The sequence below is a fragment of the Alcaligenes sp. EGD-AK7 genome, assembly GCF_000465875.3.
Taxonomy (GTDB): domain Bacteria; phylum Pseudomonadota; class Gammaproteobacteria; order Burkholderiales; family Burkholderiaceae_B; genus Alcaligenes; species Alcaligenes phenolicus.
On the sequence record NZ_AVOG02000023.1, the window covers coordinates 114,311 to 168,417 of the forward strand.

Consider the following 54,107-nt stretch of genomic DNA (forward strand, 5'->3'; position numbering starts at 1 on the left):
ACCTGCTGGGCATCCCTGCGGGCGTGATGGTGCAGCTCGGGATCACCGGCGCCGGCCTCGGTGCGGTGTTCGCCCTCGAACCGCGCCTGCAGCTCGCATTGAAGGTCGTCGGCAGCCTCTACCTGCTCTGGCTGGCCGCGCGACTGTGGCGTGCGGCCGAACTGGAGGAGACCGAGGCCGGCCGGCCCATCGGCTTCATGCAGGCGCTGGCCTTCCAGTTCGTCAATCCGAAGGCCTGGCTGATCTCGGTGACGGTGGTATCCACCTTCCTGCCGCCGGGCGAAGGCTACGCACTGCGCCTGCTGGTGGTCAGCCTGGTGTTCGCCGCCATCGGACTGCCCTGCATGCTGGTCTGGGCCGTCTTCGGCGCCGGCCTGCGGCCCTGGCTGCGCGACCGCGCCGTCGCTCGCGTGGTCAATCGTGCCATGGCGACCCTGGCCGCCCTGACCGTTCTTCTCTTCTGGATCTGATGCCATGACGACACTCTCCCATGATCAACTCCGGGCCCATGCGCTGGCCTGGATCGATGACTGGAACCGGCGCGACGTGCCGGCGGTGTTGGCCGCCTACGCCGACGACGCACTGTTCGTGAGCGCGCTGGCCCAGCCCTATACCGGTGGCACGCGGGTACAAGGAAAGGACGCGCTGCGCCGATACTGGCTGGCCGCGCTCGCCGACAGGCCGGACCTGCGGTTCGAACTCATCTCGGCTATCTGCGACGTCGAGGCGCAGACCGTCGTCGTCCATTACGTGGCGCAGGCCGGCGGCAAGCGCACGCGCATGTGCGAGATCATGCGTTTCGAGAATGGACGGCAGGTCCATGGCGAGGCCCTGCACGGCGTCCCCGCCGAGGAGGGCACGCCATGACGGCGCTGCTGCGCGCCGTCCGGCCCGACGACGGCAACCGCTATGACTGGGGTGGGGTCTGCCTGGGCTGGCGACTGCTGGAACTGCAACACATGCAGGTGCGGCAGGAATGGATGCCCGCAGGCGGCGCCGAGGCACCCCACTGGCACGCCAGGGCGCACCAGTTCTTCTACGTGCTCGGTGGCCACCTGCGCCTGAGCACGCCCGACCAGGACGTGTTGCTGGAAGCCGGTCAAGGCGTACATGTCCCGGCCGGCACTCGCCACATCGCCGCCAATGGTGGCGACGAGGACGTGAATTTTCTGGTGTTCTCCAGCCCCAGCACACAGGGCGACCGCATCGATTCGGCCTCGGCCGCCAAACCGGATCGCCATCGCGACGAGGAGCCTGCGTCATGACCGTTTTCGCCATTGCTCAACTCACCATCCACGACCGGACCGCCTACGACCGCTACCAGGCCCGCTTCATGGAGGTGTTCCGCCACCACCGGGGACGTCTGCTGGCCGCGGACGAGCAGCCTCGCACCATCGAAGGCACCTGGCCGCACCAGAAGCTCGTGCTCATGTCCTTTCCCGACGAAGCCGCCTTCCATGACTGGGCGGAATCGGACGAGTACCAACGCATTGCCCAGGATCGCAAGGCCGGCGCACAGGCCGTGGTGCTGCTGGTCCAGGGTCTCGCTGTGAATGGCTGAGCCCATCGACATTCGCGCCGCCGACGGCTATGCCCTGGGTGGATTTGCCTGGCGCCGCCCCTGCGATCCACGACGCCCGCATCCGGTCGCGGTCATCAACGCGGCCACCGCGGTGCGCTGCCGGTACTACGCGCGCTTTGCCGACTGGCTCCACGGCCACGGATGGGACGTGGTGACCTACGACTACCGCGGCATCGGCGAATCGCGACACCGTGGGCTGCGTCGGCTGCAGGCCGACTGGATCGACTGGGGGCAGCACGATTTCGAGGGTGTGCTGCAGTACCTCGCCTGGCGATTCCCCGGCCAGCCGGTCGACGTGGTCGGCCACTCCGCCGGGGGCTTCGTGATCGGGCTGGCCGCGTCCGCACACCGCGTGCGGCGCATCTTCACCATGGGGGCGCAGTATGCCTACTGGCGCGACTATGCGCCCGCCGCGCGCCGCGCCATGTTCCTGCGCTGGCACGTGGTCATGCCGCTGCTGGCGCGGGTGCTTGGCTACGTGCCGGCCAAACGCCTGGGATGGATGGAGGACACGCCCAAGGGCGTGGCGCTGGACTGGGCACGCATGGGTCCCCGCTTCGAGGGCACGGTGCGCCGAGGCCGGGAGACACTGGAAGGCGAGCCCGAAGCCGAAATGCTGGCACGGCGCTTCGGCCAAGTGCGCGCACCGATCCTGGCGCTGGGCATCGAGGACGATCCGTTCGGCACGGTACCGGCGCTGGACCGCCTGCTGGATTACTACACCGGCAGCGAACGCCATCACCTGCGCTTGGCTCCCGCGGCCATCGGGCAGGCCGAAATCGGCCATTTCGCCTTCTTCCATGAGCGCTTCCGCGAAGCGCTGTGGCCCCTGGCGCTGGACTGGTTGCGCGCTGGCGAGCCACCGGCCCGCCTGCTCGGCGCACTGAAGCATCGACCTGCGGAGGATCCGCAAGCAACGGGAGGCACGACATGAACACGAACCACGCCCCATCGACAGCACCGGGAAACGGGCGTCATTCGCTCTGGATTCCGATCCTGGCCGGCGGATTGATCATGGGTCTGGCCCTCGGTGTGCGGCACGTGCAAGGCTTGTTTCTGCTGCCGGTGACGATGGATCGCGGTTGGTCGCGCGAAATGTTCGGCTTCGCGATGGCGGTGCAGAACCTGACCTGGGGTCTCGCTCAACCCTTCACCGGGATGATTGCCGACCGCTACGGTTCGGCCAAGATCATCGCGGGCGGGCTCGTGTTCTATGCGCTGGGGCTTTTCTTCATGGTTCAGGCGCACAGCCACGTGGCCTTTGTTCTGGGCGCTGGCGTGTGCGTCGGCATCGCGCTGTCGGGCACGGCATTCGGTGCGATCTACGGCGCGCTCAGCCGCCTCGTGCCGGCTGAGCGCCGCAGTTGGGCACTGGGGCTGGCCGGCGCCATCGGTGGCCTCGGGCAGTTCGCCATGGTCCCGGTTGCGCAGGCCTTGATCGGCGGTTGGGCCTGGACGGGTGCGCTGCTGATTCTGTCAGTGGTCATGGCGTTGCTGCTTCCGCTGGCGTTCCCGATGCGCGACGCAAGCATCTCGAACGCGGTGGTCGGCACGGATCTGTCGATGAAGGCGGCGATCGGTGAAGCTTTCCGCCACCGCGGCTTCTGGCTGCTGAACCTGGGCTTCCTGGCCTGTGGCTTCCAACTCGCCTTCATCGCCACGCACCTCCCAGCCTACCTGCTGGACCGGGGCCTGGCCGCCACCGATGCCGTCGCCGCGCTGGCGATCATTGCGCTTACCAATGTGGCCGGCACCTACTTGCTGGGGCTTTGGGGTGGCACGCTGCGCAGGAAGTACCTACTTGCAGGCCTCTACCTGGCGCGCACGGTGGCGATGGCCCTGTTCGTTCTGCTGCCGCTCAGCACATGGGGCGTTTACCTGTTCGCTGCAGTGATGGGGTTCCTCTGGCTCGGGACGGTTCCGCTGACCAATGGCCTCGTGTCTCAGATCTTCGGCGTGCGCTACATCACCACATTGTTTGGTTTCGTCTTCTTCGGCCACCAGTTGGGATCATTCTTCGGTGTCTGGCTTGGTGGCCGCATGTTCGAGGCCACTGGGTCGTACCTGAGCATCTGGCTGCTGGCGATTGCGCTGGGCCTGCTGGCGACGGTTCTGCACTGGCCGATCGACGACAGAACCATCGTACGCGCCGATCCACGGTTGGCGACTTCATGAGGCAAGGCCGCGAATGGTTGAAACGTTGGGCGCCGCTGGCTGTGCTGCTGGCTGCGGGCGTGCTGGTGTTTCGCGCCTGGCTGTCGATGGAGCTGCTGCGGGTGTGGTTGGAGCAATGGTCCTTCTGCGGGTGAGCGGAACCTGACGGGAACTTCGCACGACCATGAGCGCTGATCGTGTCGCTGACTGGCCAAGGTCAAGTGGCTGGCTGTTGCCTCAACCACTCGATGACATCGTCGGCATTCCGGTCCGGCGGGAACACCGGATAGAACACATGCTCGATCACGCCATCGCGCGCAATCAGGGTCAGCCGCTTGAGCAGCGCCAGGCCTTGCACCTCGAAGACCGGCAGACCGAGCGCGGTTGCGAATGAAAGACGATGGTCGGACAGGAAGGGAAAAGGCAGGTGCAGGCGCGCCACCGCCTCGCATTGGTACGCGGTGTCCTGCGTGGACACGCCGAACAACTGGGCGACGCCCAAGGACTTCAGTTCGGCGAAATGATCCCTGAAGGCACAGGATTGCGGGGTGCAGCCCCGTGCTCCTGGAATCTCGTCCCAGCCTGGAGGCAGTGCGACATCCGGCCGGCCCGTCATCGGGAAGAGATACAGCACCGTGCGCCCGCGCAGGCGCGAAGGATCGACACGGCCACCATCCGTCGATGCCAGTTCAAGCGTGGGCAGGCGCATGCCTGTCAGGTGGCGGGTGCCGCCATCATCCTCCGGCTGCGGAAGACGCGACCAATCGACCTGCTGCAGGTTGTTCATGGCTTCACCACCGCTCGTTACCGGCCAGCCAAAGCACGTAGCTCTTCCAGCCGGCGGGTTCGGCGAAGCGCGCGTAGGCCCGGATGGCATCGGGGTTGTCCTCGGGGACCAGCCAGCGCAGATGGATCCAGGCGCGTGATCGTCCGGTATCGGCGATGGCCGCGATGAGCCGCTGCGCGACTCGTTTCCCGCGCGCTGCGGGCAGGACGTACAGGTCATCGAGTTGGCCCGACCGGCCTCCGGAGATCGCCTCGGGCAGATCGAAGAACACCGCGAACGCGACGAGTTCGTCGCCGAGAAAGCCACCCAGCACTTCCGCGATCGGATCGGCGATCAAGGCATCGGCCCGGGCCAGTGCATTCGCCCCGGCGCCTTGCCCGTGGCGCATTTCGTCGCCGTAGGCGGCCAGCAGGGAGGCAAGCGCAACGGCGTCATGGGCAACGAGCCGTCGAAGCGTCACACCTTCATCTGACAGGGCGTGCTGATCGCACGGTTGTGCGGCATTCATGTGTGTCATGCGGTCAAGGCCTTCGGATCGTCGGCGTCATCCACCGGTGGACAGTGTTCGCGCAGCCAGGCGCGCAAGGCGTCGAGGCGCCGGTCCTCGCCCAGGGCGGGTGGATACACGAGGTGGAAATCCCCACCGGCCGGGACCTCATGGTCGAACAAGGGTTCCAGCAAGCCTGCCCGCACCGAGCGCTCGGCGAGTTGCGCCACTACCAGGCACAGCCCCGTTCCTTCGCTGGCCGCCTGCAGCGCGAGGCCGCAGGAATCGACCTGGGTGATCAGGGCAGGGTGTTGCGGACCGGCCGGCAGCGTCTGCAGCCATTGCTCCCAGTGCAGGCCATAGCGGGAAACGAACAGGTGCGCCTGCGCCAGTTGCGCCAATCGTCCCCCGGGGGTGGCGGCCAGCGAGCCGGCCCTGGCATAGACGCCCAGGGTGCCGGCAAACAACATCTCCGAAGCCAGCCCGGGCCACGGCGGCTCGCCGAACCACAGGCCCACGTCGGCGGTGCCCGCCGCGAGATCGGCATGGCCTTGGACGGTGGTGATGTCGAGCGCGGATTCGGCGGTCCCGAACGGATAGGCGGCCAGCCGCGGCGCCAGCCAGTTGATGGCGATCGCCGGCAGCGTATGCAGCCGCAGCGGACCGTCCAGCCGTTCGTCCCGCAGCGCCTGGACCGAGGCGGCGATGTGGCAGAAGCCCGCGTTCAGCGTCGGGGCCAGGCGGCGGCCGGCGTCGGTCAGCTCCACGGTGGCACCGACACGTCGCAGCAACTCGACGCCCAGCAGGTCTTCCAGCGTGCGCAACTGGTGGCTGACCGCCGAGGGCGTGACCGCCAGTTCCAGGGCCGCGTCCTTGATCGACAGATGGCGAGCGGCGGCTTCGAAGGTGCGCAGGGCATTCAGTGGCACGGGGATGCGCATGGGCCCCTCATCTTCCGCAAGGCGTCGGCGTCATCGTTCTGTCCCGCCGCATCCGGCGACGGCGGCTGACCGCCGCGCCGGGGCCGGGGCCCGCTGGGGGCGCCGCAGGTACCAGGCCAGCGCGGCAATGATCAGCGCGCCCCCGGCCAGAGCCCCGCTCCCGGGCGCCTCGCCGAAGGCCAGCCACACCCAGAGCGGTCCCAGCACCACGTCCAGCAGGCTGATCAGTCCAGCTTCTCCCGCCGGAATGCGCCGGCCTCCTTCGAGGAACAGCAGGAAGGCCAGGGCCATGGCGACGATACCCAGCAGCGCCAGGCTTGACAGCGCCTTCGGGTCCGGAATCTGCCGCGACATGAAGGGCAGCGCCGCCACGGCGCAGAGCAGGCACCCCAACGTGTTGATCTTTACGATGTCCAGCCCGGGATGGCTTTTGACGACGATCAGGAGTCCACCGAATGCAGACGTCATCAGCAAGGCAAGCACGCTGCCAAGGAGATGGCCACTGCCGGTCGGGACCCCCACGACGATCGCCACGCCCGCCAGACAGCATGCGCCGGCGGCGAGGACGCGCGGGGAAAGCGGCTCGCCCAGGACCAACCGCGCCAGGCCGGCAGCGACCAGGGGCAGGCAGGCGTAGATCAGCAGGACGTTGGCCACCGTGGTCAGTGTCAGCGCGGCGATGTATGCCACCGTCGCCGTCGATACGAGGAGGGTGGCCCCCCATCCAGCGGCACCGAACGTGCCGGCTCGTTCGCCGCGTCCGCGCAAGGCCAAGACCGCGGCCAGCGCCAGGCCCGCGAACAGGGAACGCCAGCCGACGATGGTCCATGCGTCCAGGTCCGTCAGCCGGACGAACAGCCCGGCCGAACTCCAGCAGACCGCCGCGAGCACAACCATGACGAAACCGATCCATCGACGAGACACCCCACATTCTCCCTGTCAGGACATTGAAGCCAGCGGGCTCGCGCAGGCAGCAGCGGATCGAGGCTTCGCCGCCGTCGACGCGGCGCTTTGCGCGGGCCCGTCCTTGGCACTGCCCGTGTCGGCCGTCGTCCGTTCTTGCCCTTCGTGCCGGGCTTGCTCATCGACCTGCTCGCGCAGCCAACCGCGCAGGTTGTCGAGCCGTCTGTCCTCGCGCAGCGCCTCGGGATAGACGAGCCAGAAGCCGACGCCCGCGCTCACGGGATGGTCGAAGACCGAGGCCAGGCGTCCGAGCCGGACGGCACTCTCGGCCAGTTCGCAGACGGCGATCGACACGCCAGCCCCATCGGCGGCAGCCTGCATCGTCAGGCCGCCCGAATCCACGCGGGTCACGACAGCCGGCTCGAACGGCCCGCCAGGCAGGCTGTCCATCCAGCGCTGCCAGGTGAGGCAATGCCGCGACACGAACAGGTTGGCGCGCGCGACCTGCTTGAGGCGTTCCCGACGCGAGCCGGTGGCAAAGCCCGGGCGCGCGTACAGATCGATGGTGGCCTCGAACAACAGGTCGGCCTGCAGGCCGGCCCACTGGCCGTCGCCATACCAGATGCCGGCATCGGCCACGCCGGCGGCCAGATCCACGTCGTCCTGCGTGGTGGAGATGTCCAGCGAGAAGCCGCGCCGCTCGAACGGATACAGGCTCAGGCGGGGCGACAGCCAGTTAGTCGCGAAGGTCGGCAGCATGTTCACGCGCAACGGCCCGTCGCGCCGCTCCTCGCGCAAGCTGCCCACGCCCTCGGCAATCAGGGCGAAGCCCTCGTTGAGGCCGGGCGCCAGGCGACGGCCGGCGCTGGTCAGTTCCAGCCGCGTGCCGATGCGGCGCAGCAGCTCGACGCCGAGCATGTCCTCCAGCGTGCGCAACTGGTGGCTGACCGCCGAGGGCGTGACCGCCAGTTCCAGGGCCGCGTCCTTGATCGAGAGATGGCGCGCCGCAGCCTCGAAGGCGCGCAAGGCATTCAACGGGACAGGGATGCGCATGGGGGATTCACCCTCCTGGAAGTCATTGGTCGTTCATGGACTCATTAAACCGGAAATCGTCGTCTCCACGCTCGCCGGCGCGTGGACCAAAACTCAGCATCGTCTGAGATTTGCTCACTCGTGCCGACGGCGAACCGGCCGCACACTGACGCCATCGACAACCTGTACAGCGGTGCGCACCATGCTCAATTCTCTTGACGATCGCGATGGCCTGATCTGGCTCGATGGCGAGCTGCTGCCCTGGCGCGAGGCGCGCCTGCACGTGCTCACGCATGCGCTGCACATGGGCGGGGCCGTCTTCGAGGGCATGCGCGCCTATGGCGGCCATGTCTTCCTCAATGCGCCTCACCTGGAGCGCTTCCAGCAGTCCGCCGCGCTGCTGGACTACCACCTGCCGTGGTCGCAAGGCGAACTGACACAGGCCATCGAGGCGGTGCTGTGGGCCAACCAGCTCGACGACGCCTACATCCGCCCGGTGGCCTGGCGCGGCGCGGAGAGTGTTTCCATCGCTTCGCCGCGCGCCCGCATCCACGTGGCGATCGCGGCCTGGGACTGGCCCACGGCGGCGTCCCAGGGCCGCGCCGAGGAAGGCATCCGGCTGCAGCTGGCGAGTTGGCGGCGTCCCCGTCCCGACACCGCGCCCACCGCGGCCAAGTGCTCGGGGCTGTACATGATCGGTACCCTTGCGCGCCATGCCGCCGCAGCGGCGGGTTGCGACGACGCACTGCTGCTCGACAGCGAAGGCCGGGTCGCCGAGACCACGGCAACCAACCTGTTGATGGTCCATGACGGGGTGCTGGTGACCCCATTGCCGACCTGCTTCCTCGACGGCATCACCAAGCGACACGTGATGGGACTGGCGCGCCAGCGCGGGCTGCGGGTGGAGGAGCGGACCGTGACGCTGGACGAACTGCGCGCCGCCTCCGAGGTATTCACCGCCGGCACCTCGGTCGAACTGCAGCCGGTGGTGGCGCTGGTCGAGGACGCGGCGACCACCGAATGGCCCGTGGGGCCGGTGACGCGACAACTGATCCGGGACTTTCGCGCGTCCGTGACCGAGGCGAGCCAGGTCGGCCGGACGCTGCGGGAACGGGAGACCGGCTTGTTGGAACGGCGCCCGTGGCCCGCTCGCGTCGCCTCCGCCTTGCAGGCGCCGTAGCGCGCCATGGACCGGTACGCAGACGGACCCGCGAGAGGACAGGCACGATGCCATGCAGACTGGCTTCATACACGCCCCAGACAGTCGCGCAGTTGCGCGGCAAAGCGCGCCGCGTCCCCGGGTTCGAGCGTCGAGACCGTGACTCGCAGCGCGGGGGCCGCGGGCGCTATCGCGAAGGCATCGCCGGTTCGCACGGCCCAGCCGCAGCGTGCGAGGCTTTGCGCGGTTCGGTGAACGTCACGGTCTTCCGGCAACGGAATCCACACATTGAACCCGTCGCAGGGCTGCCTGGCGGCGATGCCCACGGCGCCGAGTGCATCGATCAGGGCCTTGCGACGCATGGCGTAGGCGGTCTTGGCCGCATGCAGGCGCGCCGTGGCCGCGTCGGATCCGAGCAGGCCGCGCACGGCCGCCTGGAGCAGGTGGCTGACCCAGGTCGTGCCGGGAGCCAGTCGCATGCCGAGCCTTGCGGCGGTCCCCGCATCGGTAGCGATGAAGGCCAGCCGCAGGTCCGGGCCGAAGCCCTTGGACACGGAGCGCACCAGCGCCCGCCGCGTGGTGGCTGCGGGCGCGATGGAGAAGTACGGCGTCTCGGCCAGCAAGGCGAAGTGGTCATCCTCGATCACCAACACGTGCGGATGGCGGGCGAGCACGCGGCGCAGTTCGCGGGCGCGCTGCTCGCTCAGGCCGCAGCCGGTGGGGTTTTGCGCCCTTGGTGTGCACAGCACCGCCTGGGCGCCATTGGCCAGCGCCGCTTCCAGCGCCTGCGGGCGCATGCCGTGCGCATCCATGACCACGGGCACCGCTGCCAGGCCCGTGCTGTGCAGGATGTTGAGGCTGCCGAGGAAGCACGGGTCCTCCACTGCCACCTTGTCACCGGCGACGAGGTAGGCAGCCAACAGACGCTCGATCGCATCGACCGCGCCATGCGCCACCACCAGACCGTCACCCTCCCGGAGATCCGCTCCGAACCACTGCCGCGCCAGCTGTTCGAGTGCCGGGTCGAGTACAGGCTGGCCATACAGCGCGGGCCGATAGCCGCTTGCTGCCAGCGCCAGCAATGGATCGGGCAGCCAGGCCGGGTCCGGATTGCCGCTGGCCAGATCCGCCAGCGCCGAGCCGGGCTGCAGGCCCTCCTGCTCGCCGAGACGCGCCGCTGGCCGGATCACCGTTCCGTTGCGCCCCAGCGTCTCGGCAATGCCAGCGGCCACCAGCTTCCGGTACGCGGCGGCGACCGTGTTGCGGTTGACACCCAGTTGATCGGCCATCTCGCGCACGGACGGCAGGGTCTGGCCCGCGGCAAGCTGGCCCGCATGTGCCTCGCGGCGAATGCGCTCGAAGATGTCCGATGCGGTCTTTTCTGCCATTCCCGTTTGTCCCGTGACAATGTATATTTTGTCCTATGACAATGTTAGCAGCACGGAGAACCCCTTGTCCATGAACGCGCAGACGCATCCCTGGCCCACCGCACACAGCGTCGAGGACTTTCGGCGCAATCTGGCGGCGGTGCATCGGCGCATCGCCGATGCCTGCTCCCGCGCGCGACGCGATCCGTCCGATGTGCGCCTGCTGCCGGTCAGCAAAACCGTGCCGGAGGAGCGCATCCGTCTGGCCTACGCCGCCGGCTGCCGCGACCTGGGTGAGAACAAGGTGCAGGAGGCGCAGCGCAAGGCCGAAGCGATGGTGGATCTCGCCGACCTGCGCTGGTCGGTCATCGGCCACCTGCAGACCAACAAGGCCAAGGTCGTGGCACGCTTCGCCAGCGAGTTCCAGGCTCTGGACAGCCTGCGTGTGGCGGAGGCGCTGGACCGCCGCCTGCAAGCCGAAGGGCGCGCGCTGAATGTGTTCGTGCAGGTCAACACCTCTGGCGAGGCCAGCAAGTTCGGCTTGCCGCCTTCCGAGGTTGCCGGCTTCGTCCGGGCGCTGCCGGGCTTCTCCACCCTGCGCGTGCGAGGCCTGATGACACTGGCGTTGCTGTCGGCCGATCCGGCGCGGGTCCGTCCCTGCTTCGTGCTGTTGCGCGAACTGCGTGATCGGCTGCGCCAGGAGGCGCCGGCGGGCGTCGGCATGGACGAACTGTCGATGGGGATGTCCGGCGACTTCGAGCTGGCCATCGAGGAAGGCGCCACCGTCGTGCGCGTCGGTCAGGCCATCTTCGGCGCTCGCGCGACGCCGGACAGCCACTACTGGCCCGACGACGACCGGGCTGCGACATCGACCGCATCGGAGCAGATCGCATGAAGACCGCCCTGGCCCTGCGCCACATCCATTTCGAAGACCTCGGCACGCTCGAACCGCTGCTGCGCGAGCGTGGATTCGACGTGCGTTACCTCGACCCCGCGACCGACGACCTGGCCCGTGAGGAGGCCGCGGCAAGCGATCTTCTCATTGCACTGGGCGGGCCGATCGGCGCCTTCGACGAGCGGGCCTATCCCTTTCTTGCCGACGAACTGCGTCTGCTCGAACGGCGCTTGGCCAGCGGCCGGCCGCTGCTCGGCATTTGTTTGGGCGCGCAATTGATCGCGCGCCTGCTCGGCGCCGCCGTCGCCCCCATGGGCTTCAAGGAGATCGGCTTCGGCGCGCTGACGCTGACGGATGCGGGCCGCCGCTCGGTGCTGGCACCGCTGGCCGGCGTGCCGGTGCTGCATTGGCACGGCGACCGCTTCGAGCTGCCTGAGGGCAGTGAACTGCTGGCGAGCACCGAAAGCTGCGCGCAACAGGCCTACGCGGTCGGCAACCGGGTGCTGGGTCTGCAGTTCCACCTGGAAGCCGATGCCAGCCGAATCGAACGCTGGCTGGTCGGCCATTGCTGCGAGCTGGGCCAGGCCGACGTCGATCCGCGCACGCTGCGCGCGGATGCCGAGCGGCATGGGGCAACGCTGAAGGCTGCGGCCCACCGCACGATCGGCGCGTGGCTGGACCGGCAGCAGGACACGGGGGGGCGTCCTGAATGACGGTGACCCAACCTGTGCCCATCGATGTCATCAGCATCCAGTCCCAGGTGGTCTACGGGCGGGTCGGCAACAACGCGGCGATTCCCGCGTTGGAAGCCTCCGGGCTGCTTACGACCGCGGTGCCGACCGCGCTGCTCAGCAACACCCCGCACTATCCCTCGGTCCATGGCGGTGCGGTGCCCGACGCGTGGTTCGCTGGCTGGTTGGATGACCTGGAGGCGCGCGGCATCCCCGCGTGCGCTCGCGTTGTGCAGGTCGGCTTCCTCGGCGCGCCGTCGCAGGCACGGATCCTCGCATCCTGGTGGTCGACGATGCGCGAACGCCACCCGCAACTGCGCCTGCACCTGGATCCGGTCATTGGCGACTACGACCAGGGCGTGTATGCGGCGGCTGGCATGGCCGAGGCCTGGCGCACGCTGCTGATTCCAGAAGCCCACGGCCTCGTCCCCAATCGGTTCGAGCTGGAACAGGTCACCGGCAGAACGCTGCAGGGTCTGGCGGATTGCCGCGAGGCTGCCCGTGCGCTGTTGCGCGGCTCCACCCAATGGGTGGTGGTGACCAGTGTCCAGGATGATCCTGAAAGCGCCGTCGTCCAGACGCTGCTGGAGACGCGAGAGGGGGTATCGCGCCTCTTCGAGCATCCCCACGTGCCCTGCGTGGTGAAAGGGGCCGGCGACTACTTCGCCGCGCGCCTGACCGGCCATTGCCTGCTTGGCATAGAGATGCCTCAGGCCGTCGAGCGCGCCTGCGGCGAAACCGCCGAGCAACTGACCCGCACCCGGCGCCTGGGCTGGGAGGAAATGGCCATCCACGCTATGGCCGGGAGTGTCCGGCCATGAATGCCTACCGCCTCGTGATTTCCCGGCATGGCCGGCTGCTGGGCCAGTTCGACAGCGAAACGCCCTGGGCGGGCGACGCGATCCGCGACCTGCTACAGCGACTTCCCGAATGCGATGGCTATCGCACCGAACTGTTCATCGCGCGCGAAGAGCGCCGATTGCTCGAAAGCGGTCCTGGCGGCCTGAAGGTCCTCGGCCGCGAGCCCTTGTTCCAACCCTTGCCGATCACGGCGCTGCTGTCCGGCACGGCGCCCGAGGAGCCGCTCGCGTGAATCAAGCTCCCGGCCTCACGTACGCGTAGGTGGCGCGATGGAGCTGCGACACCTGCGCTGTTTCGTGGCAGTGGCCGAGGAACTGCACTTCACGCGTGCGGCGGTACGGCTCCATATCGAGCAGTCTCCGCTGTCGCGCACCATCCGGGAGCTGGAGTCCGACCTCGGCGCCACGCTGTTCGAACGCAATCGGCGCGGCACCCAGCTCACCTGGGCGGGCCAGGTCCTGCTGGAAGATGCCCGCCGCGTGTTCGCGGCGCTGGAACAGGCACGAACCAACGTCCGGGCCGCCGCCACGGGCTATCGCGGCATGCTGCGCCTCGCGCTGTCGGACGGTATCGCGCAGACACGCCTCGCGGCACTCCTGGCCCTGTGCCGGGAGGAGGAGCCCGATGTGGAAATCCGCCTGTTCGAGACGCCGCTCGCATCGCAGGTGCGCGGGTTGCGCGACGACACTTTCGATGCCGGGTTTGCGCAGTCCGACGAGGCTGGAGAGGGCATCCTGTGCGAGGCGGTCTGGTCCGATCCCATCCTCGTTGCCATTCCGACGCGCCATCCTTTGCTGGCCTTCAGGCAGGTCCCTCTGGATGAACTGCTGCGCTATCCCCTGATCAAGTGCCACCCGGAAACCTGCGAGGGCGCGTACCGGCAGATCAAACGGCTGCTCCGGACGGCCGCCATCCAGCCACGGATCGCAGAGCGGGTCGCGACACTGGAATTGATGCTGACGCTGGTGGCCGCAGGCTACGGACTGGGTTTCGCCACGGCTGCGCAGATTTCGGTCTGCCGTCATCCCGAGATCATTGCGCGTCCCCTGTCGGACCCGTCGGCATGCATGACCACCTACCTGTTGCGGCCGGACAGTGAGCCCTCGGAACCGCTGCAGCACTTCATCGAACGCGCCATGCTCTCGCGCGACGACAGTCCCGCCGTCGATCCGATCTAGCCCTGCGCAACCGCGTTCGTCGCGGCGCAGGCCTTCGTCGGGGACGCCGCGCAGGCGCCATGGCAAGCCATGGGCGACCGAGCAGCTGAACGTGCCGCCGCGTCTACAGATGCAGGGTGCCGCTGGCGACGGTCACGGCCTGCCCACCGACGCGCACCGTCAGTTCGTCGTCGTTTCGGGTCCATTCGACGTGGATCAAGCCATCGCGTCCCATCTCGATGCCTTGCTCCGCAAGGTAGCCACCCTGGACAGCCGATGCGTGCCGGTGCCTTGCCAGGAATGCCGCGACACACCCGTTTCCAGACCCGCAGACGGGGTCCTCGGCAACGCCTTCGCCTGGCGCGAACGTGCGCAGGCGCAAGCGTACCGGTGCGTCGGCCTCGTGTTCGGCAAAGACGGTCACGCCGACGGCACCCGATGCGCGGCAACGTTCGGCGATGCAAGGCAGGTCGGGACGCAGCGACGCGAGGGCGGCGACGCTGCGCAGCTCGGCGATCAGCCACGGGATGCCGGTGGAGACGACTTCCACCGGCATCGCGGCCAGCATGTTCGCATCGCAGCCCAGCAGGGCCGACATTTCCCCAGGACCGATGGCCGTGTTGCGGAACTGCGGGCTGGCCTGGGTCATCCAGTAGATCGGCGAGCCATCGGTCGGAACGACTTCGACAGGCACGATGCCGATGCCGCAGGCCTGCCGCAGCAGAATTGCATCGGCCAGGTCGCCACGGTGCGCACGCACAGCACTCGCAGTGGCTATGGTGGGATGCCCCGCGAACGGCAGCTCGCTGGAGGGCGTGAAGATGCGCACACGATAGTCGGTGTCTGGCGATTCCGGGGCCAGCACGAAGACCGTCTCGGACAGGTTCATCTCGCGCGCGATCCGCTGCATGGTCCGCGCATCGAGATCGTCGGCATCGAACACGACGGCAGCCGGGTTGCCCCTGAGCGGCTGGCTCGTGAACACATCGACTTGCAGGAAGGACTTGTTCATAGCTTCTCCAGGTTCGGTCGCACCGCCTGTGCTCGGTTGCGTGCGTGTGGCCGGGGACGAATCACGCGGCCAGGGCCTTGGCGCCGCTCGACGGTCTCCACAAAAGCATCCATGCGGCGAATCCGAGGAAACCGATCCCCGCCAAGCGCGTGCAGCGCTGGCGCCAGACGGAACTGCCCAATGCTCCCTGCACCCGGCTTGCAATGGCGGCATAGCCGGTCAAGGTGGCGCCGCTGAGGATCACGAAGATCGCGGTCAGGCCAATGAACTGAGGGATGAGCGCCTGGTCGGCCCGGATGAACTGGGGGAAGAAGGCGGTGAAGAAGAGGATCGACTTCGGATTGGATGTCGCCACCAGGAATCCTTCCTTTGCCAGCGCGAAGGCCTGCACCGGCCCTGCGTCATGGGCACCGGCGTCCGGCAGCCGTGTGTGTCTGCCCTGCACAAGCAGGCGAAGACCGAGGTACGCCAGGTAGGCGGCGCCGGCCAGCCGCAGTGCGGTCATCGCGTGGGCGGAGGCAAGCAGGAACAGGCCGACGCCCCACGCGGCCGCCGCGGAAACCACGAGCAACCCCAACATGTTGCCCAGCGTCGACCACAGGCTCGCGACCACGCCCTGGCGAGCGCCATTGCGCATCGCCAGCAGGATGGCCGGGCCGGGCGTAAGGATGGACAGCCAGGCCGCCAGGACGTAGGAAATCAGGAGCGGGATATCGGGCATGGCGAACTCGGGGGAGCTTCTTCGTCGGTTGTGAAGGAAGTGCACTTCGACGATAGCCAAGGCCATTCGAGCTGACCATTGAGCTTTTCTCGACGTTTGCTGAGACCTTCTCACTCGGCAATTCGACGCATCGGTCTTAAGGTTTCCAGCCAGACAACGTCACTCCGGATATCCGCGCACGCCACCATGAGCCACCTTCAGACCGTTCGCCTCTTGATGCTTCCCGGTATCGGCAATTCCGGGCCGGAGCATTGGCAGACGCGCTGGGCGTCGCGCCAGGAGCATGGCCGGCGATTCCAGCCTGCCGACTGGGACAGGCCGGACCTGGCCGACTGGCTGCAGGCACTCGATGCGGCCATCGACGAGTGCGGCGCGCCCGTCGTCCTGGTCGCACACAGCCTTTCGTGCCTGCTCGTCGCGCACTGGGCATCGCGGCCGGGAATCGGGGAAGACATCCAGCATCGGATCGCCCAGGTCCGGGGCGCCTTCCTCGTTGCCGTCCCTGACCCCGGCGCACCGGCATTTCCGGGCGAGGCGAGCGAGTTCGGCCCGCCACCGACCGAACCCCTGCCGTTTCCCGCGCTGGTGGTCGCCAGCAGCGACGACCCCTATGGCTCGCTGCAGCACGCCCGGCACATGGCCATGGGTTGGGCTGCGGGATGCGTGGAAGTCGGCGCCCTCGGGCATATCAATGCAGCCAGCGGCTTGGGCGACTGGGACACCGGCTGGCATCTGCTGCAGGCATTCGGAGCGGGGCTGCGCGTCCAGATGCCGGCATCGAATCGACCGGGACCATGAGCATGCTCGCGTATCGCTACCTGACCGGCATCGACGACGCTGCGTTCTGCCACCGCGTCACGGCGGCCCTGAACAGCGGCTGGGCGCTGTACGGCGCGCCGAGCCTGACCTACGACGCGGCGCGTGGCGCAGTGATCTGCGGCCAGGCCATCGTCAAGACCATCGAATCGACGACGTACAGCGAGTCACTGGACTTGTCTGTGCTCTGACGGAGATCCCCCAATGGATGTATCGACCGCGATCCTGGGCTTCACGCTGACGGCGCTGCTGCTCACCTTGACCCCCGGCCTGGACACGGCGCTGGTACTTCGCACGGCGGCTGTGGAAGGGGGGCGCAAGGCGATGAGGGCGGGCGGCGGCATCGTGACCGGCGTGCTGATCTGGGGGCTGATCGCGGCCCTCGGGCTCGGCGCGGTGCTCGCGGTCTCCCGACTCGCCTACACCCTGCTGCAGATCGCGGGCGCGGCCTATCTGCTCTGGCTCGGCTGGAAGCTGATCTCTGGCGCGCTCAAGAGCCTCCCGACGCTGCCCGCAGACGATCCGCCGCTCGTGCGTGGGGAGCGCTGGTTCCTGCGCGGTCTGCTGACGAATCTGCTCAATCCCAAGGTCGGGGTGTTCTACGTGAGCCTCCTGCCACAGTTCGTTCCCGCCGACGTGCCGGTGGTCGGGTTCAGCGTGCTGTTGGCCGGCATCCACGCCGCGATGGGACTGCTCTGGTTCGCCGCACTGGTGCTGGCCACGCGGCCCCTGGCACGCTGGCTGCGCCGGCCCACGGTGATGCGCTCGCTCGATGCGCTCACCGGCCTGGCGCTGATGGGGTTTGGCCTGCGTCTGGCCCTGTCCAGGCCGACGAGCTGAGGTGCGAGCGGCATGGACATCGGAACCTTCCTGCTGCTGGCCGGTGCCGGCATGATCGGCGGCATCTGCAATGCGGTGGCCGGCGGCGGCACATTCTTCACCTTTCCCGCGCTGCTGGCTGCCGGCGTACCACCCGTGGTGGCCAACGCCACCAGCGCGGTGTCGATCTGGCCGGGGCATGCGAGCAGCCTGCTCGGCTATCGCAGCGAACTCGGGCGCCACCGCGCCGCTTTGCGGCGCAGCCTGCCCGTGGTCGGTGCCGGTTCGCTGGTGGGCGCCACACTGTTGGTGTTCACCGGAGATGCACAGTTCAGCCGTTTGGTGCCGTGGCTGATCCTCGTCGCGACAGTGCTGTTCGCCCTGGGACCCTGGCTGCGCCAGGCCATCGAGCGGCATGCTCGCGGTCAGGTGCCACACCTGGCGGCTGCGGGGGCGGAGTTTCTGACCGCACTCTATGGCGGCTACTTCGGCGCCGGCCTGGGCATCATGCTGATGGCGATCCTGACCTTGCTGGGTGTGCGCGATGTCCAGGAGGCCAACGCCGTCAAGAATGCGATGGCTACCGTTGTGACCAGTGCCGCGGTGATGCTCTTCGTCGCCACCGGGTCCATCGCCTGGGCGCAAGGCAGTGCGGTCCTGCTGGGCGCGATCTTGGGGGGCTATGCCGGCGCGCGGTTGGCGCGCTGGATTCCGCCGCTGGCGCTGCGTTGGACGATCGTGGCGACCGGCCTGGCGCTCTCTGCGTACTTCGGGCTGGAGACGGGTGCATGATGGATCGCTTGCAGCGGGCGTGCGACGCCCATGCCTGTGCCAGCACGGCGCTCCCCGGCATCGCCAATGGCGGGCGATGCTGCTTTCCGCGCTCTGCTGCGTTTGCGGACAACGTGGCACCGACCCTGCCACCCGCCTGGATCTGCCAATCCGGCTCGACCAACGAGGCGCTGTGTCGATTCAGTTGGCGAACTTTCTGTGAGGAGTCCATTCGATGAATCCACTTGATGCACTGACCGCGCTCTGGTCGCTGGGCGGGCTGCCGCCGCAGGCGCTGGCCGGGATCGCGCTGACGGGCAGCGACCCGGTGTTTCCCTCGTCCTTCGCCGTCGGCACCGCCGCGCAGACCAGCATTGCCGCGGCTGCGCTCGCCGCCTGCGAACTGGGCCATGAGCGGGGTGCTCCGCGCCAGCGTGTCGCCGTGGACATGGCCCACGCCGCCGCCGAATGCACCGGCTGGTTCACGCTCGACGGCCAGGAGCCCGAGCTGTGGGACCCGTTCGCCGGCCTGTACCGCTGCGCCGATGGCTACGTGCGTGTCCACACCAACTTCCCGCACCACCGCGATGGCGCGCTGCGCCTGCTGGGCCTGGACCCGGCAACGGCCACGCGCGCCGACGCCGAGCAGGCCCTGTTGGGTTGGAAGGCGCTGGACTTCGAGCAGGCCGCTGCCGACCACGCATTGGTGGCCACGGCGTTGCGCAGCTTCGCCGAGTGGGATGCCACGCCCCAGGGTCAGGCGGTGGCCTCGCAACCCTTGATGACCATCACCCGAATCGCCGATGCGCCACCGCGCGCACTGCCGCCCCTGGCGGCCGATGAGCGGCCGCTCGCCGGCCTGCGCGTGCTCGACCTCACGCGCATCCTGGCCGGCCCCGTCGGTGGGCGGGCGATGGCGTCGTTCGGCGCGGACGTGATGCTGGTCAACTCACCGAACCTGCCCAACATCGCCGCTATTGCCGAAACCAGCCGCGGCAAGCGCTCGGCGCACATCGACCTGCGCAGCGAGGCCGGGCGCGAAGCGCTGTGGCGGCTCGTGGAAGACGCCCACGTGTTCTCGCAGGGGTACCGGCCTGGCGGCCTGGCCGCGCTCGGCTTCTCGCCCGAGGCCCTGGCCGCGCGCCGGCCCGGCATCGTCGCCGTGTCGCTGACTGCCTACGGCGCGCAAGGGCCCTGGGCCGACCGGCGCGGTTTCGATTCGCTGGTGCAGACGGCAATGGGCTTCAACCGCGCCGAGGGCGAAGCGGCGGGCGACGGCAAGCCGCGCGCGCTGCCGATGCAGATCCTCGACCAGGCCAGCGGCTTCCTGATGGCTTTCGGCGCTGCCGCCGCGCTGTGGCGACAGTCGCGCGAAGGGGGAAGCTGGCACGTGCAGGTGTCGCTGGCGCAGACCGGGCACTGGCTGCGCGGTCTGGGGCGCATCGAAGAGGGCCTGCGGGCCGGCAGGCCGGACCTCAGCCCCTGGCTCGCCGACGAAGTCTCCGGCTTCGGCCTGCTGCGCGCCGTGCGCCCCAGCGCGCAACTGGCGCGAACACCGGCCGGCTATGCGCGACCGTCAGTGCCGCCGGGAACGGATCGTCCGAACTGGTGAGAGCTTGTCCGCAAGCCGAGAGTTGATACGGCCGGACACCTTGAATGAGCAATATCCCAGGTCACCCGGGCGATGCATCGCGTGGCGCACCGATGCCTGCCACGTCAGCCTTGCCCTCCCATCTGCTGTGGACCATTGCCCTGGCGGCGGGCGCATCCGTGGCCAACAGCTACTACAACCAGCCGCTTCTCGGCGAACTGAGCCGGGAGTTCGTGCTCTCTGCGGGGACCGTGACCTGGCTGCCCGTGCTCACCCAGGCGGGCAATGCCCTGGGCGTGCTGTTCCTGGCACCACTGGGTGACCGCCTGGAGCGCAAGTCACTCATCCTGCGAACGCTGGCTGCGCTGGTGCTCTCCCTGGTGCTGGCAGCCGCGTCCTCCGGCTTCGTTCAATTAGCACTGGCGAGCCTCGCCGTGGGCTTGTGCGCCACCGTGGCGCAGCAACTGGTTCCCTTGGCCATCCACTTGGCGCCCTCCCACCGCAAGGGGCAGGTGCTCGGCGTGGTGACGGGCGGCATCCTGATCGGCATCCTGCTGGCCCGTGTGGTGAGCGGCTGGATGACCGAGCTTTGGGGCTGGCGGTCCGTCTTCGGTTTTTCTGCGGCACTGATGCTGGTACTGGGCTTTCGGCTGGCATGGACGCTGCCGGTGGTGCCGCCGTCCTCCGATCTCGGCTATGGACGATTGCTGCTGTCGATGTGGCATTTGGTGCGCAAGCACGCTTCCTTGCGCCAGGCTGTGGCAGTCCAGTTCCTGCTGTTTGCCAGCATGATCGGCTTCTGGGCAACGTTCGCGCTCTGGCTGGAGCGGCCGCCACTGCAGCTCGGCGCGGTATCCGCCGGCCTGTTCGCGCTGGTTGGCGTGTGCGGCGCGTTGGCTGCACCGGCGGCTGGCCGTTTTGCCGACCGGCGCGGACACGGCGCAGTCGTTCGTGCCGGCGCAGTGGGCACCGCCATGGCATTTGCCGTGCTGTACCTGGGGGGCTCATCGATCCCCGCACTCGTCCTCGGCATCTTCTTGCTCGAAGTGGCCGTGCAGTCGGCCCAGGTGGCGAACCAGACCATGGTCTATGCATTGGATGCGGGTGCACGCAGCCGGCTGAACACCGTGTTCATGGGCACGATGCTGCTTGGCGGGGCCTTCGGCGCTGCTGCAGGCGGGGGGGCCTTCACCGCGCATGGATGGGCCGGGGTCTGCGCCTTTGGCATGCTCAGCACCACCATTGCGTGGGGCCTGTCTCTTCGGCTAAACCAATGATGACAAATGAATTGACAAACCGTCTGCTTGTCGAAGCAAACCCTGACATGACGCCGATGCCACCTCAGGTGGTCATATCGGGGTGCTCCGGCGGCGGCAAGTCGACCCTGCTCGGGGAACTGCGGCGGCGTGGTCATGCGACCGTCGCCGAACCCGGGCGGAGGATCATCGCCGAGCAGATTCGACAGGGCGGCAACGCCCTGCCATGGACCGACATGGCGGCCTTTCTGCGCGAGGCGCTGAGCGTCGCCGCCATGGATCTCGAAGGCGCGGCACGGGACGCTGGTCCGGTTTTCTTCGACCGAGGGCTGATCGACGCCGCTGCAGCGCTTCAACGACTCTGCGGCGTACCGTTGGCGCAAAGCCTGGGCGAATCCCGCCCTTATGGGCGGCTCGTGTTCCTCGCACCGCCCTGGCCGGACATCTATTGCGCCGACGAGGCGCGGCGGCACGGCTTTCCCGACGCGGAGGAGGAGTACGCCCACCTGGATGCAACCTACCGAGCACTCGGCTACGAAGTCAGGTTGCTTCCGCGCGCCAGTGTGGCCGAGCGGGCCGACTTCGTTCTCCAGGCGATTCATCGCTGCTGAAGGCGAGACGAACGTGCGGCGGCCGTCTTGGCTGTCGATCCGAACACGTCCTTGTCGCAGGCGCACTCGCAGGCACCGTTTGGGGTGATCACGCGATGACAGGGATGGCGAAAACGGGGCGGCGCGGTCTCCGGATTGTTTGTCGTGTCGAAGCCGGATTTCGGTTCGACTGTCACCGGATTGGCTTCCCTCCGGTGTTGTCTCATGGACTCTTGCGCTGTTCCTCATGCCGCTCGCGCTCGCTCAGCATGGTTTGCTTCGGGCATTGCCATCCTGGCATTGGCCACCCGCGCCGCCGCGGCGGAAGTATGGGTCGTTACCGACTCGCATCATCCGGTCCTTGGCCAGGCTGACCGACACCTCATCTTGGACGCGGCCGCGGTGCTCGAAGCGGAGCTGGCCGACAACCTGCCCACCGATCCTGAGCGCGCCAGCGCCATCGTCCAGCAACGCCTGAAGCTGGGCGGTACAGACCTGCAGCGAAGGATCGGCACCGCCTACCAGGGCATTGCCGACGCCTGGAGCCTTGGCGTCACCAAGATTCCGGCCATCGTGGTGGATCGCCGATACGTGGTCTATGGCGAGACGGACGTGGCCCGTGCGGTTTCCCGCATCGACCAATACCGGAGGACGCAGCCATGACGAGGCGTCCGTTCGCGCCATCCCGGTGCCAGCGGTTGGCCATCGCGGCGCTGCTGCTGGGGTGTTCCGCATCGTCCTTCGCACTGAACACGGCCACCATCGTGGCCTCCACCCTGTCGCCGGATTGCCTGGAGTACCGCGTCACCGGCATCTGCTACTGGCTCTATTGCACCTGGACCGGATGCACCGTGCGCACCTCGGTCAAGGTGCGCCACTACATCCCGGATGCCGTGGTGTCGAGCTACTCGAACACCGGCGAGAACCCTTGGGTCGAGGTGCGGGCGATGAGCCTGCCGAACCCGACCGCGAAGGCCGGCGGCGACGGCACCACCAACGAGGATCACGAGAACAACCTGGCGAAGTTCAAGAACGCCGACGTCATCGGCCATCCCGGTGGCCATTTGTTCAGCCAGTTCGCCAGCGCGTCCGGCTACACCTGCGAGGGCGCAGGCACCGCCTTCATGCCCTATCTGCTGAGCACGCTCGACACGCTGGCATGGCGCTACAACATCCCCGAGGCGCTGTATCCGGAAGCACTGATTCCCGGCCGGCGCGAGATCGGCACGCGCACGGCCATGAATCTCTGGGGCAACGTCTATCCGCGTGGCGGCTTCCTGCACCAGGTGGATGACCACAAGGCCGCAGCCGTGGTCGCCCAGCGCGCGGGTGACATCGTGACGCGCCGCAACCAGATCCACGTCTACCAACCGCTGCTCGCCAGTTCGCGCGATGGCTACTGGCCGGCCGGCGCCCTGATGGAAACCGATGCAGCCACGGGCAAGTGGCAGGAGCTGACCCCCACGCTGTCCAGCAGTTGCGCGGTATTCCCCCACGGCAATGCCAAGGTGCAGGCCCGGCAAGGCGACTACGCCTGGGCATTGTGGCGTCCTTATAGCTGCTGCCAGCGCCGCGGCCAGGTGTTCCTCGGCAGCGTCGATTTCCTGTGAGACCCGATGCCATGACGACTTCATTTCCGAGCGCCCGTCGATTTCTGTACGTCGCATTGGCCGTTGTCGCAGCGTTGTGCTACTCCAGCGCCGGGGCGCAGACCAGCGTCAACGAGTACGGCGTCCAGCATCAAGGCAGCGTGATAGGCGACGACGTGCTCTACAGCATTGGGGGCGGCCGCGCGGTGTCCATGAGCGGTGCGGCCAACATGCACTCCATCGGCGTTGGCGTCGGCTGGAACAGCAACCTGATCTGTGGCGACATGAGCATCACCACCACGCTGCAGAACCAGTTGAACGGCATCACCAATGGCTTCCAGGCCATCATGTCCTCGGTGATCCAGAACGCCACCGCTGCCGTGGCGTCGCTGCCCGCCTTGATCATCCAGCGCGCCGATCCAGGGCTGTACAACCTGTTGACCAATGGGGTGCTGCAAGCCAGGCTGGATTTCGATCGCAGCAAGCTGACCTGCCGTGCCATCGCCAATCGCATGGCCGACATGGCGGGTGGGCAGCTCGGCTGGGACCAGCTCGCCGAAGGCATGGCGCTGAAGCAGGCCGTCGCGAGCACCGATGCGGTCTCAGCGATCGACGACGCCGAGGCGAACCGTGGCAACAATGGCGTGCCGTGGGTCGGCGGAGACAACGCTGGCGGCGCGGGCCAACGTCCGGTGCGTGTGGTCGGCGACGTGACCCGCGCCGGCTACAACCTGCTCAATGGCCGTGGCGTCGGCGATGCCAGTTCGATTCCGCAAGCCAGTTGCAGCGGCAACCTGGCATGCCAGACCTGGAGTTCGCCCGATGCCGCCGCAGCCTGGGCCATTCGCGTGCTGGGCGAGCAGGAACAGCGCACCTGCGATGCATGCACCAAGACCGTCACCACGCCGGGCGTTGGCCTGACCCCGCTGATTCAGGAGGAATACGAGGACAAGCTGCAGGCCCTGCAGGAGCTGGTCGCTGGCAGCCGTCCGACCACGGCGCAGAACCTGCAGGCTGCGAGTAGCGCGTCGCTGCCCATCACCCGTGGCGTGATCGAGGCGCTGCGCGACGAGACAGACCAGGACATCCTGGCTCGGCGCCTGGCCTCGGAGGTTGCGCTGGCCAGCGTGCTGGAGAAGGCGCTGCTGCTGCAACGCACGCTGCTGACCGGGCGCAAGGAGCCCAACGTGGTCGCCAACGAACTGGCCCAGAAGGCCGTCACCCACGAAAGCGACATCCTCGATCGTGAGATTCACAACCTGAAGGCAGAGCTGGAACTGCGCCGCGAACTGGCCAGCAACTCGCCGATGGCGATCATCCAGCGCCACAGCACCCGCGCCGCCGGTGCGCGTGGCATCTACGAGGGTGACCCGGTGCGCAATCGGGTCGATGAACTGCAGCGGCCGCCGTCTGGCGGAAGCCATCCATGAATACCGTGGGGCGGTGCCTGCGCTGGCTGTCCAGCCGGCGTGCCATCCTGGTGCTGGTGTGGGCGGTGTCGCTGCTGATCGCCGCGACCGCCGTCAATGTGGTCGGCATCCGCATTGCGGGCGGCATCGAGGGCTGGCAGCGCTGGATGGCGGCGCAATCCGGGGCCTTCCTGGCCTGGCGGCTATTGCTGTACGCCGCCACCGCCTGGGGTTGGCTCTGGATGCGCCGTCGCCTGCGCGCGCGGGAACCGGAGGGCGCCGCCGGGCAGCGGCTGCTGCGCGCGGAGGTTGCGGCCATCGTCGCCGTGATCGTGCTGGAAGCCAGCCTGCTGACGCAGGCACGGTAGCGCGAGGTTCGCCATGACGCTGTACACCACCGACTACCTGGAGTACTACCTGACGCTGGTGTCCTGGGTGGTCCACAACGGCATCTGGTCGGTGCTGGTCGCCAGCGGCGTGTTCGCCGTCCCGTTCCTGGCGATCGTCATCCAGGAATGGTTGAAGGCCCGCGCGGAAGGCGCGGATGAAGGCAACAAGGGCGTGCTGTCCTCGGCTCGCATCGAGAACCGCGTTTTCGTCGCCATCGTGGTGATCATGTTCGCGGGCATCCCCTTCATCGACGTCGATTTCAACACCATCCGCTACGATCAGTCGCGCTCGACGCAATGCCAGGTAAGCGTACCCGAGCCGACCGATACTGGCTGGTCGCAATCGTTCAGCACGATCAACAACCAGTCGGCCAAGGTGCCGGTGTGGTGGTTCGCCATGCACGCGATCTCGCGCGCGATCACCGGCGCCTCGGTCGCGGCCATTCCCTGCGGCACCGACCTGCGGCAGATCCGCATGGACATCGACGCGACCCGCATCGACGACCCGGTGCTGGCCCAGGAGGTCAGCGACTTCACCCGCGACTGCTATGGCCCCGCCCGCGCCAAGCTGTTCATGACCCGGCCCAGCCTGAGCGAGGAGCAGATGCACGACGTCACCTGGATCGGCTCCAGCTACTTCGTCGGCACCGCCGGCTTCTACGACAGCTACCGCTCCAGGACTCCTCGCGATGCCTGGCCGTTCGACGCCACGCGCGACGCCGGCCTGGCCCAGGTGCCCGGCGGGGGCGGCTACCCGACCTGCCGGCAGTGGTGGTCCGACGGCGGCCAGGGCCTGCGGGCACGACTGCTGGCCCAGGTCGATCCCAACCTGCTGACGCGACTGGCCGGCTGGGCGGGCTTCCTGAGCCAGGCCGAGGTCAACGACTCGGTGATCCGCGCCGTCGCGAGCCCTCGGCAACAGAAGCTCAACCGGGGGGCGGTCTACACGGACTACGGTGGCCAGATCGACATGACGCTGCCCAACATCGTCACCCGCGCCGCCAGCGACGTGGGGCTGGCCGTCGGATCACTGGGCTATTTCCCGGCGATGGACGTGGTGCGGCAGGCGCTGCCGATGGTGCTGTCCCTGCTCAAGATGGCGCTGGTCATCTGCATCCCGCTGGTGCTGCTGATCGGCACCTATGACCTCAAGACCGTGGTCACGGTGAGCGTGGTGCAGTTCGCGCTGTTCTTCACCGACTTCTGGTTTCAGCTCGCCCGCTGGATCGACTCGACGATCCTCGATGCGCTCTACGGCTGGGGGTGGGGCTGGAACCGGCCGCACACGAACTTCGATCCGCTGGTGGGCCTCAACAACACCTTCGGAGACATGCTGCTGAACTTCGTGATGGCCACGATGTTTTTGATCTTGCCCACGTTCTGGGTGGCGGCATTGGCCTGGGCTGGTATCCGTGCAGGCAACGTGCTTCAAGGATTGAGTACTGGCACGCGGGATGCCGGACAAGCCGGTGGCAGGGGCGGCGGCTTGATGATCGGTGCGGCCAAGCAGAAATAGCTCCAACCGCCGGTTCAATCGTCTTCGAATCGTGGATCTGGGTCATCGCTGTAGTTGATGGGGTCGTAGGCAAGGCTTTCGCGATGATCCAGCTCTTCAGCCTTGCGTCCGAGGAAATCATCGTCACCTTGCGGCGCTTGCTCCGCCATCCTGGCTGCCACAGCGAGAGCGACCAGCAACAGCGCCGCCCAGACCGAGACGTACAGCAACACCCCGAGGGTCGCCAGCTTGACCACCCAGATCAGCACCCTTGCACCGCCTGCCGGCAGTCCCTGCGCCATCAGCCACTGATGCACTCGACGCTCCGCGCGCAGGCAACCGCCCCATACACCGCCCAGCCAGCGGCCGAGTCGCGCTGCGGTGGTCATGCGTGCGGTGTGCTTCATGGTCGGCTACCTCATGGTCGTTCCACGGTCGTTGGGCAAGGCCGTGCCGTTCTCCTTCATGCCTGCCGCGCCGCGAATGCTTCGGCGGTCATGATCAGGCCAGGAAAGTCCTCTCGCATGGCGAGAATGTCCGCATCGCCCGTGATCAACGCATCCGCCTTGCCGACATGCGCGAGCACCAGGAACACCTGGTCCTTCTCGTCGCGGCAGACCGGCAGGTCTGGCCATGGCGCCGGCAGTTCCACCACATCGGCGTAGGGCAGAAAGTCCGCCAGCAACTCCTGCTGTTCCGAGGTCGACAGCTTGAACTTGGGATAGGCCAGGACGCGCAGGAGTTCACTGGCCGTCTCCCGGCAGACCAGCGGCAGCAACTGCTGGTGTTGCCAGGCGTGGCGTATCCAGGCCAGGCGTCCGGCACTGAAGATCAGCGCCGACAGCACGATGTTGGTGTCGAGGACGACCCTGCGCATCACCGCCGTGCCCAGGCCACGGCATCCTCGACGTCCTGCTCGGTGATCCCGAGTTGCTCCAGCTTCTCGCGCACGGCCTGGGCCTTCTGGACCCGCACGGGGGTCAGGACGATCCGACCGCCCTCGACGGTTACGTCGAAGTACTCCGCCGCATCCACGCCGGACACGGCCGCCTTGGGCAGCGTGATCTGATTTTTCGAAGTGAGCTTGGCAAGCATGGGAGGCCTCCGTAAGTTTCAAAGGAAATCTTACTTCCTTACTTCATTCTCGACAAGCATGCCTTCGGGCGCAGGGGTTTCAGGGCCTGCCGTGCTTTCAGCGCCGGTTGAAACTGCCTGATCCGGTGAAAACACAGTGCTTGTTCCGTCCGATCCTGGAGCGCACGGGCTCCGCATTGATTGCGGCACACGAAGCCGACTGCCCCTATATCAAAGGGCTTGTCGAAGGCCAAAGGGCTGGGGATGGAGCAAGGGAAAGGCCTCAAGGGGAAAGGCCCTACCCGAAAAGGCCAAAAGGCTCCTCCGGCCAGCCCATCACCAGGATGTCGCCATGCTTTCGCTGTTCCAGCGCAAACGGGTGCCGCTGACCACTGCCGCCGCGCCACCAACTGTCGAGCCTGCCAAAGGGCTGACGCCACCGCAGTCGGCCGCATCGCTGCTGGCGGAGCCGCACCGGCAGCGGCTGCTGGAACATATCTGGCAGCGCACCTCGCTGTCGCGTCGGCAGTTTCGCTCGCTGTACCTGGCGCCGCTGGAGCGCTACGCCGAGCTGGTCCAGCAGTTCCCGGCCTCGGAGGCGCATCACCATGCCTGGCCGGGCGGCATGCTGGACCACGGCCTGGAGATCGTGGCCTACGCGCTCAAACTGAGGCAGTCCCACTTGCTTCCGGCCGGCGCCTCGCCCGAGGCCCAGGCCGCGCAAGCCGAGGCCTGGACCGCCGGGACCGCCTACGCCGCGTTGCTGCACGACATTGGCAAGATCGCGGTCGACCTGCACGTCGAGCAGGCCGATGGCCTGGTCTGGCACCCCTGGCACGGGCCGCTGCGGCAGCCGTACCGCTTTCGTTATCGGACGGATCGCGAGTACCGGCTGCATGGCGCCGCCACGGGACTGCTCTACACCCGTGTGCTCGATGCCGGCATCCTCGACTGGCTGAGCGACTACCAGGACCTGTGGTCGGCGCTGCTGTACGTGCTGGCGGGCCAGTACGAGCATGCCGGCACGCTGGGAGAGCTGGTCGTCAAGGCTGACCAGGCATCGGTGGCCCTGGCGCTCGGCGGTGATCCGGCCAGGGCGATGGCGGCGCCGAAGCATGCGTTGCAGCGCAAGCTGCTGGATGGTCTGCGCTACCTGCTGCGCGAGGAATTCAAGCTGAACCAGCCTGGCGGCCCGTCGGATGGATGGCTGACCCCGGAGGCACTCTGGCTCGTCAGCAAGACGGTCAGCGACAAGCTGCGCGCGCACCTCCTATCGCAGGGCATCGAAGGCATTCCATCGAACAACACCGCCGTCTTCACGGTGCTCCAGGACCATGGCATCGTGCAGCCCGCCCCGGATGGGAAGGCGATCTGGCGGGCCACCGTTACGAGCGGCACCGGCTGGTCGCACAGCTTTACCTTCCTGCGCCTGTCGCCGGCCTTGATCTGGGAGTCGGGCGAGCGTCCCGCACCGTTCGCCGGCACGGTCACGACGGAAGAGGCCCTCCCTGGCGATGAGGCAGCGCCGGCCTCCGCCGGCATCCCGGCCACCTCACCGTCCCCTGGGGTAGCGGATTGCCCGGCCGGGATCGCGGACCCGGTCTCCGATCTGCTGTCGGTGCTTGATGCGTCCGACGCAGCCACCACCAGTGCATCGTCCGCCAGCGCGGAACCGCCATCACCATCCGCCGCCGCACCTGCGGCAGTGGCTCATTTGGCGCCGACCAGTCCTGCCGCCATGCCGGCTCCCGCGAAGGCCACGCCGTCCGGGGAAGACTTCATTGCCTGGCTCAAGCAAGGCATCGAATCGCGCAAGCTCATCATCAACGATGCGAAGGCACTGGTGCATACCGTCGATGGCACGGCGTACCTGGTCAGCCCCGGCGTTTTCCAGCGCTACGTGCAGGAACATCCGGAGATCCAGGTGCTGGCCCGGCAGGACGATCTGCACGACTGGCAATGGGTGCAGAAGCGCTTCGAGAAGCTGGGGTTGCACCGTAAACAGGACAGCGGCCTGAACATCTGGACCTGCGAAGTTACCGGACCGCGCAAGTCGCGGCGGTTGCACGGCTATCTGTTGATGGCGCCTTCGGGATTGTTCGCGGAAGTCCCGCCGGACAACCCCTACCTGTCCCTAGCGCGGAATTCAGCGACCCCGGGCACAACGCATGCCGCATGCCTGCGACCAGATGACTGACCGGCCAAGCCCGCGTTGTCGGGCTATTCGGTGGTGTCCTATTCCTCGGACAGTTGCGATTCGGTTGCGGCCATCAGTGCCGCGGCCGAGCAACCCAGCCCCTTCGCGATCCGCAGGATCAACACCAGCGTGGGCATGTGCTCGCCGCGCTCGATCTTGCCCATGTGCGACCGGGCGATGCCCGCCTGTTCCGCCAACACCTCCTGCGCCAGCCCCTGCGCGGACCGTGCCTCGCGCACGGCAACGCCGAAAGCGCGCGCTGGCTCGCTTTCATAGGTTCTTGTTCCCGCAGGTCTCCCGCGTTGCACCGATCGCTTCTGCATCAACAGAAGCGTCACGTTTCAAGCGAATTTAAACCACGTTAAACTTATCTCATTGACCAACAGCACGCGGTTTTTTCTAGTGTCGGCGTTGTGCGGGTGACACGATGATCGCTTCCGATCCTTTGAACATTGCCCTGTCGGACTGCTTGGCCTATCCCCGGTTGTCGGTACCGATGGCAGAACATCGTCGGCGTCATCCGGGCAACCCGATTCGTCTTCACGAACAGCGCCTGGAGGATCAGCATCGAGGACTGCTCGCGGGGGCTTTCGAGGCAGGCCTCTGCCAATCGCCCGCAGCACCTGAAGGCATCGAAGTCCGACCCGTCTGGCGCGACGCGCTGGCATTGGCCGTGTCGGCCCATCACCCCTTGCTGGCCTTCGCGTCAGTGTCCCTGGAGCAAGCGGCCGACCACCCTTGGATCGCCCTGGATGGGCGCGACTGTGTCGGCTACTGTGGGCAAATCGACTCACTGCTGACGGTGGCCGGCGTCGTCCCCTCGGCCGTCACGACGGCCACATCGTTCGGGTTGATGATGACCTTGGTGGCCGCCGGCTACGGTGTCTGCCTGGCACCCGCCGCCCGCATCGAGGGCCATCGTGCCCTTGGCGTTGTCCAGCGTCCCTTGCAAGAGGGCGCGCTGATGCTCACCACGTACTTCCTGAGCCGTCGAAATACGGACAGCACCCGCCTGGAGCCGTTCTTCCAAGCGCTCCAGGCAAGCGCCTGACCGAACTTCGGCGCGACCCTGGCTCGATCAGTCTCCCGGCGTCACTTCGGCGGCATCGGCAGCGACGGCTTCGCGCACCAGCTGCTGCACGCTTTGCCGGACCTGCTCAGGGAACTCGGTCGTCACGACTGGCTCGCTCGCCTGCATGCACTGTGCGGCCACCAGCCGCGCGGCAAGATGCAGGTTCGTTGGGTTGACGGCTTCGACGGCCGGCCGTGTCCCGAGAGCCTCGTACGAGCGCAGGAGTGCGTGGTAGATGTCCCAGGTGTCGATGCCCCGTGGCAGCTGCTTCAGGACGGACTGGACCAGCCTGCGCTTGAGCGGATCGAGCTGCCAGTCCGGCACGCGCTGCCCGCGATGCCCCATGTGGATCGACAGCAGGTTGCCGGCCTGGATCTCGTAGGTGATCCAGCGGCGCGACTTGCCCGCGAGCTTGGCGTAGTCCGCCACCGAGAGGTTGTGCGGCGCCTCGAAGGTCTCCAGCACTTGCAGGCGTTCGCGCTGCACCTCCGACAGGCGCGGCCGCGCGTACTCGGGCATGCGCACGGCCGACAGCCGCTGCACCGATGCCGGCGCTTCGGGTTGCTCGGGCGTCGGCGCGGTCACGATCAACTGCGGCGCGGTGAGGTCGGCCACCGGCGGCTGCGCGGCCGCCTGGCCGGCGATGGTCGGCAGGCCCTGAAGCGTGATGGTCAGATGCCGGCTGGCAACCTCGACCTGGTTCTGCTCGAACAGGTCCAGGCGATCGGCCCAGTCCTGCATCATGACGCGGCGCTGCTCGACGTATTCGGCATGGTTGTAGGTCGCGCTGATCTTGTCTGGATCGGCATGCGATAGCTGGGCGTCCACCCATTTCTTCGGGTAGCCGAGTTCGTTCAGCGCCGTCGAGATCGTCGCCCGGATGCCATGCCCTGTGAGTTGGTCCTCGTAGCCCATGCGCTTGAGCGCGGCGTTGAGCGTGTTCTCGCTGATCGGGTTCTTCAGGCACCAGTCGCCTGGGATGATATGGACCTGGGCAGGCTTGCATTGGTCCAACAGGTGGCGAACGATCTCCTGCGCCTGCACCGACAGCGGCACGATGTAGGGCGGGATGTCGATGAGACGCTTGCGCTTCTTCTTGGTCAGCAGCTTGCGCTGCTTGAGCCTGGCCACCGGGATGACCCACAGGCCCCGGTCGAGGTCGAACTGATCGGGCGTGGCGAAGCGAAGCTCGCCGGTGCGCACACCAGTGAGCATCAGCAGCCGGATGCCCAACTGCGTGTTCAGGCGCCCGCGGTACTTGCGCAGTGTCTGCAGCATGACCGGCAGCTCGTGCATGCGCAGGAACGGGTTGTGTTCGACCGGTGGCAACGGCAGCGCGACCACTTCCAGGTCCCTGGACGGGTTATCGCCCATGTTGGGAATCGCCACCGTGGCGTAGGTGAACAACTGGGTGAACCAGGTCCTCAGCTTCTCGGCCACGGACAGCGAGCCGCGCTTTTCCACCTTGCCGATGATGTCCAGCAGGTGCGCGCGGGTAATCTCGTAGATGGTCAGGTGCCGCAGCGAGGGGAACACATCTTTCTTGAAGACGCGGCCGATCTGTTCCAGGCTGGTCTGCCGTCCTTCCTCCAGCGAGAGCCGGCGATGGGCCAGCCATTGCTCGTAGACGGCCATGAAGGTGTGCTCGCCGGCCAGGACGATCGCGTGCCGCTTGCGCTTGCGTTCGCTGTGGGGATTGATGCCCTTGGCGAGCAGCGAGCGGGCTTCATCGCGAAGCGCACGGGCGTCCTTCAGAGAGAGCGCCGGATACGTGCCGAAGGACATGCGGTCGCGCTTGCCGCCCCACGAGAAGCGGAAGTGCCACGCCTTTGCACCGGTGGCTGAAACAAAGAGGGAAAGGCCGTCTGTGTCGGCCAGGGTGTAGGGTTTGCCGGTCGCCTTGGCTTGGCGAACCGTGAGGTCCGAAAGCATGATCCCAACTCCTTGAAAGCGAGTTGAGTGCCATGTTTCCCATCGAGCCCCGGCTCCCCCAGCAACAATGCGGAATCGGGAAGCTCCGCATTGCGATGTACCACCTGATGTACCGGTTTTGACCGGCTGTCAGTGGATCTCGCTGGACGTCACTGGAATGGCTTTTCTAGAAAAGCCGAACCGTGACAATGACTTGCAACACTCCATGGACATCCTTGGAACACCATGGAAAGTTGAAGTGGAGCGGGTGATGGGAATCGAACCCACGACGGATGCTTGGGAAGCATCAGTTTTACCATTAAACTACACCCGCCCTGATGGAGAGGTCTGCCTCAAAAGCAGACGATCCCGCGAATGGGGAAGCGAAAATTATAGCGCGATCTTTTCTTCATGCGTCGCCCCGGCCCTATCTTTTTCGCGCGCCACCACATGAATTCGGCGGCAAGACTCACTACAATAGAGTTTTCCCGCTTTTAGCTGATACGCGAGCCATTCCTGATGCCCGCGCCACAACCATGACCTCCAGCAACGAAAAACAATCCCTGCTGTCGCCCAATGTCGCGAACAGCAATTCCGGCGAGACCCATATCCGTAGCTTTGTTCATCGGCGCGCGCACATTACGCCCAGCCAGGAACAAGCCCTGGCGCGCCTCTTGCCCCTGTGGTCGATCAGCTACCGCGACAACATCCTGAAACCGGAAACGGTATTTGGCAATGACAATCCCCTGATTCTGGAAATCGGGTTTGGCATGGGTGAAACCACCCAGAAAATTGCCCAGGCCCGCCCGGACGACAATTTCCTGGGCGTGGAAGTCTTTAATGCCGGTGTCGGTGCCTTGCTCAAGCGCATTGATGACAACCAGATCAGCAACATCCGCATCATCCAGCATGACGCGGTGGAAGTGGTGCGCGACATGATCGCTCCCGGCTCGCTGGCCGGTATTCATATCTACTTTCCCGACCCCTGGCCCAAGAAGCGCCATCACAAGCGTCGTCTGGTGCAATCGCCCTTTATTCAGTTGCTGACCAGCCGTCTGAAACCCGGTGGTTACATCCATTGCGCCACCGACTGGGAAAACTACGCCGAACAAATGCTGGAAGTGCTGTCCGCCGAGCCCATGCTCAGCAACACGCACGAAGGCTACGCACCCCGCCCCGACTTCCGTCCACTGACCAAGTTCGAGAACCGTGGGCTGCGTCTGGGTCATGGCGTGTGGGATCTGATCTTCACCCGCAATGACACCCCTACCCCTGAACTGAACTGGCCCAAGAAAGAACAATGAGCGCTACCCTGTTCCCGCCTATAGAGCCTTACGCCCAAGGCACGTTGCACACCGATGATGGGCACCATATCTACTGGGAATGCTGCGGCAACCCGGCAGGTAAACCGGCCATTTTCTTGCACGGTGGGCCGGGATCAGGATGTTCTACCGATCACCGTCGCCTGTTCGACCCGCAAAAATACAATGTGCTGCTGTTTGATCAGCGCGGCTGCGGGCGTTCCTACCCTCATGCCAGCCTGGAAAACAACACCACGTGGCATCTGGTTCAGGACATGGAGCGGCTGCGCAAGGAAAAGCTCAAGGCCGACAAGATGCTGGTGTTTGGCGGCTCCTGGGGCTCGACTCTGGCGCTGGCCTACGCCCAGACTCACCCCGAGCACGTCAGTGAACTGATTGTGCGCGGTATCTTCATGGCCCGTCCTGAAGAGCTGCACTGGTTTTATCAGGAAGGTGCCTCGCGCCTGTTTCCCGATATCTGGGAACAGTATCTGGCCCCCATTCCCAAGGAAGAGCACGGGGACCTGATTACCGCCTACCACAAGCGTCTGACAGGCGATGACCCCGCTGTGCAGTTACGGGCCGCACACGCCTGGTCGCAATGGGAAAGCAATACCATCACGCTCTTGCCCAGCCAGAATCACCTGGATGCCAAGTCCAGTGATAAAGCTGCTTTGGCCTTTGCGCGTATTGAAAACCACTATTTCATGAACCGGGGTTTTCTGGAGCCGGATCAGTTGCTGAAAAACGCCCACCGCTTGCATGGCATTCCCGGTGTCATCGTACAGGGACGCTATGATGTGTGCACTCCGGCGCATACAGCCTGGCAACTGCATCGCGCCTGGCCCCAAGCAGAATTTCATATGGTTGCGGACGCAGGCCACGCCTACGACGAACCCGGCATTTTGGCCCGGCTGCTGGCCGCCACCCAGAAGTTTGCCATCTGAATCACTCGTCCGGCCCTGGCCGGACCATATCCAGAGACAAGAATGAACATTACCCTGAACGGCCAGAGCAAGACTCTGGCAAACTCCGACACGGTTGGCACGCTTATCATCGAGCTGGGCTACGAGAACAAGCGCATCGCCGTGGAGCTGAACGGCGATATCGTGCCCAAAAGCCAGCACGGCATCACCCCGATCAAAGAAGGCGACATCATTGAAATCGTGGTTGCCGTCGGTGGCGGCTGATACTCGCCCTTTAAAATGCACAATTGCTGACATTCAGCTACGGCTTCGGGGATAAAAATGAGGTCATAATGGGCCGTCTCGCCTGCCATCAAGCAGGCAGCCGTAGAACCCTAACTTCAGGAGCAAAGCGATGGGCGTATTCAGTTTTCTTAAAGATGTCGGCGAAAAACTCTTTGGTGCCAACGAAGCCAAAGCAGCAACAGCTGACGAACTCCAGAAAGAACTGGCCAAACACCAACTTTCCGCCGACGGTCTGAATCTGACGGTTGATGGCGACAAAGTCACGGTTAGCGGCCAAGCAGCCTCCACCGAACAAGCCGAAAAAATTGTGCTGGCTCTGGGTAACACCCTGGGTGTCTCTCAAGTCGACAACCAGCTCAGCGTTGCTCAGCCTTCCGCACAAGCCACCATGTACACCGTACAAAAAGGCGACACCCTGTGGAAAATTGCTGAAACCAACTACGGCAAGGCAAACGGCGCAAAATACACGGTTATTTTTGAAGCCAACAAGCCTATGCTCAGCCATCCTGACAAGATCTATCCCGGTCAGGTACTGCGTATTCCAGCGCTGTAACAACAACAGCCCAGGACGAACAAAAGCCCGCGTATGCGGGCTTTTTTCTTGGTGGTCCTGCCAGAGCGAGTCACGCCCTTGCGGCAAGCTCCAAGCGCTTCTTAGCGAAAACCCTTGAAGCCCTTGCCAGCCAGACCTTTCAAGGCACCCATACCGCCCAGGCCGCGCATCATCTTGGCCATGCCGCCTTTTTTCATCTGCTTCATCATGCCTTGCATTTGCTCGAACTGATTGAGCAAGCGATTGACCTCTTGCACTGGCACGCCAGAACCGGCAGCGATACGACGCTTGCGCGAGGCTTTGAGCAGTTCGGGCTTGGCACGCTCGGCCGGGGTCATGGAGTTCAAGATCCCTTCCGTACGACGCAATTGCTGTTCAGCCTGACCACCTTGCAACTGAGACGCGGCTTGCGAGAACTGGGCAGGCAGTTTTTCCAGCAAGGAGCCCATATCACCCAGCTTCTTGACTTGCTGCAACTGGTCACGGAAGTCGTTCAGGTCAAACTTGTCGCCCGATTTGATCTTGTCGGTAATCTTCTGCGCTTCGGCGATGTCGATATTGCGCTGGGCCTGCTCAACCAGCGAAACAATATCGCCCATGCCCAGCACGCGCTGAGCCATACGCTCGGGGTGGAATGGCTCCAGACCATCCAGCTTTTCGGAAACACCCACAAACTTCAGCGGCTTACCGGTGACATGACGTACGGACAAGGCCGCACCACCACGTGCATCACCATCCAGCTTGGTCAGCACCACACCCGTCAGCGGCAAGGCATCAGCAAAGGCCTTGGCCACGTTGACCGCGTCCTGCCCCTGCATGGCATCGACCACGAACAAAGTTTCAATCGGGTTCAGCAGATCGTACAGAGCGCGAATTTCGCGCATCATTTCTTCGTCAATACCCAGGCGACCGGCCGTGTCGACAATCAGCACATCAAAGTGATGACGCTTGGCGTGATCCAGGGCATTACGAGCAATGTCGGCCGGTTTCTGGCTGGGATCGGAGGGCAGGAACTCGACGCCCACCTGGGCGGCAACGGTTTTCAGCTGCTCGATAGCGGCTGGACGATACACGTCGGCACTGACCACCAGAACTTTCTTCTTGCCTGTCTTGCGGCCATGCTGAACGTGGCCGCCTTCGCTCAGCCATTTGGCGAGCTTACCGGTGGTGGTGGTTTTACCCGCACCTTGCAGACCGGCCATCAGAATAATCGCGGGAGGCTGAGCCGCCAGGGACAGCTCGCTGGCGTTGTCACCCAGGTCTGCACCCATCAGATTGGTCAGCTCCTGGTGAACAACACCCACCAGTGCCTGGCCAGGATTCAAGCTGTCGGCAACTTCAACACCAAGTGCCTTTTCTTTGACCCGTGCGACAAACTCGCGCACGACGGGCAAGGCCACGTCCGCTTCCAGCAAAGCCAGACGCACTTCCCTCAACATATCCTGAGTATTGGATTCGGTCAGACGAGCCTGTCCGCGCATGGTTTTCACCACACGCGACATACGCTGGGTCAGATTTTCAAACATAGGACTGGGTTCGCTTAAACTAGGTTATCGTGTGGTCTACGAATAAGAATAAAATGGCCACTTGAGGTACGCCCCGTACCGTTTTTCAGGAAATCCGGGACTTATGTCTGCAAGTATTGTATTTCACTTGCTCGCCGCACTGGCGTACATCGTGCTGTCGATCTCGCTCTGGCGTCCGTTGACTCGCGGCAGCACCCGAACCGTACTGAACGCCCCCAGCCGGGTGGCCTTGCTCTGCGCCATCATTGTGCACGGAGCGGGCCTGCTACTGACTATTGTGCTGCCTCAGGGGCTGCATCTGAGCTGGGCACTGGCCCTGTCAGCGGCAATCTGGCTGGGCATGGTGGTGTTCTGGTTCCAAAGCCTGTATCTGCGTCTGGACAGCCTGCTGCTCATTCTACTGCCTGCAGCCACAATCGTCAGCCTGCTGGCCATGGCCTTTCCCGAAGGCCATATCGTCAACCATGTCGGCAATGAATGGCTACGTATTCACTTGATGATTGCGCTGGTCGCCTATGGGCTTAGTACCGTAGCGGCTTTGCACGCCGTCTTGATGACGGCTCTGGACCGTCAGTTGCACCGCCCTATTCTTCATCAGGAGCAACGCGGTTTGTTCAGCCGGGTTCTGGACACCATGCCGCCCCTGCTGGTGCAAGAGGAGCTGCTGTTTCGCCTGATCCGTGTCTCTTTCGTAATTCTGACCTTCACGATTCTGAGCGGTGCCGCCGTCTCCATGGCGATAGACGGTAAATTTTTGCCCGCCGACCACAAAACTGTCTTTACCTTGCTATCCTGGGTTACATTTGGTGGCTTATTATGGGGTCGAAAACAGTATGGATGGCGTGGTCGCGTTGCCTTGCGCTGGACCTTGGCCGGTTTTGCCTTCCTGCTGCTGGCCTATACAGGCAGCCACTTTGTACTAGACGTCATCTTGCAACGAGGGAAAATTGGGTAAAGTCTTATTTTGGGTTGTCGCCATCCTGGCGGCCATGATCATTGCCCGCATCGTGTCGCAAAACAAGGCCCGCAAGCGCAATCCACCCAATCCCACCATGCGTCCCCCGCGCAAGCAAGGTGCTGCTGAAGAAATGGTCCGTTGTGCACACTGTGGGATTTATCTGCCACGCTCCGAAGCCTTGATGAGCAATCATCACACCTGGTGCAGCCTGGAACACGCCAAGCGCGGCCCACGCAGTTAACGCCATGGCCCGCATGCACCACGCTTACGACCTGGACCGACAGGGCTGGCTGAAACCTCATGCCAATGTCTTGCGCGCCCTGTCACCCAATCAGGATGACCGCCCCGAGGGCGACACCCCGACCTTGCTGGTGCTGCACAATATCAGCCTGCCACCGCAAGAGTTCGGCGGCCCCTACATTCGGGATTTTTTTCAAAACAAGCTGGATATCAGCGCCCACCCCTGGTTCGAGAACATCCGGGACCTGAAAGTTTCGGCCCACTTTCTGATCCAGCGCACTGGCCACATCATCCAGTTTGTTCCCACTACCCGCCGCGCCTGGCATGCGGGTGTGTCGCGCTTTGAAGACCGCGAGCGCTGCAATGATTTCTCTATTGGCATTGAGCTGGAAGGCAGCGATTTCGAGCCATTCACAGAAGCGCAGTACCGGGAGCTATCCCGCCTGAGCCGCGCCTTACGTATGCGCCATAACTTGCGCGCCGTACGTGGCCATGAGCACATCGCTCCGGGGCGCAAGACAGATCCGGGCCCTTTCTTTGATTGGGAACGGGTGAAGCGGGAACATGGCTGGCCCAAAGAAACATTGCCGGAACAAGAGTTGGGACCAAAGCCAAGACAAGTGCCAGATCAAGACCGATAAAGTAGTTCAGGGCCAATATCGGCCAAGGTATTGCAGCCGGTCAGCGCCATCGCCACTTCCAGCTCCGCCCGCAAAATATGCAGGATATGAGCAACACCGGCCGCTCCTGCAGCGGCCAGACCATAAATATAGGGACGGCCGATCATCACAGCTGTTGCTCCCAGCGCCAATGCCTTGAGCACATCTGTTCCGCGACGAATACCGCCATCCATCAGGACCGGCACCCTGCCCTGCACGACCTGACAAACCTGAGCCAAGACATCCACAGAAGCGGGGGCACCATCCAAGGTTCGCCCACCGTGATTGGACACAACAATCCCGGCAACCCCCATCTCCAGGGCTCGCTGAGCATCACGGGGTCGCATGATTCCCTTCACCCAAACAGGTAAAGGACAGTTCTGCACCAGCCAGGCCAGATCATCCCAAGTCGGGGCCGTATCTAGCAAACCACTGCCAAACAAAGGACTGGTGCCTGCTGCGCCTAAAACCGCCTGCTGCGTGGGGGCACCCCGCAAATTCACGGCATCCACACCTGCGGGCAAGGCAAAGCCCGCACGCTGTTCCTGATTACGCACACCATTTACCGCAGCATCCACTGTCAGCATCAGCGCGGTATACCCTGCCGCTTCAAGCCGCCCCAGCAAATTCAGAGTAAATGCGCGATCCCTTTGCCAATACCACTGCGCCCACAAGGGGGCATGCGCCTGTGCGGCAATCTCTTCAAAGGAATGACTGGACTGCATGCTAATTACACTGGTCGCTCCCATCGCACCCGCGCCCAACACACTGGCCAATTCACCATCAGGGTGAGCCAATCGCTGATAAGCCACGGGAGCCAGAAGAATCGGGTAGTCCATGGACTGCCCTTGCAGCGTCAAACAGGTGGAAGGCTGATCAAACGTGCTTAAAGCAGCAGGCCATAAGCCCCAGCGCCCGAAGCTGGCCAGGTTGTCTTTCAGCGTCAGCTCATCCGCCGCCCCTGCACTGAAGTAAGCCCAATCCTGCGCGCGCATACGCTGACGGGCATACGGTTCGTAATCCCTCAGACAGGCAATCTGAGCTGGAATGCTACTTAAAGGGGGCAGCCGTTCTTGGGACATGATCAATCAAGCTCCAGGCGATCAGACATCGCTCCATTCACGCAGCAAATTATGATAAATCCCCGTCAGGCGTGATAGCTCCTGGGCATCCGCATTCTGCTTGGCCAGTTGTTGAATGCTCTGATCCAGCTCCCATAGCAACTTGCGTTGATGCGCATGGCGCACCATGCTTTGCGTCCAGAAAAACGAGGCATAGCGCGTTCCTTTAGTGACAGGCTGGACGCGATGCAGACTCGTTCCGGGATACACCACCATATGTCCTGCAGGCAACTTGATGGACTGCGTGCCGTACACATCTTCAATAACCAGTTCCCCACCCTCGTACTCATCCGGATCGCTAAAGAACAAGGTCGTGGACACATCCGTACGCAAGCGCTGAGCCGTGCCAGGAACCGTAAAAATCGCGTTATCAATGTGCGTGCCGTACTCCCCGCCACCCTCGTAACGATTAAAGCGTGGCGGCAGCATACGCAAAGGCAAGGCAGCGGCAATAAAGCCGCTGTGCTGACCCAGTACGTGCATCAGAAACTCGCCCATCTGGCGAGACACGGCGGCATCCAGAGGCAGTTGCAGGTTCCGTTTGCTGTGCTGGGCCAGATAACCCGCCGTCGCACGCCCATCCTCCCACTGCGCCTGCTCCAGGGCCTGGCGACAGTCTCGCAATTGCTCAGCGTTGAGAACGTCCGGGATAGTAATCAGCATGGGATACCTGCAAGAACAAAAAAAGCACAAAGTCGTACGAGAAGCAGACAGGCCGCCTCAAGAGGGCGGCCCATCCGACTTTACACTACAAGGTGCAACTTACTCGAAGCGGTAAGAGGCATTAAACATGTAGGACCGGCCTGGACCGACGTTGGCAAAAATACCAACGTGAGAGGCATCATACATGCGCACATTGCTGATGTTGTTGACGTTGAACTGGAAGGACACGTTCTTGTTCAGGTCGTAGCGCGCCATCGCATCGTAACGCCAGTAAGAAGGCAGTTTCAATTGGTTGGCGTCATCCACAAAGCGCTTGCCTACAAATGTGGCACCTGCGCCCAAGGTCAACTCGGGCATGATTTTGTAGGTTGTCCAGATATTGAAGCTCTGCTTGGAGATGAACTTCATCTGGTTGCCGTCAAAGACATTGTCTTTGTTGCGGTACTTCTTGATCTTGGGATCCAGGTAGGTGTAGCCAGCCCACAGATTCCAGTTAGGGGTAATTGCACCAGCCGCGCCCAACTCCAGACCACGCACACGATTGCTACCACTCAAGGACACCTCACCGGTCAACGGATCAGTAGAGCGAGCATCTTTCTTGTCGGTCTGGAAAATGGCCGCTGTCAAAGACAACTTCTCGTCAGCCACATCCCACTTGGTCCCCAGTTCCCAGCTGTAGCTGCGCTCTGGCTTCAAGTCACGAATTGCTGCTCCGCCTGCCGGGCCATCTGCACCACCGGCCTGCCCCAGGTTTTCACCCGTAGGATTTGAAGATGTACCGTAGCTCAGATAAATGGAACCATTTTGTGCGGGTTTGTAGACCACGCCCAACTGATAGTTCCACATATCGTCTTTGCGAGACTCTTTGGTGTTGTCGGCTTCAAAGCGATCAAAGCGCAAACCACCATTGATCATCCACTGATCATTCAAGGTCACAGTGTCAAAGATGTAGGCCGAACGGGTCTTGATATCGCCGGTTTTGGTCTTGGGACCGTACTGCAGCGAATAGTTGTACTGTCGATTAGGGTTCGGGTCGTAGAACGAGTCAGTATCACGGCCTGGGCCACCCGTCATCGCTTTGTTGTGGATTTCCTCCTTACTGATTTCCACACCTGCAACGATGTCATGCTTGATCGAACCAGTATTAAAGCTGCCGTAGACATCTGTCTGGTTCAGCAGAGACTCTGCAACACGGTAGTTCGTCCGATCATCGCGGCGAAACTGCAAGCCAGCACCTTCCGTCGCGCAAGCCCCACCTGCACCTGCGGCGCAGTTATCAAAAGACGGACGCGTCATCAGATAGTGATTCAGAGTCTTGCTGTAACGCGTGACGTTACGCACCGTGAAACGATCATTCAGATCATGTTCGACGCTGGCCGAAGCGGTATCGGCAATGTACTTGCGAAAGTCCACATTGCGGCGACCGTAAAAGTTATCGCGGTCCGCTTCCAGTGGGGTGACGCGATCCGGATTGGCAGCATTCTTGAAAGGAAAGCCCAAGTCCGGCATGTCCTTGTTCTCAAGACGCGAGTAAGACAAGGTCACACGCGTTGGCGTACCCAAACCAAAGGCGATGGAAGGAGCAATGCCCCAGCGATCAATCTTTACACCATCGCGCCCTGCCACTTCGCCGCCCATACGCATCAGATTCAGACGGATGGCGCCGGTATCCGAGAAAGCGTAGTTACCGTCAGCAGTCAGACGATATTGATCAGACGTGCCATAGCCCGCTTCCACCTGGAAGAAGTCTTTCAGCTTGGGAGACTTGGTCACCAGGTTCAGGCTGCCGCCGGTACCGCCACGGCCGGTATAAGCCGAGCTGGGACCTTTCAAGACTTCAACCGATTCCAGGTTGAAGGTCTCGTGCGAGCCACGGGAATAGTCGCGCACACCGTCGATAAAAATATCGGTACTGGCTTCGTAACCCCGGATAAAGGGACGGTCACCCATAGGCGTGCCTCCTTCGCCCGATCCCAGGGTAATGCCAGGAGTCGTACGCAACACATCTTGCAGCGACGTTGCGCCACGGTCCCTGATCACCTCCTCCGGGATCACGGTGATGGAACGCGGGGTGTTAAGCAATGTCTCGGAAAACTTCACCGATTGCGCTTTATGCGCTTGAAAACCATCAATGCCATTAGCATCCGTCGTGCCTTGAACTTTGATGGATTGCAGCTCGGTCACGCCTGGATTGGCGGTTTGAGCAATTGCAGGAGTTGTCAGAGCAGCAAACAATGCTGCGGACAAAACCGTCTCGGCGAACCGACGAGGCGGCAGGGTGGAAACAAACAACATCACCAGCTCCATGTGGTAGTTATCGCTCTTTTTTGGGCAGTGCCATCGAATCAAGTCCGATCGCTCGCTATTAGCGATGTTTCGCTGCCAGATAAGCGCTTTTAAAGGAAGCGGTAATATCAATCATTCTTATTATGAAGTCCATCCAAATCTTACGATTTCCTGAAATTCGGTTCAAAAACCGCGTTTTTGTCCTTACATTGTGGCGTCCATACATCGTATTACGATCAATTCTCATTAAGATGGACAAAAAATAAAAAATCGCTTAGCCACAAACTTTTGTTTAGCCCCTTATCTTCCTGCTTCTCCCCTTAGTCCTCTGCCAATGAACGCAAAAAAGCCTTGATCTTACAAATGAAGATCAAGGCTATGAGGCTAAACGATTGCTGACTCCACCCAGAGGCAGAGCCAGCAAGATTCAGGTTTACAGATTCAACAGCAAACGGTTCACACGCTTCACAAAACTGGCGGGATCCTGCAATGCGGCACCCTCGGCCAGCATGGCTTGTTCCAGCAGCAACTGTGCCCACTCACCAAAAGCCTCGTCGTCAGCGGCCTGGACTTTGGCGATCAAGGCGTGCTCCGGGTTGATTTCCAGAATCGGCTTGACCTCGGGAGCTTCCTGGCCAGCGGCTTGCAGCATACGCAGCAGGTGCGGGCTCAGCTCGTTGGCATCGACCACCACGCAAGCTGGGGAATCGACCAGACGGGCAGTAATGCGCACTTCCTTGACCTTCTCGCCCAGTGTGGTTTGCAGGCGCTCGACCAGAGGTTTGAAGGTTTCAGCCACTTCTGCCTGATGTTTCTTTTCTTCCTCGTCCGCCAGCGAATCCAGGTCCAGGCCACCCTTGGCCACGGATACCAGTTGCTTGCCTTCAAATTCGCGCAAGTAAGACAACATCCACTCGTCCACACGGTCGGACATCAACAGCACTTCGATGCCTTTCTTGCGGAATACTTCCAGATGCGGGCTGTTAGATGCAGCGGCAAAAGTGTCAGCCGTGACGTAGTAAATCTTGTCCTGACCTTCTTTCATGCGACCGATGTAGTCGTTCAGGGACACGGTCTGGGCCGAACCTTCCTGATTCGTGGAGGCAAAGCGCAGCAAGGCAGCGACACGGGCCTGATTGCCCATGTCTTCGCCAGTGCCTTCTTTCAGGACCTGGCCGAACTGGTTCCAGAACTCGGCATATTGCTCGGGTTGGTTCTCGGCCAGATCTTCCAGCAAGGACAGGATGCGCTTGGCACTACCCTCACGGATGGCACGCACATCACGGCTTTCTTGCAGGATTTCACGCGAAACGTTCAGCGGCAGGTCGGCCGAATCGATCACACCGCGCACAAAGCGCAGGTAAGCAGGCAGCAGCTGCTCGGCGTCGTCCATGATGAATACGCGTTTCACGTACAGCTTCACGCCACGGCGAGCATCGCGGTCCCACAAGTCAAACGGGGCCTGCTTGGGGACGAACAAGAGCTGGGTGTATTCGCTACGACCTTCGACCCGGTTGTGTGTCCAGGCCAGAGGGTTCTCGTAATCGTGAGCGATATGCTTGTAGAACTCCTGGTACTGCTCGTCGGTGATTTCCGACTTGGGGCGTGTCCACAAGGCGCTGGCCTGGTTCACGCTTTCCCACTCGTCCTGCTTTACTTGTTGCTGCTTTTCTTCGTCCCACTCTTCCTTGCGCATTTGCACGGGCAAGGAGATGTGATCGGAGTAGCGACGCAGCACGTTGCGCAGTCGCCAGCCGTCCAGGAAATCGTCCTCGCCTTCACGCAGGTGCAAGGTGATGGTGGTTCCGCGCTCGGCTTTTTCAGCGGCGGCAATGGTGAACTCGCCTTCACCGGCGGACTCCCACAGCACGGCTTCCTGATCGCCACCGGCACGACGTGTCAGCACGGACACTTTATTGGCCACGATAAAGGAGGAGTAAAAGCCCACGCCAAACTGACCAATCAGTTGAGTGTCTTTTTGCTTGTCGCCCGTCAGTTGGGAGAAGAACTCTTTGGTGCCCGAGCGAGCAATGGTGCCCAGGTTGGCAATGGCTTCATCACGGGACATGCCAATGCCGTTGTCGGAAATGGTGATCGTGCGCTGGTCCTTGTCGAACTCCACGCGGATACGCATTTCCGGGTCGCCTTCCAGCAAAGCTGGATTGTCGATAGCCTCAAAGCGCAGTTTGTCACAGGCATCCGACGCATTGGATACCAGCTCACGCAGGAAAATCTCCTTGTTGCTGTACAAGGAGTGAATCATCAAATGCAGTAATTGTTTGACTTCAGCCTGAAAACCCAAGGTTTCGGACGTATTCGCAGTGTCAGTCTGGCTCATGGTGAAAAAGCAAAAAAATGGGTTGATTGCCGCACGCCAAAGCGCGCCCTATTGCAGACAGATAGGGACGACCCACCATATTTCAAGAGACGGTTCAGGCAGCCGGTCCGGATGTCAGGGCAATGACCCCGCTGATCATGATGGCGCAACCGAGCAAACTCCAGACATTGGCCTTTTCGCGCAGGACGACCATGCCCAATATCGTACCGGCCATCATGGACATTTCACGGGCGGGCGCCACCATGGACAAAGGTGCGCCCATGCTTAATGCCTGCAAGACCAGAATGTAGGACATGGGCGATAATAAACCCACTGCAGCCGCCAGTTTCCAATAAGGTTTGAACTTGACGAAGCCTGCCCGCCCCCGCTTGGCGATAAAAGGGGCCAGCATCCCCAGGCGCAACACATTGCTGAACCAGTCCAGCAGGAATGGCGAGATCAGCAGCACCTTGACGCCATAGGCATCGACCACGGTATAGGCCGCAATCAGAATCCCGGTCTGCATGCCCCAACGCACACCCGTCAGCGCTGCAGGGCTGAAAAAACGGCGCAGTCGACCTTGCGTGGCGATCAGCAAAATCCCCATCACGACCAGCAAGATGCCGAGCACTCCCAAAGGACGCACAGGCTCGCCCAGCAGGATAAAAGCACCAATGGAAGAGAGCATGGGGCCCGTACCACGGGCAATGGGATACACCACGGACAGGTCTGCAACCTGATAGCCTTTTTGCAAACTCAGGCTATAACCCATGTGCAGCAAGGCACTAAGCACCAAACAGGTAATGGTCTCGCTGGTCCAGGGCATATTGCCTTGCGTAAAGACCACCCACAGCGTGATGGGGAAATAAAACAGAATGGCAAAAAAGGAATAGGCGAATACAAAATGCGCCCCTGCCATCGCCGCCCGTTTAGATAGCAAGTTCCAACCCGCATGAATGAACGCAGCACACACCACCAACAACAAAGCGGTCCAGGACATGAGGGCTTCCACCAGCAAATAGCAAAAGAAAAACTATACGCCCCCTTCAAGGGGGAGGCCAGCCAATCACGGGCCTTTCAACGTCCCATGACAAATAAGAGACAGTACTGGACAATTCAAACATCAAGGTATGATGTTCGGCACGTATTTTGATATGGAGCCGATCATGAGCACCCTGCTGTATGTTGATTTTCCTTACCCCGGCCCTTGGGGTTCAGAGATGAGCGAAGCCATGCAAGAACTGGCGCAGTCCATCTGCCTGGAACCTGGCTTGATCTGGAAAATCTGGACCGAGAATAAAGAACAGTCCAAAGCAGGTGGCGTGTATCTATTCACCGATCAAGCCAGCGCGCAGGCTTATCTGGACATGCACAGCAAGCGGCTCAACCGCTTTGGCATCACCGGCATTGATGCGCGCTTTTTTGATGTGAACCAGCCGCTGACAGCTATCAATTCCGGTCCCTTGTCAGCCAAATAAGACACAGACAACAGACGCAAGAAAACCCGCCTGCATATCAGCAAGCGGGCTTCCATATCGATGCTTAGGCAGTCAGCTCAACGGCCTTGAAATCCACCGGAACCTCCAGCGCATTGTTGATGTAGTTGGTGAACAGGTTCAAGGCAGTCACACCGACCAGTTCCACCACCTCACCTTCGGAAAAACCGGCATCGCGCACGGCTTGTACATCGGCGGCCGAGACTTGCCCACGCTGATCCACCAGCTTGAGCACAAATTTCAAAGCGGCGGCGGTACGTGGATCATCCGACTGACCACGCTGAGCCTGGGCCAGTGTCTCCGGACTTAGGCCAGCATTGGCACCCAGCACATTATGGGCAGCCAGGCAGTATTCGCAACGATTACGGTCGGCAATGGCAACCGCCAATTGCTCGCCCAGTTTCGCACCCAGCTTGCCACCGGCAAAGGCACCGAAAGAGCCCCACATGCTGCGCAAGGCGGCGGGCGAATTGGACACCATACGGAACATGGCAGGCACGCTGCCACCAAAGGCTTTTTGAATTTCCTGCAAAGCAGGCTGGCTGGCGGCGGGAGCTTGGGCAAGGTCAGGCAATGTAAGACGCGACATGATGATCTCCTGGTGAAGTGGGCCGGGGTGGCCGGAAAAAGCTTGCAGGGATAGTGTCTCGCCAAGATCAAGATCATTGGATAAGATTAGTCCCGACAACTTACCTTTTCATCCAGACAAGGATGTTTTCATGAACCTGGATCGCCTCTCCCTTTTGCTGGAACAATTCCGTGTTCGGGCTCATTTGTTCTACAACGGCTCTTTGTGTGGCGTAACCCGCTTTGCGGCCCAACCCGGACGGGCCTTCTTGCACATTCTGCGACGCGGCCAGTTAAGCGTGCGCCACGATCCGCGCGATCCCGTGCCGGAAGTCCTGACCATTGACCGCCCCAGCCTGCTGTTTTACCCCCGTCCGCTGGAGCACGCTTTTTACGATCTGCCCAATGAAGGCTCGGATTTCACCTGTGCCACCCTGGATTTTGATGGAGGTGAGCATCATCCCTTGGCCCGCTCCCTGCCCGATCTGATTATTGTGCCGCTGGAAGAAGCGGCCGGCCTTGAACAGGCACTGGGCCTGCTCTTTGCAGAAACGGAGTCCGTGCGCTGCGGCCATCGCCTGCTGGCAGACCGTCTGTTCGAGATCGTGTTGCTGCAATTGCTACGCTGGCTGTTTGACCATCCTGATCGTTGCGAGATTCCCGTAGGCCTGTTTCGAGGCTTGTCGCACCCGCCCGTCGCACGCGCGCTGCTGGCAATTCAGGCCGATCCCGGTCGGGATTGGACCGTGCAATCACTGGCACAGGAAGCCAGGATGTCGCGCAGCGCCTTTGCCGTGCAATTCAAGCACTGGGTGGGCGACACACCGGCAGACTATCTGGCCCAATGGCGCCTGTCGCTGGCCTGCCAGCGGCTGGCACAAGGCCAATCTGCCAAACGTATAGCTCTGGATCTGGGCTATGCCAACCCCTCTGCCCTGTCCCGCCTGTTTCGGCAGCGCACGGGTCAATCCATGCGGGAATGGTTGGCCGCCCGTCAATCAGCTTGAGCGATTCTGCTCCAGCACCGCCAGAAAATTCACCAAGGCCGGGTTGGTATTGTCCGAGACATAAGCACTCATCAGCTCGGCCGCAATATCGTTTGCATCCAGCAAGGGCAGATACTCCAAGGTATCGGTGCGCAAGCGCGCCAGGGAAGCGGGAACAATAGCTGGAGCAATGCCCGCTTCAACCATGACCAGCACCGTGGGCACCATGCTTTCCTGTGCAAAGCGCGGCAGGCAGCCTGAGCGCTGCAACATGCGCTGCTGCAAGAGATGAAAGTAACGCGACTGCTGCCGCGAATACGCCACCATTTCGTAAGAGAAAGCCTGGTGCAAGGTCAGCCCCTGACTATGCTCCTGAGCACGTGGATCATCCCGCCTGACGACAAACATCATGGGTTCGGCCTCCACCAGCTGCGGGTTCAAATCGGGCACGGCAAAGGAAGGCCGAATCAAGGCCACATCCACCCGGCGCTCGTAAAGAGCCGCAGGCATATCGCTGGAGTTCATCTCGTAGATCTGAATATCCACCTGCGGGAAGTCCTGTCGAAAGCGATACAAATGCTTGGATACCCCCGCATAGGCGCTGCTGGGGGTCAGGGCTATGCGCAACATGCCAGTCTCGCCTCTGTGCACTTGCTGTACCGCTTGCAAGGTCTGCTCCAGTTCGTTGCCGATCAAGCGCAGGCGGCGCTGCAACTCCGCTCCCGCCGCCGTCAATTGCACCGTGCGTGTGGTGCGGATAAACAAGGTCGCCCCTACCTGCTCTTCCAGCCTGCGTATGGCCTGACTCAAGGGCGGCTGGGTCATGAACAAACGCTGGGCGGCTCGACCAAAATGCAGCTCTTCGGCCACCACCAAGAACATCTCGCTTAATTTGGAGTCCAGCATATGCCCGCCAATTAGGTTAAAAAACAGATCAATAACGATTATTTTTAATATTAGACAACATAATCAGCTCTTACTACCATCCGTCCTGACACTTATCAAAAACAGGGCCATACTGCACGTCACTGCGAATATTGGCCCAACGCAGGAGATAGACATGACGGTATTCAAGCATCGCGCCCCTTTACTGAGTGGCCTGCTCACACTGACTTTGTTGGGTTCCGGTTCGGCCATGGCCGACGCGGCTTACCCTTCGCAGCCCATTACGTTTGTGGTGCCCTACGCTGCAGGTGGCAGCTCGGATACCCGCTCGCGCATGCTGGCTCAAAAAATGAGCGACAGCCTGGGCGTGACAATCGTGGTGGAAAACAAGCCCGGTGCCAGCGGCAATATCGGCACCAGCATGATTGCGCGCGCCAAGCCCAACGGCTACACCATCGGCCTGGGCAACTTTGGCCCCATGTCAGTGAACAAGGCGCTGTACGGCAGTAACCTGCCTTTTGATCCTGAACAGGATTTGCAGCCCATCGCCCTGATCGAACGCGGTGCCATGGCACTGGGTGTGAACAGCAACTCGCCCTACCAGTCTCTGGCTGATCTGGTCGCCGACGGCAAGAAGAACCCCGAAAAACTCGACTACGCCTCGACTGGCGCTGGTGGTGCCTCGCACTTGCTGACGGAACAGTTCAAGGCCACCTCCGGCTTTGATGCCGTACACGTGCCTTACCGTGGTGGCGCTCCTGCATCGAACGACCTGCTGGCCGGCAATATCTCCTTCTATCTGGAATTGGCCAGCCTGTTCCTGCCCCACATGCAAATCGACAACCCACGCCTGCGCGTACTGGGTGTGACCTCGGAAGAGCGTCTGAAAGCCATGCCTGACACCCCCACCTTCAAAGAACAAGGCGTGGATCTGGTGGCCTCGAACTGGTTTGGCGTGATTGCCCCCGCCGGCTTGCCTGCTGATGTACTGGAAAAACTGAACAAGGCTGTCAACGACGCCCTGAAAGACCCCGACTACCGTCAGATTGTGGAATCCCAAGGCGCGGAAGTTGTAGGTGGCACACCTGAAGAATTTACCGCTTTTGTGAAAGAAGAAACCAAACGCTGGACCGCGCTGATCAAGGCACAGAACATCTCGATTCAGTAGTTCCAGTTCTCGCTTATGACTGCAAACCCTTCCCCTCTCGCTACGCAGGACCAGGCTATCCAGGCCTGGTCCTGGCTGGCTGATCCCGCCACCTGTATCAGCACCAATCCCACTGGCCCCTTGGCGGGCTTGAGCTTTGGTGTGAAAGATGTGCTGGATGTTCAAGGCATGCCCACGTGCTACGGCGCGCATTTCCCCAATGCGCTACCGGCCGAGCGGGACGCCGCCTGTGTCGCCCTGCTGCGTCAGGCTGGTGCCATTGCCCTGGGCAAAACCGTCACCGCCGAATTTGCCTACGCAGCCCCCGGCCCCACCCGTAATCCACTGAACCTGGAGCACACGCCCGGCGGTTCTTCCAGTGGTTCGGCAGCGGCCGTAGCAGCTGGCATGGTTGATTTTGCATTGGGCACCCAAACGGGAGGCTCCATGATGCGCCCCGCTGCGTTTACCGGCATTCTGGGTTTCAAACCCAGCTTTGGCGCGGTGCATCGCAGCGGTCTTTTCCTGTTGTGCGACAGCCTGGACACAATCGGCTACTTCAGCCGGGACTTGTCCGTGCTGCGCCGCGTGGCCACTGTCCTGCAAGGCTTGCCTGATAGTCGAGTCCCCACAGCGCCGCGCATTGGCGTGCTGGATGGCAAAGATCTGGGCCCGATCACACCCGCAGCACTGGCCGCGTTGGAACAAGGCTGTGAGCATCTGGAGCAACAAGGCGCCCACCTGGAGCGTCTGCCTGCGGACCCACAACTGAAAGAGCTGCTGATCCTGCAAGGCCAGATCATGGCTTATGAAATGGCCCGCAGCCTGCTGCCCGTCTGGCAAGCCAGCCCGGATGCCTTGCGCCCCATTACCGTGCAAGCCATCAAACAAGGCCTGGAATTGCCTGCAGCGGATTACCACGCCTGGCAGGCGCGCCGTCGCCAATTGCAAACAGAATGGCAGGAGCGTTATGGCCATTTCGACGCATTGCTGACTCCAGCGGCTCCCGGCCCGGCTCCCTATGGACTGGATAGCACGGGCTCTTCGATACTGAATCGTCCTTGGTCCTTGTTGGGCTGGCCTACCTTGAGCCTGCCCGCGCCCGGTCAAAACAGCCCACTGCCCTTGGGTTTGCAACTGATCGGACAGCCTCACCAGGACGCGGCTTTGCTGGATCTGGCATCGCTTGTCTGCCCGGCTTGACGGGTTTGAAAAGCAATCAAAAGAACTACTCTGCAACCAGCTGAAATAGAGTAAACAGCAACCATAATCATTAACAAATTCTTTAAATAACAAATATTTAGGAGTGCCTTGAGTTTTCTCAAAACACTCTTGAATATTGGCTCTGCAAACGGCCTGGCAGCGTACTAACATCAATAAGGTGTTCCCGGTGCGCTGCGTCGGAACGTTCATCACATCGCGACTACGCAGCACCCGGCTCTTTCAAACAATCCGGAAAAGACCATGCGTCGCCCTCTCTTACTGCTGCTCTCCACTTTCTTTCTGATCTGGGCTGTTGAAGCCCTGTGGCTGGCCCCCTCGCCACCGGGCGATATGCTGTGGGTGGTCCGACAAGAAGGCATGCTGTTAACCGGGATTCTGGCACTGGGCACCATGACGGCCATCATGATTCTGGCCCTGCGTCCCCGCCGTCTGGAACCCTGGTTAGGCGGCATGGACAAAGCCTACAGGCTGCATAAATGGCTGGGTATCATCGCCATTTTGCTCAGTCTGGCTCATTGGCTCAGCAAGGAATCCAAAGGTCTGATCTCGGCAGCGATCGGCACGGGAGGCCGTCTGGCCAAAACCCCGGTTCCTGAATGGGTCAGCCTGTTCAAGCCCTATGCAAAATCACTGGGTGAATGGACGTTTTACGCGCTGATTCTGATGCTGATCATCACCCTGGCGCACCGCACGATTTCCTATAAAAAGTGGTACAGCCTGCATCGCCTGATGCCAGTGGCCTATTTGATCCTGATCTTTCATGGCGTGGTACTGACGCCCCCTGCTTACTGGAGCGGTATAGGCGGCTGGGCACTGGCCATCACCATGATGATCGGGACAGCAGCAGCTGGCATCCAGTTGCTACGCAACTTGAGTTCGGCCTACCCACACACGGGCACCGTGATCTCCTGTACGTCACAAGGTGATGTGCTGGAAGTGCAATGCCGCATGGACCAATCCTGGCCAGGTCACCAGGCTGGGCAGTTTGCCTTTTTGCGTTTGAAGGGTGAATCCGAGTCCCACCCCTTTACCTTGTCCGATGCGGATCAGGACAACCAGATTGTGCGCTTTCATATCAAGCAGCTGGGCGACTGGACCCGCAGCCTGCCCGAGCGTTTGCATGTGGGCCAGAACATTGAGCTGGACGGCCCTTATGGACGCTTCACTCAGCCGGACCGCGATGACAAGGGCATTTATATCTGGGTGGGTGCGGGTGTCGGGGCCACGCCATTTCTATCCTGGTTAAGCCAGGAACATCAGGACGGTCACGCTCCCTACGCCTATCTGCAATATGCCTGTCAGCACAGCACTGACCCATTGGCTCAGGCCTTGAGCAAGGCTGCCAAAGAGCACCCGGACGTGAACCTGGAAATTTATGCCGATGGCCGTCGCTGGACGCCCAAAGAGGTGCTGCAGCATTACCAGGCCGACAAGCCTTTGCATATCTGGTTCTGTGGACCGGCTGCAATGGGCCGACAGTTGCGACGTGAGCTCAAGCAAACACTGCCTGCAAAATCCTGGACCTTGCACAAGGAACACTTCCAGTTCCGCTAAGCCTTTGCTCATCCAGCAACTGGCCTTGTTTAGAAATCAGAACAAGGCCAGTTCTGCGTATGCTGAGTGCAGCAATCCAGTGCGACTGGAACAGCCTACATATTTTGGTGAGGCGGCGTCGCCCCGAGCATAGACACAAAAAGAGTCACCAGATTGTTCTCCATGACGGCCCACTGCTCTGCAGTTTCCAACCCCATATTGTCGACCGCGCCGTGCATGCCCTGGTAGATCACCCAGGCGGTCAAATCCACGTCGGCCACAGACCAGGCACCCGCTTTCTGCCCTTCGCTCAGGATCCGGTGCAAGGGCTCGGTTACCGTATTGCGTTCGCCCTGGTAATTGCTGCGCATATGGTCTGAAAACACCAGATCATGCATCTCCAGGGTGTCTCTGTACGCCTGTACCGAAGCTCGAATCCAACAGGCCAGACGCTGCACCCAATCCTCTGCTGGCGCCTGCTCCAGCGCCCCCTGCACACGATCATGAAACTGCTGGATGAACTGCTCGCGCAGGGCAGCCAGAATCTCCTGCTTGGAGCTGAAGTAGTGATAGAACAAGCCCTTGGACATGCCCGCCCGCGACACAATTTCATCCACCGGCGTGGCTTCAAACCCTTGTTGCAGAAACAAAGTGGCAGCCGCCTCC

Annotated in this window: 60 protein-coding genes and 1 tRNA gene (2 of these 61 running past the window's edge); 38 read left to right on the forward strand and 23 right to left on the reverse strand. The window is 63.0% G+C overall.

The genetic code is table 11. The features are described 5' to 3' along the window. The 6 genes in view from N879_RS11440 to N879_RS11465 are tightly spaced (at most 4 nt apart) and all read left to right on the forward strand, a layout consistent with a single transcriptional unit that may run on beyond the window. Window positions 1–470, forward strand: partial view of a LysE family translocator gene (locus tag N879_RS11440; protein WP_009463324.1) — the 3' portion only. It extends 124 nt beyond the left edge of the window; only the last 470 of its 594 coding nucleotides appear in the window; its start codon lies off the left edge, out of view; the stop codon is at window positions 468–470. Window positions 471–474: 4 nt separating this feature from the next. Next, the gene (locus N879_RS11445; RefSeq protein WP_009463322.1) at window positions 475–867 is read left to right on the forward strand and encodes a nuclear transport factor 2 family protein; all 393 of its coding nucleotides are present in this window, start codon (window positions 475–477) and stop codon (window positions 865–867) included. After that, the gene (locus tag N879_RS11450; RefSeq protein WP_009463320.1) at window positions 864–1,265 is read left to right on the forward strand and encodes a cupin domain-containing protein; all 402 of its coding nucleotides are present in this window, start codon (window positions 864–866) and stop codon (window positions 1,263–1,265) included. Before N879_RS11445 ends, N879_RS11450 begins: the two co-directional genes overlap by 4 nt. Then, a complete protein-coding gene (locus N879_RS11455) occupies window positions 1,262–1,561 on the forward strand; it encodes a DUF1330 domain-containing protein (RefSeq protein WP_009463318.1) in 300 nt (99 codons plus the stop codon). Before N879_RS11450 ends, N879_RS11455 begins: the two co-directional genes overlap by 4 nt. After that, entirely contained in the window at window positions 1,554–2,516 is a 963-nt protein-coding gene (locus tag N879_RS11460) for an alpha/beta hydrolase family protein (protein WP_009463316.1), read from the forward strand. Before N879_RS11455 ends, N879_RS11460 begins: the two co-directional genes overlap by 8 nt. After that, window positions 2,513–3,757, forward strand: coding sequence for an MFS transporter (locus N879_RS11465; protein WP_031232739.1), 1,245 nt, complete (start codon window positions 2,513–2,515; stop codon window positions 3,755–3,757). Before N879_RS11460 ends, N879_RS11465 begins: the two co-directional genes overlap by 4 nt. Before the next feature lie 196 nt (window positions 3,758–3,953). Here N879_RS11465 and N879_RS11470 read toward each other — a convergent pair whose 3' ends face one another. The 5 genes from N879_RS11470 to N879_RS11490 are packed head-to-tail and all read right to left on the reverse strand — an operon-like array spanning window position 3,954 to window position 7,907. After that, window positions 3,954–4,523: a peroxiredoxin gene (locus N879_RS11470; protein ID WP_009463313.1), complete on the reverse strand. Its 570-nt coding sequence runs from the start codon at window positions 4,521–4,523 to the stop codon at window positions 3,954–3,956. Between the two features lie 4 nt (window positions 4,524–4,527). Next, window positions 4,528–5,031, reverse strand: a complete 504-nt coding sequence (locus N879_RS20435; RefSeq protein WP_200914602.1) for a GNAT family N-acetyltransferase — start codon at window positions 5,029–5,031, stop codon at window positions 4,528–4,530. 5 nt (window positions 5,032–5,036) lie between these two features. After that, window positions 5,037–5,951 (reverse strand): LysR substrate-binding domain-containing protein, encoded by a 915-nt coding sequence (locus tag N879_RS11480; protein WP_021447004.1) that lies wholly within the window; start codon window positions 5,949–5,951, stop codon window positions 5,037–5,039. A 30-nt stretch (window positions 5,952–5,981) separates the two neighbouring features. After that, window positions 5,982–6,848, reverse strand: a complete 867-nt coding sequence (locus N879_RS11485) for a DMT family transporter (protein ID WP_021447005.1) — start codon at window positions 6,846–6,848, stop codon at window positions 5,982–5,984. A gap of 42 nt (window positions 6,849–6,890) precedes the next feature. After that, the gene (locus N879_RS11490; RefSeq protein ID WP_009463304.1) at window positions 6,891–7,907 is read right to left on the reverse strand and encodes a LysR substrate-binding domain-containing protein; all 1,017 of its coding nucleotides are present in this window, start codon (window positions 7,905–7,907) and stop codon (window positions 6,891–6,893) included. 181 nt (window positions 7,908–8,088) lie between these two features. Here N879_RS11490 and ilvE point away from each other — a divergent pair, with 181 nt between their 5' ends. Next, window positions 8,089–9,066: a branched-chain-amino-acid transaminase gene (gene ilvE, locus N879_RS11495; protein ID WP_009463302.1), complete on the forward strand. Its 978-nt coding sequence runs from the start codon at window positions 8,089–8,091 to the stop codon at window positions 9,064–9,066. Window positions 9,067–9,131: 65 nt separating this feature from the next. Here the strand turns inward: ilvE and ptsJ are convergent, their stop codons facing one another. Then, the gene (gene ptsJ / locus N879_RS11500; RefSeq protein ID WP_009463300.1) at window positions 9,132–10,433 is read right to left on the reverse strand and encodes a MocR-like B6 salvage transcription factor PtsJ; all 1,302 of its coding nucleotides are present in this window, start codon (window positions 10,431–10,433) and stop codon (window positions 9,132–9,134) included. Between the two features lie 70 nt (window positions 10,434–10,503). Between ptsJ and N879_RS11505 the strand changes: the two genes are divergently transcribed. The 5 genes from N879_RS11505 to N879_RS11525 are packed head-to-tail and all read left to right on the forward strand — an operon-like array spanning window position 10,504 to window position 14,077. Then, entirely contained in the window at window positions 10,504–11,307 is an 804-nt protein-coding gene (locus tag N879_RS11505; protein WP_039942627.1) for a YggS family pyridoxal phosphate-dependent enzyme, read from the forward strand. Continuing rightward, window positions 11,304–12,020, forward strand: a complete 717-nt coding sequence (locus tag N879_RS11510) for a glutamine amidotransferase (protein ID WP_009463296.1) — start codon at window positions 11,304–11,306, stop codon at window positions 12,018–12,020. Before N879_RS11505 ends, N879_RS11510 begins: the two co-directional genes overlap by 4 nt. Then, entirely contained in the window at window positions 12,017–12,859 is an 843-nt protein-coding gene (locus N879_RS11515) for a PfkB family carbohydrate kinase (protein ID WP_021447006.1), read from the forward strand. Before N879_RS11510 ends, N879_RS11515 begins: the two co-directional genes overlap by 4 nt. After that, window positions 12,856–13,131, forward strand: coding sequence for a hypothetical protein (locus N879_RS11520; protein WP_009463290.1), 276 nt, complete (start codon window positions 12,856–12,858; stop codon window positions 13,129–13,131). The genes N879_RS11515 and N879_RS11520 overlap by 4 nt, the downstream gene beginning before the upstream one ends. 37 nt (window positions 13,132–13,168) lie before the next feature. Further along, window positions 13,169–14,077, forward strand: a complete 909-nt coding sequence (locus N879_RS11525; RefSeq protein ID WP_009463288.1) for a LysR family transcriptional regulator — start codon at window positions 13,169–13,171, stop codon at window positions 14,075–14,077. 103 nt (window positions 14,078–14,180) lie between these two features. Here N879_RS11525 and N879_RS11530 read toward each other — a convergent pair whose 3' ends face one another. Continuing rightward, entirely contained in the window at window positions 14,181–15,068 is an 888-nt protein-coding gene (locus N879_RS11530; RefSeq protein ID WP_009463286.1) for a PhzF family phenazine biosynthesis protein, read from the reverse strand. Window positions 15,069–15,129: 61 nt separating this feature from the next. Continuing rightward, window positions 15,130–15,855 (reverse strand): LysE family translocator, encoded by a 726-nt coding sequence (locus N879_RS11535; RefSeq protein WP_009463284.1) that lies wholly within the window; start codon window positions 15,853–15,855, stop codon window positions 15,130–15,132. A gap of 120 nt (window positions 15,856–15,975) precedes the next feature. On the opposite strand from N879_RS11535, the gene N879_RS11540 reads away from it, so the two are divergent. The 12 genes from N879_RS11540 (at window position 15,976) to N879_RS11595 (ending at window position 26,535) form a co-directional block, all read left to right on the forward strand. Beyond that, window positions 15,976–16,587 carry an RBBP9/YdeN family alpha/beta hydrolase gene (locus N879_RS11540; RefSeq protein WP_009463282.1) on the forward strand — a complete coding sequence of 204 codons (612 nt, stop codon included), beginning with the start codon at window positions 15,976–15,978 and terminating at the stop codon, window positions 16,585–16,587. After that, window positions 16,584–16,796: a DUF1737 domain-containing protein gene (locus tag N879_RS11545; RefSeq protein ID WP_009463280.1), complete on the forward strand. Its 213-nt coding sequence runs from the start codon at window positions 16,584–16,586 to the stop codon at window positions 16,794–16,796. The genes N879_RS11540 and N879_RS11545 overlap by 4 nt, the downstream gene beginning before the upstream one ends. A gap of 13 nt (window positions 16,797–16,809) precedes the next feature. After that, entirely contained in the window at window positions 16,810–17,445 is a 636-nt protein-coding gene (locus N879_RS11550) for a LysE family translocator (RefSeq protein WP_009463278.1), read from the forward strand. A 12-nt stretch (window positions 17,446–17,457) separates the two neighbouring features. Further along, on the forward strand, window positions 17,458–18,216 hold the full coding sequence (locus N879_RS11555; protein ID WP_009463276.1) for a sulfite exporter TauE/SafE family protein: 759 nt from the start codon (window positions 17,458–17,460) through the stop codon (window positions 18,214–18,216). A 214-nt stretch (window positions 18,217–18,430) separates the two neighbouring features. Then, the gene (locus N879_RS11560; protein ID WP_021447009.1) at window positions 18,431–19,807 is read left to right on the forward strand and encodes a CoA transferase; all 1,377 of its coding nucleotides are present in this window, start codon (window positions 18,431–18,433) and stop codon (window positions 19,805–19,807) included. A 44-nt stretch (window positions 19,808–19,851) separates the two neighbouring features. Beyond that, entirely contained in the window at window positions 19,852–21,063 is a 1,212-nt protein-coding gene (locus tag N879_RS11565) for an MFS transporter (protein ID WP_009463274.1), read from the forward strand. Beyond that, window positions 21,060–21,653, forward strand: a complete 594-nt coding sequence (locus N879_RS11570) for an AAA family ATPase (protein ID WP_021447011.1) — start codon at window positions 21,060–21,062, stop codon at window positions 21,651–21,653. The genes N879_RS11565 and N879_RS11570 overlap by 4 nt, the downstream gene beginning before the upstream one ends. Window positions 21,654–21,857: 204 nt before the next feature. Then, window positions 21,858–22,295, forward strand: a complete 438-nt coding sequence (locus N879_RS11575) for a TIGR03757 family integrating conjugative element protein (protein WP_009463272.1) — start codon at window positions 21,858–21,860, stop codon at window positions 22,293–22,295. Continuing rightward, window positions 22,292–23,242, forward strand: coding sequence for a TIGR03756 family integrating conjugative element protein (locus N879_RS11580; RefSeq protein WP_009463270.1), 951 nt, complete (start codon window positions 22,292–22,294; stop codon window positions 23,240–23,242). Before N879_RS11575 ends, N879_RS11580 begins: the two co-directional genes overlap by 4 nt. Before the next feature lie 11 nt (window positions 23,243–23,253). Beyond that, a complete protein-coding gene (locus tag N879_RS11585; protein ID WP_031232745.1) occupies window positions 23,254–24,651 on the forward strand; it encodes an integrating conjugative element protein in 1,398 nt (465 codons plus the stop codon). Continuing rightward, window positions 24,648–24,998, forward strand: coding sequence for a hypothetical protein (locus tag N879_RS11590; protein ID WP_009463266.1), 351 nt, complete (start codon window positions 24,648–24,650; stop codon window positions 24,996–24,998). The genes N879_RS11585 and N879_RS11590 overlap by 4 nt, the downstream gene beginning before the upstream one ends. A 13-nt stretch (window positions 24,999–25,011) precedes the next feature. Then, a complete protein-coding gene (locus N879_RS11595) occupies window positions 25,012–26,535 on the forward strand; it encodes a conjugal transfer protein TraG N-terminal domain-containing protein (protein WP_021447014.1) in 1,524 nt (507 codons plus the stop codon). A gap of 14 nt (window positions 26,536–26,549) precedes the next feature. On the opposite strand, the gene N879_RS11600 is transcribed toward N879_RS11595, so the two are convergent. From N879_RS11600 to N879_RS11610, 3 genes are read right to left on the reverse strand one after another with little or no spacing between them, the layout of a single operon-like run. Further along, window positions 26,550–26,921, reverse strand: a complete 372-nt coding sequence (locus tag N879_RS11600) for a DUF3742 family protein (protein WP_009463264.1) — start codon at window positions 26,919–26,921, stop codon at window positions 26,550–26,552. 56 nt (window positions 26,922–26,977) lie between these two features. Continuing rightward, a complete protein-coding gene (locus tag N879_RS11605; RefSeq protein WP_009463262.1) occupies window positions 26,978–27,391 on the reverse strand; it encodes a putative toxin-antitoxin system toxin component, PIN family in 414 nt (137 codons plus the stop codon). Next, window positions 27,391–27,609, reverse strand: a complete 219-nt coding sequence (locus N879_RS11610; RefSeq protein ID WP_006489017.1) for an AbrB/MazE/SpoVT family DNA-binding domain-containing protein — start codon at window positions 27,607–27,609, stop codon at window positions 27,391–27,393. The genes N879_RS11605 and N879_RS11610 overlap by 1 nt, the downstream gene beginning before the upstream one ends. Window positions 27,610–27,940: 331 nt before the next feature. On the opposite strand from N879_RS11610, the gene mobH reads away from it, so the two are divergent. Then, window positions 27,941–29,785 (forward strand): MobH family relaxase, encoded by a 1,845-nt coding sequence (mobH, locus tag N879_RS11615; protein ID WP_009463258.1) that lies wholly within the window; start codon window positions 27,941–27,943, stop codon window positions 29,783–29,785. 38 nt (window positions 29,786–29,823) lie between these two features. Here mobH and N879_RS11620 read toward each other — a convergent pair whose 3' ends face one another. Further along, window positions 29,824–30,108 carry a helix-turn-helix domain-containing protein gene (locus N879_RS11620; protein WP_009463256.1) on the reverse strand — a complete coding sequence of 95 codons (285 nt, stop codon included), beginning with the start codon at window positions 30,106–30,108 and terminating at the stop codon, window positions 29,824–29,826. Between the two features lie 104 nt (window positions 30,109–30,212). On the opposite strand from N879_RS11620, the gene N879_RS11625 reads away from it, so the two are divergent. Continuing rightward, complete coding sequence (locus tag N879_RS11625) at window positions 30,213–30,836, forward strand: LysR family substrate-binding domain-containing protein (protein WP_009463254.1); 624 nt, start codon at window positions 30,213–30,215, stop codon at window positions 30,834–30,836. Between the two features lie 27 nt (window positions 30,837–30,863). Here N879_RS11625 and N879_RS11630 read toward each other — a convergent pair whose 3' ends face one another. Both N879_RS11630 and N879_RS11635 read right to left on the reverse strand, forming a co-directional pair. Beyond that, window positions 30,864–32,789, reverse strand: coding sequence for a tyrosine-type recombinase/integrase (locus N879_RS11630; protein ID WP_009463252.1), 1,926 nt, complete (start codon window positions 32,787–32,789; stop codon window positions 30,864–30,866). Between the two features lie 239 nt (window positions 32,790–33,028). After that, window positions 33,029–33,102 (reverse strand) — tRNA-Gly (locus tag N879_RS11635). A gap of 202 nt (window positions 33,103–33,304) precedes the next feature. Between N879_RS11635 and trmB the strand changes: the two genes are divergently transcribed. From trmB to lysM, 4 genes are all read left to right on the forward strand, one after another. Next, a complete protein-coding gene (trmB, locus tag N879_RS11640; RefSeq protein ID WP_009463250.1) occupies window positions 33,305–34,072 on the forward strand; it encodes a tRNA (guanosine(46)-N7)-methyltransferase TrmB in 768 nt (255 codons plus the stop codon). Continuing rightward, a complete protein-coding gene (gene pip / locus N879_RS11645) occupies window positions 34,069–35,016 on the forward strand; it encodes a prolyl aminopeptidase (protein WP_009463248.1) in 948 nt (315 codons plus the stop codon). Before trmB ends, pip begins: the two co-directional genes overlap by 4 nt. A 42-nt stretch (window positions 35,017–35,058) precedes the next feature. Further along, window positions 35,059–35,259 carry a sulfur carrier protein ThiS gene (gene thiS / locus N879_RS11650; protein ID WP_009463246.1) on the forward strand — a complete coding sequence of 67 codons (201 nt, stop codon included), beginning with the start codon at window positions 35,059–35,061 and terminating at the stop codon, window positions 35,257–35,259. A gap of 130 nt (window positions 35,260–35,389) precedes the next feature. After that, window positions 35,390–35,833, forward strand: a complete 444-nt coding sequence (lysM, locus tag N879_RS11655; protein ID WP_009463244.1) for a peptidoglycan-binding protein LysM — start codon at window positions 35,390–35,392, stop codon at window positions 35,831–35,833. Window positions 35,834–35,934: 101 nt separating this feature from the next. Here the strand turns inward: lysM and ffh are convergent, their stop codons facing one another. Then, entirely contained in the window at window positions 35,935–37,359 is a 1,425-nt protein-coding gene (ffh, locus tag N879_RS11660; RefSeq protein ID WP_009463242.1) for a signal recognition particle protein, read from the reverse strand. 103 nt (window positions 37,360–37,462) lie between these two features. On the opposite strand from ffh, the gene N879_RS11665 reads away from it, so the two are divergent. Genes N879_RS11665 through ampD form a run of 3 tightly spaced genes read left to right on the forward strand, consistent with a single transcriptional unit; the run spans window position 37,463 to window position 39,198 of the window. Further along, window positions 37,463–38,314, forward strand: a complete 852-nt coding sequence (locus N879_RS11665) for a cytochrome C assembly family protein (RefSeq protein WP_009463240.1) — start codon at window positions 37,463–37,465, stop codon at window positions 38,312–38,314. Beyond that, the gene (locus N879_RS11670; RefSeq protein ID WP_009463238.1) at window positions 38,307–38,558 is read left to right on the forward strand and encodes a PP0621 family protein; all 252 of its coding nucleotides are present in this window, start codon (window positions 38,307–38,309) and stop codon (window positions 38,556–38,558) included. Before N879_RS11665 ends, N879_RS11670 begins: the two co-directional genes overlap by 8 nt. 4 nt (window positions 38,559–38,562) lie before the next feature. Beyond that, window positions 38,563–39,198: a 1,6-anhydro-N-acetylmuramyl-L-alanine amidase AmpD gene (ampD, locus tag N879_RS11675; protein WP_009463236.1), complete on the forward strand. Its 636-nt coding sequence runs from the start codon at window positions 38,563–38,565 to the stop codon at window positions 39,196–39,198. Here ampD and N879_RS11680 read toward each other — a convergent pair. The 5 genes from N879_RS11680 to N879_RS11700 form a co-directional block, all read right to left on the reverse strand. Continuing rightward, window positions 39,186–40,298: an alpha-hydroxy acid oxidase gene (locus tag N879_RS11680; RefSeq protein ID WP_009463234.1), complete on the reverse strand. Its 1,113-nt coding sequence runs from the start codon at window positions 40,296–40,298 to the stop codon at window positions 39,186–39,188. The two genes, ampD and N879_RS11680, sit on opposite strands and share 13 nt — an antisense overlap. A 21-nt stretch (window positions 40,299–40,319) precedes the next feature. Beyond that, complete coding sequence (locus tag N879_RS11685; RefSeq protein WP_021447015.1) at window positions 40,320–41,000, reverse strand: Fe2+-dependent dioxygenase; 681 nt, start codon at window positions 40,998–41,000, stop codon at window positions 40,320–40,322. A 99-nt stretch (window positions 41,001–41,099) separates the two neighbouring features. After that, entirely contained in the window at window positions 41,100–43,295 is a 2,196-nt protein-coding gene (locus N879_RS11690; RefSeq protein ID WP_128831717.1) for a TonB-dependent receptor, read from the reverse strand. 424 nt (window positions 43,296–43,719) lie between these two features. Further along, window positions 43,720–45,624 carry a molecular chaperone HtpG gene (htpG, locus tag N879_RS11695; RefSeq protein WP_021447016.1) on the reverse strand — a complete coding sequence of 635 codons (1,905 nt, stop codon included), beginning with the start codon at window positions 45,622–45,624 and terminating at the stop codon, window positions 43,720–43,722. Between the two features lie 94 nt (window positions 45,625–45,718). After that, on the reverse strand, window positions 45,719–46,603 hold the full coding sequence (locus N879_RS11700; RefSeq protein ID WP_009463230.1) for an EamA family transporter: 885 nt from the start codon (window positions 46,601–46,603) through the stop codon (window positions 45,719–45,721). A 166-nt stretch (window positions 46,604–46,769) separates the two neighbouring features. Here N879_RS11700 and N879_RS11705 point away from each other — a divergent pair, with 166 nt between their 5' ends. Next, window positions 46,770–47,081, forward strand: coding sequence for a monooxygenase (locus N879_RS11705; protein WP_009463228.1), 312 nt, complete (start codon window positions 46,770–46,772; stop codon window positions 47,079–47,081). A gap of 64 nt (window positions 47,082–47,145) precedes the next feature. Here N879_RS11705 and N879_RS11710 read toward each other — a convergent pair whose 3' ends face one another. Then, window positions 47,146–47,688: a carboxymuconolactone decarboxylase family protein gene (locus N879_RS11710; RefSeq protein WP_009463226.1), complete on the reverse strand. Its 543-nt coding sequence runs from the start codon at window positions 47,686–47,688 to the stop codon at window positions 47,146–47,148. A 130-nt stretch (window positions 47,689–47,818) separates the two neighbouring features. Between N879_RS11710 and N879_RS11715 the strand changes: the two genes are divergently transcribed. Further along, window positions 47,819–48,673 (forward strand): AraC family transcriptional regulator, encoded by an 855-nt coding sequence (locus N879_RS11715; RefSeq protein ID WP_009463224.1) that lies wholly within the window; start codon window positions 47,819–47,821, stop codon window positions 48,671–48,673. On the opposite strand, the gene N879_RS11720 is transcribed toward N879_RS11715, so the two are convergent. Then, entirely contained in the window at window positions 48,665–49,558 is an 894-nt protein-coding gene (locus N879_RS11720) for a LysR substrate-binding domain-containing protein (protein ID WP_009463222.1), read from the reverse strand. The two genes, N879_RS11715 and N879_RS11720, sit on opposite strands and share 9 nt — an antisense overlap. Before the next feature lie 154 nt (window positions 49,559–49,712). Between N879_RS11720 and N879_RS11725 the strand changes: the two genes are divergently transcribed. From N879_RS11725 to N879_RS11735, 3 genes are all read left to right on the forward strand, one after another. Further along, window positions 49,713–50,705, forward strand: a complete 993-nt coding sequence (locus tag N879_RS11725) for a Bug family tripartite tricarboxylate transporter substrate binding protein (RefSeq protein WP_009463220.1) — start codon at window positions 49,713–49,715, stop codon at window positions 50,703–50,705. 15 nt (window positions 50,706–50,720) lie between these two features. Next, window positions 50,721–51,887 (forward strand): amidase, encoded by a 1,167-nt coding sequence (locus tag N879_RS11730; RefSeq protein WP_009463218.1) that lies wholly within the window; start codon window positions 50,721–50,723, stop codon window positions 51,885–51,887. 261 nt (window positions 51,888–52,148) lie between these two features. Further along, window positions 52,149–53,462 (forward strand): ferredoxin reductase family protein, encoded by a 1,314-nt coding sequence (locus N879_RS11735; protein ID WP_009463216.1) that lies wholly within the window; start codon window positions 52,149–52,151, stop codon window positions 53,460–53,462. A gap of 95 nt (window positions 53,463–53,557) precedes the next feature. On the opposite strand, the gene N879_RS11740 is transcribed toward N879_RS11735, so the two are convergent. Beyond that, window positions 53,558–54,107, reverse strand: the 3' portion of a protein-coding gene (locus N879_RS11740; protein WP_009463214.1) for a TetR/AcrR family transcriptional regulator. Its footprint extends 59 nt past the window's final position; 550 of the gene's 609 nt are visible here — the last part of the coding sequence; the start codon falls outside the window, past its right edge; its stop codon occupies window positions 53,558–53,560.

What these genes read in the sequence shown, in the direction of transcription:
- N879_RS11445 (WP_009463322.1), top strand. Translation starts at nt 475, where the DNA reads ATGACGACACTCTCCCATGATCAACTCCGGGCCCATGCGCTGGCCTGG.
- N879_RS11450 (WP_009463320.1), top strand. Translation starts at nt 864, where the DNA reads ATGACGGCGCTGCTGCGCGCCGTCCGGCCCGACGACGGCAACCGCTAT.
- N879_RS11455 (WP_009463318.1), top strand. Translation starts at nt 1,262, where the DNA reads ATGACCGTTTTCGCCATTGCTCAACTCACCATCCACGACCGGACCGCC.
- N879_RS11460 (WP_009463316.1), top strand. Translation starts at nt 1,554, where the DNA reads ATGGCTGAGCCCATCGACATTCGCGCCGCCGACGGCTATGCCCTGGGT.
- N879_RS11465 (WP_031232739.1), top strand. Translation starts at nt 2,513, where the DNA reads ATGAACACGAACCACGCCCCATCGACAGCACCGGGAAACGGGCGTCAT.
- N879_RS11470 (WP_009463313.1), bottom strand. Translation starts at nt 4,523, where the DNA reads ATGAACAACCTGCAGCAGGTCGATTGGTCGCGTCTTCCGCAGCCGGAG.
- N879_RS20435 (WP_200914602.1), bottom strand. Translation starts at nt 5,031, where the DNA reads ATGAATGCCGCACAACCGTGCGATCAGCACGCCCTGTCAGATGAAGGT.
- N879_RS11480 (WP_021447004.1), bottom strand. Translation starts at nt 5,951, where the DNA reads ATGCGCATCCCCGTGCCACTGAATGCCCTGCGCACCTTCGAAGCCGCC.
- N879_RS11485 (WP_021447005.1), bottom strand. Translation starts at nt 6,848, where the DNA reads ATGGTTGTGCTCGCGGCGGTCTGCTGGAGTTCGGCCGGGCTGTTCGTC.
- N879_RS11490 (WP_009463304.1), bottom strand. Translation starts at nt 7,907, where the DNA reads ATGCGCATCCCTGTCCCGTTGAATGCCTTGCGCGCCTTCGAGGCTGCG.
- ilvE (WP_009463302.1), top strand. Translation starts at nt 8,089, where the DNA reads ATGCTCAATTCTCTTGACGATCGCGATGGCCTGATCTGGCTCGATGGC.
- ptsJ (WP_009463300.1), bottom strand. Translation starts at nt 10,433, where the DNA reads ATGGCAGAAAAGACCGCATCGGACATCTTCGAGCGCATTCGCCGCGAG.
- N879_RS11505 (WP_039942627.1), top strand. Translation starts at nt 10,504, where the DNA reads ATGAACGCGCAGACGCATCCCTGGCCCACCGCACACAGCGTCGAGGAC.
- N879_RS11510 (WP_009463296.1), top strand. Translation starts at nt 11,304, where the DNA reads ATGAAGACCGCCCTGGCCCTGCGCCACATCCATTTCGAAGACCTCGGC.
- N879_RS11515 (WP_021447006.1), top strand. Translation starts at nt 12,017, where the DNA reads ATGACGGTGACCCAACCTGTGCCCATCGATGTCATCAGCATCCAGTCC.
- N879_RS11520 (WP_009463290.1), top strand. Translation starts at nt 12,856, where the DNA reads ATGAATGCCTACCGCCTCGTGATTTCCCGGCATGGCCGGCTGCTGGGC.
- N879_RS11525 (WP_009463288.1), top strand. Translation starts at nt 13,169, where the DNA reads ATGGAGCTGCGACACCTGCGCTGTTTCGTGGCAGTGGCCGAGGAACTG.
- N879_RS11530 (WP_009463286.1), bottom strand. Translation starts at nt 15,068, where the DNA reads ATGAACAAGTCCTTCCTGCAAGTCGATGTGTTCACGAGCCAGCCGCTC.
- N879_RS11535 (WP_009463284.1), bottom strand. Translation starts at nt 15,855, where the DNA reads ATGGCCTTGGCTATCGTCGAAGTGCACTTCCTTCACAACCGACGAAGA.
- N879_RS11540 (WP_009463282.1), top strand. Translation starts at nt 15,976, where the DNA reads ATGAGCCACCTTCAGACCGTTCGCCTCTTGATGCTTCCCGGTATCGGC.
- N879_RS11545 (WP_009463280.1), top strand. Translation starts at nt 16,584, where the DNA reads ATGAGCATGCTCGCGTATCGCTACCTGACCGGCATCGACGACGCTGCG.
- N879_RS11550 (WP_009463278.1), top strand. Translation starts at nt 16,810, where the DNA reads ATGGATGTATCGACCGCGATCCTGGGCTTCACGCTGACGGCGCTGCTG.
- N879_RS11555 (WP_009463276.1), top strand. Translation starts at nt 17,458, where the DNA reads ATGGACATCGGAACCTTCCTGCTGCTGGCCGGTGCCGGCATGATCGGC.
- N879_RS11560 (WP_021447009.1), top strand. Translation starts at nt 18,431, where the DNA reads ATGAATCCACTTGATGCACTGACCGCGCTCTGGTCGCTGGGCGGGCTG.
- N879_RS11565 (WP_009463274.1), top strand. Translation starts at nt 19,852, where the DNA reads ATGAGCAATATCCCAGGTCACCCGGGCGATGCATCGCGTGGCGCACCG.
- N879_RS11570 (WP_021447011.1), top strand. Translation starts at nt 21,060, where the DNA reads ATGATGACAAATGAATTGACAAACCGTCTGCTTGTCGAAGCAAACCCT.
- N879_RS11575 (WP_009463272.1), top strand. Translation starts at nt 21,858, where the DNA reads ATGGACTCTTGCGCTGTTCCTCATGCCGCTCGCGCTCGCTCAGCATGG.
- N879_RS11580 (WP_009463270.1), top strand. Translation starts at nt 22,292, where the DNA reads ATGACGAGGCGTCCGTTCGCGCCATCCCGGTGCCAGCGGTTGGCCATC.
- N879_RS11585 (WP_031232745.1), top strand. Translation starts at nt 23,254, where the DNA reads ATGACGACTTCATTTCCGAGCGCCCGTCGATTTCTGTACGTCGCATTG.
- N879_RS11590 (WP_009463266.1), top strand. Translation starts at nt 24,648, where the DNA reads ATGAATACCGTGGGGCGGTGCCTGCGCTGGCTGTCCAGCCGGCGTGCC.
- N879_RS11595 (WP_021447014.1), top strand. Translation starts at nt 25,012, where the DNA reads ATGACGCTGTACACCACCGACTACCTGGAGTACTACCTGACGCTGGTG.
- N879_RS11600 (WP_009463264.1), bottom strand. Translation starts at nt 26,921, where the DNA reads ATGAAGCACACCGCACGCATGACCACCGCAGCGCGACTCGGCCGCTGG.
- N879_RS11605 (WP_009463262.1), bottom strand. Translation starts at nt 27,391, where the DNA reads ATGCGCAGGGTCGTCCTCGACACCAACATCGTGCTGTCGGCGCTGATC.
- N879_RS11610 (WP_006489017.1), bottom strand. Translation starts at nt 27,609, where the DNA reads ATGCTTGCCAAGCTCACTTCGAAAAATCAGATCACGCTGCCCAAGGCG.
- mobH (WP_009463258.1), top strand. Translation starts at nt 27,941, where the DNA reads ATGCTTTCGCTGTTCCAGCGCAAACGGGTGCCGCTGACCACTGCCGCC.
- N879_RS11620 (WP_009463256.1), bottom strand. Translation starts at nt 30,108, where the DNA reads ATGCAGAAGCGATCGGTGCAACGCGGGAGACCTGCGGGAACAAGAACC.
- N879_RS11625 (WP_009463254.1), top strand. Translation starts at nt 30,213, where the DNA reads ATGATCGCTTCCGATCCTTTGAACATTGCCCTGTCGGACTGCTTGGCC.
- N879_RS11630 (WP_009463252.1), bottom strand. Translation starts at nt 32,789, where the DNA reads ATGCTTTCGGACCTCACGGTTCGCCAAGCCAAGGCGACCGGCAAACCC.
- trmB (WP_009463250.1), top strand. Translation starts at nt 33,305, where the DNA reads ATGACCTCCAGCAACGAAAAACAATCCCTGCTGTCGCCCAATGTCGCG.
- pip (WP_009463248.1), top strand. Translation starts at nt 34,069, where the DNA reads ATGAGCGCTACCCTGTTCCCGCCTATAGAGCCTTACGCCCAAGGCACG.
- thiS (WP_009463246.1), top strand. Translation starts at nt 35,059, where the DNA reads ATGAACATTACCCTGAACGGCCAGAGCAAGACTCTGGCAAACTCCGAC.
- lysM (WP_009463244.1), top strand. Translation starts at nt 35,390, where the DNA reads ATGGGCGTATTCAGTTTTCTTAAAGATGTCGGCGAAAAACTCTTTGGT.
- ffh (WP_009463242.1), bottom strand. Translation starts at nt 37,359, where the DNA reads ATGTTTGAAAATCTGACCCAGCGTATGTCGCGTGTGGTGAAAACCATG.
- N879_RS11665 (WP_009463240.1), top strand. Translation starts at nt 37,463, where the DNA reads ATGTCTGCAAGTATTGTATTTCACTTGCTCGCCGCACTGGCGTACATC.
- ampD (WP_009463236.1), top strand. Translation starts at nt 38,563, where the DNA reads ATGGCCCGCATGCACCACGCTTACGACCTGGACCGACAGGGCTGGCTG.
- N879_RS11680 (WP_009463234.1), bottom strand. Translation starts at nt 40,298, where the DNA reads ATGTCCCAAGAACGGCTGCCCCCTTTAAGTAGCATTCCAGCTCAGATT.
- N879_RS11685 (WP_021447015.1), bottom strand. Translation starts at nt 41,000, where the DNA reads ATGCTGATTACTATCCCGGACGTTCTCAACGCTGAGCAATTGCGAGAC.
- N879_RS11690 (WP_128831717.1), bottom strand. Translation starts at nt 43,295, where the DNA reads ATGTTGTTTGTTTCCACCCTGCCGCCTCGTCGGTTCGCCGAGACGGTT.
- htpG (WP_021447016.1), bottom strand. Translation starts at nt 45,624, where the DNA reads ATGAGCCAGACTGACACTGCGAATACGTCCGAAACCTTGGGTTTTCAG.
- N879_RS11700 (WP_009463230.1), bottom strand. Translation starts at nt 46,603, where the DNA reads ATGTCCTGGACCGCTTTGTTGTTGGTGGTGTGTGCTGCGTTCATTCAT.
- N879_RS11705 (WP_009463228.1), top strand. Translation starts at nt 46,770, where the DNA reads ATGAGCACCCTGCTGTATGTTGATTTTCCTTACCCCGGCCCTTGGGGT.
- N879_RS11710 (WP_009463226.1), bottom strand. Translation starts at nt 47,688, where the DNA reads ATGTCGCGTCTTACATTGCCTGACCTTGCCCAAGCTCCCGCCGCCAGC.
- N879_RS11715 (WP_009463224.1), top strand. Translation starts at nt 47,819, where the DNA reads ATGAACCTGGATCGCCTCTCCCTTTTGCTGGAACAATTCCGTGTTCGG.
- N879_RS11720 (WP_009463222.1), bottom strand. Translation starts at nt 49,558, where the DNA reads ATGCTGGACTCCAAATTAAGCGAGATGTTCTTGGTGGTGGCCGAAGAG.
- N879_RS11725 (WP_009463220.1), top strand. Translation starts at nt 49,713, where the DNA reads ATGACGGTATTCAAGCATCGCGCCCCTTTACTGAGTGGCCTGCTCACA.
- N879_RS11730 (WP_009463218.1), top strand. Translation starts at nt 50,721, where the DNA reads ATGACTGCAAACCCTTCCCCTCTCGCTACGCAGGACCAGGCTATCCAG.
- N879_RS11735 (WP_009463216.1), top strand. Translation starts at nt 52,149, where the DNA reads ATGCGTCGCCCTCTCTTACTGCTGCTCTCCACTTTCTTTCTGATCTGG.